53 protein-coding genes (1 of these 53 cut by a window edge) are annotated in these 52,526 nt (G+C 66.7%); 25 read left to right on the forward strand and 28 right to left on the reverse strand.

Annotation, left to right across the window (positions count from 1 at the left end; all coding sequences use genetic code 11):
* Positions 1 to 787, reverse strand: partial view of an N-acyl-D-amino-acid deacylase family protein gene (locus ACZY08_RS27950; protein ID WP_463747853.1) — the beginning only. 1,004 nt of this gene lie to the left of the window's left edge; only the first 787 of its 1,791 coding nucleotides appear in the window; its start codon is at positions 785 to 787; its stop codon lies off the left edge, out of view.
* A gap of 100 nt (positions 788 to 887) precedes the next feature.
* Complete coding sequence (locus ACZY08_RS27955; RefSeq protein ID WP_463747854.1) at positions 888 to 1,814, reverse strand: SDR family oxidoreductase; 927 nt, start codon at positions 1,812 to 1,814, stop codon at positions 888 to 890.
* A 67-nt stretch (positions 1,815 to 1,881) separates the two neighbouring features.
* Between ACZY08_RS27955 and ACZY08_RS27960 the strand changes: the two genes are divergently transcribed.
* From ACZY08_RS27960 to ACZY08_RS27975, 4 genes are all read left to right on the forward strand, one after another.
* Complete coding sequence (locus ACZY08_RS27960; protein WP_463747855.1) at positions 1,882 to 2,808, forward strand: dienelactone hydrolase family protein; 927 nt, start codon at positions 1,882 to 1,884, stop codon at positions 2,806 to 2,808.
* 88 nt (positions 2,809 to 2,896) lie between these two features.
* A complete protein-coding gene (locus tag ACZY08_RS27965) occupies positions 2,897 to 4,003 on the forward strand; it encodes a glycosyltransferase (RefSeq protein ID WP_463747856.1) in 1,107 nt (368 codons plus the stop codon).
* 108 nt (positions 4,004 to 4,111) lie between these two features.
* Positions 4,112 to 5,530: an APC family permease gene (locus ACZY08_RS27970; RefSeq protein ID WP_463747857.1), complete on the forward strand. Its 1,419-nt coding sequence runs from the start codon at positions 4,112 to 4,114 to the stop codon at positions 5,528 to 5,530.
* Between the two features lie 70 nt (positions 5,531 to 5,600).
* A complete protein-coding gene (locus ACZY08_RS27975) occupies positions 5,601 to 5,987 on the forward strand; it encodes a cupredoxin domain-containing protein (RefSeq protein WP_463747858.1) in 387 nt (128 codons plus the stop codon).
* Here ACZY08_RS27975 and ACZY08_RS27980 read toward each other — a convergent pair.
* Entirely contained in the window at positions 5,980 to 7,272 is a 1,293-nt protein-coding gene (locus ACZY08_RS27980) for a cytochrome P450 (RefSeq protein ID WP_463747859.1), read from the reverse strand. The genes ACZY08_RS27975 and ACZY08_RS27980 overlap by 8 nt on opposite strands.
* 177 nt (positions 7,273 to 7,449) lie before the next feature.
* Here ACZY08_RS27980 and ACZY08_RS27985 point away from each other — a divergent pair, with 177 nt between their 5' ends.
* The gene (locus ACZY08_RS27985; RefSeq protein WP_463747860.1) at positions 7,450 to 7,929 is read left to right on the forward strand and encodes a hypothetical protein; all 480 of its coding nucleotides are present in this window, start codon (positions 7,450 to 7,452) and stop codon (positions 7,927 to 7,929) included.
* 17 nt (positions 7,930 to 7,946) lie between these two features.
* On the opposite strand, the gene ACZY08_RS27990 is transcribed toward ACZY08_RS27985, so the two are convergent.
* Positions 7,947 to 8,387 carry a DUF6188 family protein gene (locus ACZY08_RS27990; RefSeq protein WP_463747861.1) on the reverse strand — a complete coding sequence of 147 codons (441 nt, stop codon included), beginning with the start codon at positions 8,385 to 8,387 and terminating at the stop codon, positions 7,947 to 7,949.
* Between the two features lie 86 nt (positions 8,388 to 8,473).
* Between ACZY08_RS27990 and ACZY08_RS27995 the strand changes: the two genes are divergently transcribed.
* From ACZY08_RS27995 to ACZY08_RS28005, 3 genes are all read left to right on the forward strand, one after another.
* A complete protein-coding gene (locus ACZY08_RS27995) occupies positions 8,474 to 9,355 on the forward strand; it encodes a TIGR03854 family LLM class F420-dependent oxidoreductase (protein WP_463747862.1) in 882 nt (293 codons plus the stop codon).
* A 107-nt stretch (positions 9,356 to 9,462) separates the two neighbouring features.
* Positions 9,463 to 9,975, forward strand: a complete 513-nt coding sequence (locus ACZY08_RS28000) for a protein disulfide oxidoreductase (protein WP_463747913.1) — start codon at positions 9,463 to 9,465, stop codon at positions 9,973 to 9,975.
* A 9-nt stretch (positions 9,976 to 9,984) separates the two neighbouring features.
* Entirely contained in the window at positions 9,985 to 10,893 is a 909-nt protein-coding gene (locus ACZY08_RS28005) for a cytochrome c biogenesis CcdA family protein (RefSeq protein ID WP_463747863.1), read from the forward strand.
* Here ACZY08_RS28005 and ACZY08_RS28010 read toward each other — a convergent pair.
* Together ACZY08_RS28010 and ACZY08_RS28015 are read right to left on the reverse strand one after the other, a co-directional pair.
* A complete protein-coding gene (locus tag ACZY08_RS28010; protein ID WP_463747864.1) occupies positions 10,845 to 11,069 on the reverse strand; it encodes a hypothetical protein in 225 nt (74 codons plus the stop codon). The genes ACZY08_RS28005 and ACZY08_RS28010 overlap by 49 nt on opposite strands.
* Before the next feature lie 71 nt (positions 11,070 to 11,140).
* Positions 11,141 to 11,563, reverse strand: coding sequence for an acyl-CoA thioesterase (locus tag ACZY08_RS28015; protein WP_463747865.1), 423 nt, complete (start codon positions 11,561 to 11,563; stop codon positions 11,141 to 11,143).
* 69 nt (positions 11,564 to 11,632) lie between these two features.
* Between ACZY08_RS28015 and ACZY08_RS28020 the strand changes: the two genes are divergently transcribed.
* Positions 11,633 to 12,586, forward strand: a complete 954-nt coding sequence (locus tag ACZY08_RS28020; RefSeq protein ID WP_463747866.1) for a threonine ammonia-lyase — start codon at positions 11,633 to 11,635, stop codon at positions 12,584 to 12,586.
* Here the strand turns inward: ACZY08_RS28020 and ACZY08_RS28025 are convergent.
* Positions 12,580 to 14,037 (reverse strand): peptide MFS transporter, encoded by a 1,458-nt coding sequence (locus ACZY08_RS28025; RefSeq protein ID WP_463747867.1) that lies wholly within the window; start codon positions 14,035 to 14,037, stop codon positions 12,580 to 12,582. The two genes, ACZY08_RS28020 and ACZY08_RS28025, sit on opposite strands and share 7 nt — an antisense overlap.
* A 211-nt stretch (positions 14,038 to 14,248) precedes the next feature.
* On the opposite strand from ACZY08_RS28025, the gene ACZY08_RS28030 reads away from it, so the two are divergent.
* Both ACZY08_RS28030 and ACZY08_RS28035 read left to right on the forward strand, forming a co-directional pair.
* Positions 14,249 to 15,694 carry a DUF7159 family protein gene (locus tag ACZY08_RS28030; RefSeq protein ID WP_463747868.1) on the forward strand — a complete coding sequence of 482 codons (1,446 nt, stop codon included), beginning with the start codon at positions 14,249 to 14,251 and terminating at the stop codon, positions 15,692 to 15,694.
* Between the two features lie 176 nt (positions 15,695 to 15,870).
* Positions 15,871 to 16,650 carry a L,D-transpeptidase gene (locus ACZY08_RS28035; protein WP_463747869.1) on the forward strand — a complete coding sequence of 260 codons (780 nt, stop codon included), beginning with the start codon at positions 15,871 to 15,873 and terminating at the stop codon, positions 16,648 to 16,650.
* Here ACZY08_RS28035 and ACZY08_RS28040 read toward each other — a convergent pair.
* The 3 genes from ACZY08_RS28040 to ACZY08_RS28050 are packed head-to-tail and all read right to left on the reverse strand — an operon-like array spanning position 16,631 to position 18,796.
* Positions 16,631 to 17,287, reverse strand: coding sequence for a sterol desaturase family protein (locus ACZY08_RS28040; RefSeq protein WP_463747870.1), 657 nt, complete (start codon positions 17,285 to 17,287; stop codon positions 16,631 to 16,633). The two genes, ACZY08_RS28035 and ACZY08_RS28040, sit on opposite strands and share 20 nt — an antisense overlap.
* Positions 17,284 to 18,006: a FadR/GntR family transcriptional regulator gene (locus ACZY08_RS28045; protein ID WP_463747871.1), complete on the reverse strand. Its 723-nt coding sequence runs from the start codon at positions 18,004 to 18,006 to the stop codon at positions 17,284 to 17,286. Before ACZY08_RS28045 ends, ACZY08_RS28040 begins: the two co-directional genes overlap by 4 nt.
* A 40-nt stretch (positions 18,007 to 18,046) precedes the next feature.
* Complete coding sequence (locus tag ACZY08_RS28050; protein ID WP_463747914.1) at positions 18,047 to 18,796, reverse strand: helix-turn-helix domain-containing protein; 750 nt, start codon at positions 18,794 to 18,796, stop codon at positions 18,047 to 18,049.
* 147 nt (positions 18,797 to 18,943) lie between these two features.
* Here ACZY08_RS28050 and ACZY08_RS28055 point away from each other — a divergent pair, with 147 nt between their 5' ends.
* Positions 18,944 to 19,267 carry a hypothetical protein gene (locus tag ACZY08_RS28055; RefSeq protein ID WP_463747872.1) on the forward strand — a complete coding sequence of 108 codons (324 nt, stop codon included), beginning with the start codon at positions 18,944 to 18,946 and terminating at the stop codon, positions 19,265 to 19,267.
* Here the strand turns inward: ACZY08_RS28055 and ACZY08_RS28060 are convergent.
* Entirely contained in the window at positions 19,221 to 20,468 is a 1,248-nt protein-coding gene (locus ACZY08_RS28060) for a cytochrome P450 (protein ID WP_463747873.1), read from the reverse strand. The two genes, ACZY08_RS28055 and ACZY08_RS28060, sit on opposite strands and share 47 nt — an antisense overlap.
* Before the next feature lie 207 nt (positions 20,469 to 20,675).
* On the opposite strand from ACZY08_RS28060, the gene ACZY08_RS28065 reads away from it, so the two are divergent.
* Positions 20,676 to 21,278 carry a hypothetical protein gene (locus ACZY08_RS28065; protein WP_463747874.1) on the forward strand — a complete coding sequence of 201 codons (603 nt, stop codon included), beginning with the start codon at positions 20,676 to 20,678 and terminating at the stop codon, positions 21,276 to 21,278.
* A gap of 16 nt (positions 21,279 to 21,294) precedes the next feature.
* On the opposite strand, the gene ACZY08_RS28070 is transcribed toward ACZY08_RS28065, so the two are convergent.
* The 4 genes from ACZY08_RS28070 to ACZY08_RS28085 all read right to left on the reverse strand — a co-directional run bounded on the left by ACZY08_RS28070 (position 21,295) and on the right by ACZY08_RS28085 (position 25,878).
* Positions 21,295 to 23,544, reverse strand: coding sequence for a molybdopterin-dependent oxidoreductase (locus tag ACZY08_RS28070; protein ID WP_463747875.1), 2,250 nt, complete (start codon positions 23,542 to 23,544; stop codon positions 21,295 to 21,297).
* A complete protein-coding gene (locus ACZY08_RS28075) occupies positions 23,541 to 24,116 on the reverse strand; it encodes a TetR/AcrR family transcriptional regulator (protein WP_463747876.1) in 576 nt (191 codons plus the stop codon). The genes ACZY08_RS28070 and ACZY08_RS28075 overlap by 4 nt, the downstream gene beginning before the upstream one ends.
* A 144-nt stretch (positions 24,117 to 24,260) precedes the next feature.
* On the reverse strand, positions 24,261 to 25,391 hold the full coding sequence (locus ACZY08_RS28080; RefSeq protein WP_463747877.1) for a nitronate monooxygenase: 1,131 nt from the start codon (positions 25,389 to 25,391) through the stop codon (positions 24,261 to 24,263).
* Positions 25,392 to 25,512: 121 nt separating this feature from the next.
* On the reverse strand, positions 25,513 to 25,878 hold the full coding sequence (locus ACZY08_RS28085) for a VOC family protein (protein ID WP_463747878.1): 366 nt from the start codon (positions 25,876 to 25,878) through the stop codon (positions 25,513 to 25,515).
* A 67-nt stretch (positions 25,879 to 25,945) separates the two neighbouring features.
* Here ACZY08_RS28085 and ACZY08_RS28090 point away from each other — a divergent pair, with 67 nt between their 5' ends.
* A complete protein-coding gene (locus ACZY08_RS28090; protein ID WP_463747879.1) occupies positions 25,946 to 26,710 on the forward strand; it encodes an HAD family hydrolase in 765 nt (254 codons plus the stop codon).
* Here ACZY08_RS28090 and ACZY08_RS28095 read toward each other — a convergent pair.
* Entirely contained in the window at positions 26,707 to 27,783 is a 1,077-nt protein-coding gene (locus ACZY08_RS28095; RefSeq protein ID WP_463747880.1) for an NAD(P)H-dependent amine dehydrogenase family protein, read from the reverse strand. The two genes, ACZY08_RS28090 and ACZY08_RS28095, sit on opposite strands and share 4 nt — an antisense overlap.
* A gap of 102 nt (positions 27,784 to 27,885) precedes the next feature.
* On the opposite strand from ACZY08_RS28095, the gene ACZY08_RS28100 reads away from it, so the two are divergent.
* The 5 genes from ACZY08_RS28100 to ACZY08_RS28120 all read left to right on the forward strand — a co-directional run bounded on the left by ACZY08_RS28100 (position 27,886) and on the right by ACZY08_RS28120 (position 34,364).
* Complete coding sequence (locus tag ACZY08_RS28100) at positions 27,886 to 28,623, forward strand: glucose 1-dehydrogenase (protein ID WP_463747881.1); 738 nt, start codon at positions 27,886 to 27,888, stop codon at positions 28,621 to 28,623.
* A gap of 173 nt (positions 28,624 to 28,796) precedes the next feature.
* Positions 28,797 to 31,523, forward strand: a complete 2,727-nt coding sequence (locus ACZY08_RS28105; protein ID WP_463747915.1) for a glycoside hydrolase family 2 protein — start codon at positions 28,797 to 28,799, stop codon at positions 31,521 to 31,523.
* A 9-nt stretch (positions 31,524 to 31,532) separates the two neighbouring features.
* Positions 31,533 to 31,757: a hypothetical protein gene (locus ACZY08_RS28110; RefSeq protein ID WP_463747882.1), complete on the forward strand. Its 225-nt coding sequence runs from the start codon at positions 31,533 to 31,535 to the stop codon at positions 31,755 to 31,757.
* Positions 31,758 to 31,833: 76 nt separating this feature from the next.
* Entirely contained in the window at positions 31,834 to 33,060 is a 1,227-nt protein-coding gene (locus tag ACZY08_RS28115) for an enhanced intracellular survival protein Eis (protein WP_463747883.1), read from the forward strand.
* A gap of 35 nt (positions 33,061 to 33,095) precedes the next feature.
* Entirely contained in the window at positions 33,096 to 34,364 is a 1,269-nt protein-coding gene (locus tag ACZY08_RS28120) for a competence/damage-inducible protein A (RefSeq protein ID WP_463747884.1), read from the forward strand.
* Here the strand turns inward: ACZY08_RS28120 and ACZY08_RS28125 are convergent.
* The 7 genes from ACZY08_RS28125 to ACZY08_RS28155 all read right to left on the reverse strand — a co-directional run bounded on the left by ACZY08_RS28125 (position 34,361) and on the right by ACZY08_RS28155 (position 40,888).
* The gene (locus tag ACZY08_RS28125) at positions 34,361 to 35,761 is read right to left on the reverse strand and encodes an FAD-dependent oxidoreductase (RefSeq protein ID WP_463747885.1); all 1,401 of its coding nucleotides are present in this window, start codon (positions 35,759 to 35,761) and stop codon (positions 34,361 to 34,363) included. The genes ACZY08_RS28120 and ACZY08_RS28125 overlap by 4 nt on opposite strands.
* Before the next feature lie 92 nt (positions 35,762 to 35,853).
* A complete protein-coding gene (locus ACZY08_RS28130; RefSeq protein ID WP_463747886.1) occupies positions 35,854 to 36,501 on the reverse strand; it encodes an MBL fold metallo-hydrolase in 648 nt (215 codons plus the stop codon).
* Positions 36,502 to 36,551: 50 nt separating this feature from the next.
* Positions 36,552 to 37,466 carry an alpha/beta fold hydrolase gene (locus ACZY08_RS28135; RefSeq protein ID WP_463747887.1) on the reverse strand — a complete coding sequence of 305 codons (915 nt, stop codon included), beginning with the start codon at positions 37,464 to 37,466 and terminating at the stop codon, positions 36,552 to 36,554.
* Between the two features lie 24 nt (positions 37,467 to 37,490).
* Positions 37,491 to 38,393, reverse strand: a complete 903-nt coding sequence (locus ACZY08_RS28140; protein ID WP_463747888.1) for a fructose bisphosphate aldolase — start codon at positions 38,391 to 38,393, stop codon at positions 37,491 to 37,493.
* A gap of 106 nt (positions 38,394 to 38,499) precedes the next feature.
* A complete protein-coding gene (locus ACZY08_RS28145; RefSeq protein WP_463747889.1) occupies positions 38,500 to 39,975 on the reverse strand; it encodes an amidase in 1,476 nt (491 codons plus the stop codon).
* A gap of 6 nt (positions 39,976 to 39,981) precedes the next feature.
* Positions 39,982 to 40,206 carry a hypothetical protein gene (locus ACZY08_RS28150; protein ID WP_463747890.1) on the reverse strand — a complete coding sequence of 75 codons (225 nt, stop codon included), beginning with the start codon at positions 40,204 to 40,206 and terminating at the stop codon, positions 39,982 to 39,984.
* Positions 40,207 to 40,249: 43 nt separating this feature from the next.
* Positions 40,250 to 40,888 carry a hypothetical protein gene (locus ACZY08_RS28155; RefSeq protein ID WP_463747891.1) on the reverse strand — a complete coding sequence of 213 codons (639 nt, stop codon included), beginning with the start codon at positions 40,886 to 40,888 and terminating at the stop codon, positions 40,250 to 40,252.
* A gap of 399 nt (positions 40,889 to 41,287) precedes the next feature.
* Here ACZY08_RS28155 and ACZY08_RS28160 point away from each other — a divergent pair, with 399 nt between their 5' ends.
* The 5 genes from ACZY08_RS28160 to ACZY08_RS28180 are packed head-to-tail and all read left to right on the forward strand — an operon-like array spanning position 41,288 to position 45,833.
* Positions 41,288 to 42,217 (forward strand): TauD/TfdA dioxygenase family protein, encoded by a 930-nt coding sequence (locus ACZY08_RS28160; RefSeq protein WP_463747892.1) that lies wholly within the window; start codon positions 41,288 to 41,290, stop codon positions 42,215 to 42,217.
* A gap of 1 nt (position 42,218) precedes the next feature.
* Entirely contained in the window at positions 42,219 to 43,082 is an 864-nt protein-coding gene (locus tag ACZY08_RS28165) for an ABC transporter permease (protein ID WP_463747893.1), read from the forward strand.
* Positions 43,069 to 43,812, forward strand: a complete 744-nt coding sequence (locus ACZY08_RS28170) for an ABC transporter ATP-binding protein (RefSeq protein ID WP_463747894.1) — start codon at positions 43,069 to 43,071, stop codon at positions 43,810 to 43,812. The genes ACZY08_RS28165 and ACZY08_RS28170 overlap by 14 nt, the downstream gene beginning before the upstream one ends.
* A gap of 4 nt (positions 43,813 to 43,816) precedes the next feature.
* A complete protein-coding gene (locus ACZY08_RS28175) occupies positions 43,817 to 44,881 on the forward strand; it encodes a PhnD/SsuA/transferrin family substrate-binding protein (protein ID WP_463747895.1) in 1,065 nt (354 codons plus the stop codon).
* 34 nt (positions 44,882 to 44,915) lie between these two features.
* Positions 44,916 to 45,833 (forward strand): TauD/TfdA dioxygenase family protein, encoded by a 918-nt coding sequence (locus tag ACZY08_RS28180; protein ID WP_463747896.1) that lies wholly within the window; start codon positions 44,916 to 44,918, stop codon positions 45,831 to 45,833.
* 39 nt (positions 45,834 to 45,872) lie between these two features.
* On the opposite strand, the gene yaaA is transcribed toward ACZY08_RS28180, so the two are convergent.
* Together yaaA and ACZY08_RS28190 are read right to left on the reverse strand one after the other, a co-directional pair.
* Complete coding sequence (gene yaaA, locus ACZY08_RS28185) at positions 45,873 to 46,619, reverse strand: peroxide stress protein YaaA (protein ID WP_463747897.1); 747 nt, start codon at positions 46,617 to 46,619, stop codon at positions 45,873 to 45,875.
* Between the two features lie 53 nt (positions 46,620 to 46,672).
* Positions 46,673 to 47,350: a C40 family peptidase gene (locus ACZY08_RS28190; RefSeq protein ID WP_463747898.1), complete on the reverse strand. Its 678-nt coding sequence runs from the start codon at positions 47,348 to 47,350 to the stop codon at positions 46,673 to 46,675.
* Between the two features lie 549 nt (positions 47,351 to 47,899).
* Here ACZY08_RS28190 and ACZY08_RS28195 point away from each other — a divergent pair.
* Positions 47,900 to 48,673 (forward strand): ArsR/SmtB family transcription factor, encoded by a 774-nt coding sequence (locus ACZY08_RS28195; RefSeq protein ID WP_463747899.1) that lies wholly within the window; start codon positions 47,900 to 47,902, stop codon positions 48,671 to 48,673.
* Here the strand turns inward: ACZY08_RS28195 and ACZY08_RS28200 are convergent.
* The 3 genes from ACZY08_RS28200 to ACZY08_RS28210 form a co-directional block, all read right to left on the reverse strand.
* On the reverse strand, positions 48,670 to 51,567 hold the full coding sequence (locus ACZY08_RS28200) for an MMPL/RND family transporter (protein ID WP_463747900.1): 2,898 nt from the start codon (positions 51,565 to 51,567) through the stop codon (positions 48,670 to 48,672). The two genes, ACZY08_RS28195 and ACZY08_RS28200, sit on opposite strands and share 4 nt — an antisense overlap.
* Complete coding sequence (locus ACZY08_RS28205; protein ID WP_463747901.1) at positions 51,564 to 52,037, reverse strand: MmpS family transport accessory protein; 474 nt, start codon at positions 52,035 to 52,037, stop codon at positions 51,564 to 51,566. The genes ACZY08_RS28200 and ACZY08_RS28205 overlap by 4 nt, the downstream gene beginning before the upstream one ends.
* Before the next feature lie 414 nt (positions 52,038 to 52,451).
* The coding region (locus ACZY08_RS28210; protein WP_131811697.1) for a DUF5078 domain-containing protein at positions 52,452 to 52,526 on the reverse strand (75 nt) is incomplete at its 5' end.

Raw genomic sequence — 52,526 nt, forward strand, 5'->3', positions numbered from 1 at the left:
CGAGGGACTGGGCCACCTGCGAGGCCAGGTTGAGGGGATTCTGGATGTCGGGGCCGGACTGCAGTACCCGGCCCGCGCGCCGCAGCATCGCCTTGAGCCGGCGGAGCTCCCGGGGCTTGGCGTAGGTGGACGGCAGGGTGCGGGATCGGCAGGTCTCACCGTCGATCTTGTCGAAAAGCAATTGCTGTGAGGACATCCCGACGAAGCCGGCGTCGAGGGCCTCTTTGAGCATCTGCTCCATGCGGGCCTGTTCGGCGGCCGTCGGCCGCTGGTCCTTGCGGGTCGCGCGGTCGAGTCCCATCACCGCGGTCCGCATATCGGAGTGCCCGATGAAGGCGGCAAGGTTGGGGCCCAGTGGCAGCGATTCGAGTGCCGATACGTATTCGTCGCAGTTGGACCACGTCTTGTTGTCGTCGACGGCCGCGATCACGTGGCTGCGTGGGATCGCCTCGACACGGCCGAACAAGTCACCCGCGTCGACACCGCCGACATGCACGGTCGACAGCGAGCACGATCCGAGCATCGCTGTCGTCACGCCATGGCGCAGTGACTCCGACAGCGACGGGCCGTTCAGAACCTCGACGTCATAGTGGGTGTGGATATCCAGCATTCCGGGCACCACCCACTTGCCGGTGGCATCGATGACCTGAGGGCAGTCCGTCTCGTCGAGACGGTCGGGGGAGATGGCGACCACGTGCCCGTCACGAATTCCGATGTTGCGCACCGCGGACGGGGCACCGGTGCCGTCGAACCAGCGGCCGTTGCGAATGATCGTGTCGAAGCTCACTCAGACATAGAACCGTCCCGGTAGTGGCAGTGTCAATGAAAATGGTGAACAGATTTGAGAAAATGTCTACTGAAGGCCGAGGGAGTGGGCTGAGCTGGGATTACAGCGGGGCCCAGGCGTCCGGAAGGCGCCCGTCGACGTCGGTGAACCCGTAGTGGCGCGCCAGCGCGGCCGAGCTGACGGAATGCTGGTTCCACTGCGCCCGGTGCGGGTCGGCGGCCAGCGCGGCGATACCGCGCCCGACGAAGCGGGGGGACTCGGATTCGGCGAATCCCGGCGGCGCGGCCGGATAGCCGTCGGTGCGGGCCAGGTCGAGGGCGCATCGCCAGTTGGCCTCGGTGACGCCGTAGTTGTCGAGCATCATCTCTGAGCGCAGCCAGCCCGGAGTGGCCGCGACGGCGGTGGCGCCGAACGCGGCGAGTTCGTGCCCGTGGCTGAACGCCAGCCGGTTCACCGCATTCTTGACCAGGTCGTAGAACACCGAGAGCCGGGGGTTCTCGGCATTGAATTCGGTTGTGCCATCGGTGATCTCGACCAGCAGGCCGCCGGGGCGATCGGCGAGCAGCGGCAGCAGGCAGTGCGACGTGATCAGGTGCGTGTCCAGTCCGAGGCGCAGCATCCGTAACCCGTCGTCCAGGTCGTGCTGCCACATCGGCCGCCCCCAGGTGTCCGGCGGTCCCTTGAGCACCTCGGCTCCCCAGATGTCGTTGACGAGGATGTCGATGTGCCCGTAGTCGGCCTTCAGGCGCCCGGCCAGTCTGCGTACCTGCGTCACGTCGAGGTGGTCGACCTGTACGGCGAGGCCGGATCCGCCCAGTTCCGTTACCAATTCGGCAGTTTCCTCGATGGTTTCGGGCCGGTCGTAGTCGGAGAGGCGGCTTCCGCATCTACTGCTGCGGCCGGTGCACACGACGGTTGCACCGACCTCACCCAGCGCCGCGGCGATGCCCCGACCCGCGCCGCGGGTTGCCCCGGCAACGACGGCGATGTGTCCCCGCAGCGCCTCGGGGTCGGGTGTCCAGGCCATCCGATGAGTATCCCGCCGCGCGCAGTTCTATAGCTGCGGTTCGGCATTTCAGCGCATACTGGCTGAGGTGACTCCGCTGCAGCGTTACATCGCCGAGGAAATCGCGACCGATCACCTCGACGGGCTGTTGTCGCGTCGTGAGGCATTGCGCCGGCTCGGACTGTTGGGAATAGGGGCCGCCGCGGCGGCCGCTCTGATCGCCGCCTGCGGTGAGGCGAAGCAATCGGCCCCCGGCGCAACATCCACCGCAACACCCAGTGCCGCACCGGGATCGACGCCGAAAGCCGGCCCGCCGCCGGGCACCGAAGGCGCGCTGCCCACCGACGAGGTCAGTTGGGCCGGCCCCGGCGGGGAGTTGCGGGGCGCCTGGGCCGCCGCGCCAGAACCCAGGGGCGCGGTGCTGGTGATCCACGAGAACAAGGGGCTCACCGACCACATCCGCTCGGTGGCCGGAAGGTTCGCCGGTATCGGGTATTCGGCGCTGGCGATCGACCTGCTCTCGGCGCAGGGCGGCACCGGGGCCTTCGCCGACCCTGCCGATGCCACCGCCGCGTTGAGCAGGATCGAACCGCAGGAGTTCATCGCAGATCTGGCGTCGGGCATCGAAGAGGTGCAACGCCGCGCCCCCGGCCGCAAGGTCGCCGCTGTCGGTTTCTGCATGGGCGGCGGGCTGGTCTGGCGGCTCCTGGCCGCGGGTACTCCTGCGCTGGCCGCCGCGGTGCCGTTCTACGGCCCAGCTCCCGACGATCCGGATTTCAGTGGTTCCCGCAACGCCGCGGTGCTCGCGTTCTACGGCGCCCTGGATCAGCGGGTGAACGCAGGTGAACCGACGATACGTGCGGCGTTGGAGCGCGCCGGAATGGTGCACGACCTGATCACCGAACCTGACGCCAATCACGCCTTCTTCAACGACACCGGCGATCGCTACAACCCGGCGGCCGCCGCCGAAGCCTGGCGCCGAATCCAGGAGTGGTTCGCGACGCATCTCGCCTGAGCCCGTCGGCGGCCTTGTTCAGCGGCTGTTCAGGCGTCGGTCGCGGCGTTGTGGTTGACCGCACACGCGGGCCGGTTCTCATCGTGACATGCGGGTTGTCCAGGTTGCGAACTTCTACGGCCCGCGATCTGGCGGGCTGCGTACCGCGGTCGACCGCCTCGGCGCGGAGTATGTCGCGCTGGGCCATGAGGTGTATCTCATCGTGCCGGGTGCACACCCGCAGCGGCATGTCCTTGCCAGCGGCGTCGTGCGGATTTCCTTGCCTGCCAGGCTGATCCCGTTCACGGGCGGCTACCGCGCGGTGCTGCCGCGGCCGGTGACCGCGTTGCTGCAGCAGCTCGGTCCGGACGCGATCGAAGTATCGGACCGGTTGACCCTGCGGTCGCTGGGGCCGTGGGGCCGCAGACACGGTGTGGCCACCGTGATGATCTCCCACGAACGCCTGGACCGGTTGGTCGGTCAGGTGCTGCCGCGATCGGCGGCGGTCATGGTCGCAGACTTCGCCAACCGCCGCACTGCGGCGAATTACGACGCGGTCGTGTGCACGACAGGTTTCGCGCGGGAGGAATTCGACCGGATCGGTGCGGACAATGTGGCGACCGTGCCGCTCGGCGTGGACCTCGAGCAGTTCCACCCGAGGCGCCGGTGTGCCGAGATGCGTAGCCGCTGGGCTGCGCCGCAGCAGACCCTCCTGGTGCACTGCGGCAGGTTGTCAGTGGAGAAACACGCTCACCGAAGTATCGATACCGTGGCCGCACTGCGTGATTCGGGCCTAGATGCCCAAATGGTGGTGGTGGGGGAAGGGCCGTTGCGGGCTCGCCTCGAGAGGCAGGCCAACGGGCTACCGGTGGCCTTCACCGGGTACATCGGTTGCCGCGACACCGTGGCGACCATCCTGGCCTCGGCAGATGTCGCACTGGCGCCCGGGCCGCACGAGACCTTCGGCCTGGCGGCGCTGGAGGCGCTGGCGTGCGGAACTCCGGCGGTGGTGTCCCGGACGTCGGCACTTGCCGAGATCCTCACCTGCGACAGCGGAGCGACTGCCGACAACGACGCCCACGCCATCGCGCAGGCCGTCACCTCGGTGATCGGCCGGCCCGAACCGATGCGGCGCAGCAGTGCCCGTCAGCGTGCCGAACAGTTCACCTGGCCGCGGTCGGCGGCCGGAATGCTCGACGCACTGGGAGCCGGGTAACAAGGCGGGTTTTGCGCACGCTGACGCCAGACCTGGTGTCCGGGCCCGGCCCGACCCTATGTTCCGCGGGTCAGATTTACGCGCACGCTGCCTGAAGGACGGTCGAGCATGTCCGAAACCACCACAGCCCCAGAATCGTTGGGCGACCCGCCGCCGGTAGCCGGCCGCCAGTTGCGCGGCAACCTTTCAGTGGCCTCGATCGTTTTCATGGTGGTGGCCGCGGCCGCGCCACTGGGTGTGATCGGCGGGGTGGTGCCGCTGGGCATCGCCTCGGGCAACGGAGCCGGATTCCCCGCCACGTTCATCGCCGCCACGCTGGTGCTGTTGTTGTTCGCGGTGGGCTTCACCGCGATGACCCCTTACGTCGATGACGCGGGCGCCTTCTTCTCCTATGTTCGTCAATCGCTCGGACTGCCCGCCGGCATCGGTATCGCGTTCGTGGCGCTGGTGAGCTACGTGGCGCTGGAGGCGGGCGTGTACGGCCTGCTCGGCCCGGCGGGGGCGAGTGTGGTCGAGCTGGCCGGCGGGCCGATTGTGCCGTGGTGGGTGTTCGCCGTCGCAGGTTTTGCGGTCACGACGTACCTCGGGTACCGCAACATCGAGCTGTCCAGCCGCCTGCTCGGCGTGTTGTTGACCGCCGAGATCGCGATCGTGCTGGTACTCGACCTGGTGATCGTGGCCAACGGCGGTGAGCATGGCCTGTCTGCGGGCATCGTGAATCCGAGTGCGGTCTTCTCCGGCTCACTGGGCATCGGGTTGCTGTTCGCGATCATCAGCTACGTCGGATTCGAGGCGACCGCGATCTTCCGCGACGAGGCCCGCACTCCGGAGCGCACGATTCCGCGGGCCACCTATCTGGCGCTGATCCTGATCGGGGTGTTCTACGCGGTCACCAGCTGGGCGTTGATCTCGGGCTGGGGCGATGAGCAGGCCGTCGCCCGTGCCACCGACTCGGGCTCTACGTTCCTCGGCGACACTGCGCACCGCTACATCGGCGCGGCGGGCGCCGACATCATCACGGTGTTGTACTTCACCAGTCTGTTCGCCTGCATCCTGGCCTTCCACAACGTGGCCTCGCGATACGTGTTCGCGCTGTCGCAGCGCGACGTGTTGCCCGCGCGGCTGAGCCGGCCGCACGAGCGGCACGGCTCGCCGCACCGGGCCTCGCTGTGGATCTCGGGAGTCGTGGCGCTCAGCGTGCTCCTGGCAGTGGTGTTCGGGCTCGACCCGGCCGCCCAGTTCTACACCTGGTTCGCCGGGGCGACGACGGTCGGCGTGGTGCTCCTGATGATCGCCACCAGTGTCGCGGTTCTCGTCTATTTCGGGTCCGACCGGCATGGCCATTCGCTGTGGCGGGTGCGGGTCGCACCGGCGTTGGGTCTCGCGGGCCTGTTGGGTGCACTGGTTCTGATCCTGACCAACCTCAGCGACCTGGTGGGCGGTTCCAGCGTTTTGGCGTGGACCATCCTCGGTGTGCTCGTAGCCGCGTTCGCGGCCGGTGTGGTCGTGGGTCGCCGGGTCGGCTGAAACCGCACATCACACCCCGGCGGGGCCGATAATTGTCTGCGGTCTCAGGACGATTCCCAGGGGGTCCCGGATGTATCGAGTTGCAGTGTTGGCCGTATCGCTGTTCCTGGTCGCGGGAACGGTAGTTGCCTGCGGGCAAGCCAATTCGCCGGCCGGCCACAGCCAGCACTCCGGGACTGCCACCACCGGCCCGGGTAAACAAGTTCCGACCGGCCCCGTCATCGCGATCGAGGGGATGGGATTCAGCGCACTGGGCCCCGTGGCGCCGGGAACCGCGATCACGATCGTCAACAAGGACGAGGTCGAGCATTCGGTGACATCGCGGACCAAGGGACTGTTCGACGTCCACGTCGACGGCAAGGGACAGGCGACGTTGACGGCCCCGCAGGAGCCGGGGGAGTACGCGTTCTACTGCCTCTATCACCCCGCGATGCTGGGCACCCTGACCGTCAAGTAGACGCTGCGCGGGTGGACCAGGCCACCGGCATGCGCTTGATGCCGTGGATGAACGGCGACAGCAGCCGGTCAGGTTCCTCGGTCACCACGATGTCGGGCAACTGCCGGTGCAGTTCGGAGAACGCGACGGTGATCTCACGGCGCGCCAGGTTTGCCCCGAGGCAGAAATGCGCGCCGCCGCCACCGAATCCGAGGTGGGGGTTGGGGTGTCGGGTGATGTCGAACATCCACGGATCGGCAAACTTTGACTCGTCCCGATTCGCCGATCCGTACCACAGCGTCACCTTTGCGCCGGCGGGCAGCGGTGTCCCGCCCAGCACGGTGTCCTGCGTGACCGTGCGGCGCATGTAGCTCACCGGCGACGCCCAGCGCACGATCTCCTCCACCGCGTCGGGGGCCAGTTCGTCATAGCGCGACCACCACTTCTGACGCTGGTCCGGGTAGCGGGTCAGGGCGAGCACACCGTGGCTGATGGCATTGCGGGTCGTTTCATTGCCCGCGACCACCAGCAGGATGAAGAACGAGGCCACCTCGGCCGAGGTCAGCCGTTCCCCGTCGACCTCGGCCTGAACCAGGCTGGTGGTCAGATCCTCGGTGGGCGCCGCACGCCGTTCGTCGGCAAGCGCGGTCGCGTAGGCGCCGATGTCCATCGCGACAGTCACGAACTCGTCGAAATCGGTGGTCAGGTCGGGGTCGCCGAATCCCAGGATCACGTTGGTCCAGTGGAAGATCCGTTGGTGGTCGTGCTCGGGGATCCCCATCATGTCGCAGATGACCTGCAGCGGTAATGGTCCGGCGAGTTCGGTGACCAGTTCGGCGGTGCCGTCGGGATTCCTGGCCACCATGTCACTGACCAGGCGTCGGGCCCGATCACGGACCGAATCCTCGATCCGCGCCACCACGCGCGGCGTGAACGCGCTGCGCACGATGTTGCGAAGCCTGGTGTGCCGCGGATCGTCCAACGCAATCATCGAGCCGAAATACTCTGCCAATTCCGGAGTTTGATCGCCAACGGTGATGCCGGACGCGGAGCTGAAGATCTCCGGATGGCGGCTGGCGTGGAACACGTCGTCGTACCTGGTCACCGCCCAGTGCCCGGCGCTCTCCGGTGAGCCGTCGAGAACGCAGGCACGGTGGAACGAGATCGGGTCGTCACGGCGCAGCACGCTGAATGCGCCGTCCCGGACGTCGTCGTCCTCACGCCAGAACTGCCAGGATCCGAGGTCGATCTCCGAGCGCGGCACGTCGCTGGGACGCGCCCCATTGATCCGCGGTGCGATACCCACCCCGCCAGAGTAGGGCCCCGCAGGGGCCGGAAAATGGGTAACGCTCGGATCGGCGGTGGCGATACCCCTCTGGGGTGCACGTTTCGCCGCTCGCAGCCAGGTGAGTCGCAAGGCGTTGCGGCGCCGGGCCATTGGGGGATGGCCTGCGCCGGGGTCACGACCGTAGGAGGTTCAGGGATGAAACTGACGAAGTTCGTGGCGGCTGCGTTGACAGTCGGTGCGTTCGGAATGGGCGTCACGGGGTTGGGGGCTCCGGTGGCGTCGGCGTCGCCCGCTGTGCCGGCTCCGCTCAAGCCGGGGCACGGCAACGACGACTGCTTCCCGTTCTGCAACGGCGGGCCGCCCGGCCATGACCGTGATTTCGATCGCGGCCGCGATTTCGACAACCGCGGGCACGATTTCGACAACCGTGGACATTGGGACGACAAGGGTCCCTGGTGGTCGAACAACCGGCACGACTGGTGGGACGACCGTAACGGCCCGCCGCCATGGGGCTGGGGCCCGCCGCCACCGTTCGAATGGCGGGGTGGGCCGCTGCCGCCGACCATCAACTACTGGGGCTACAACTTGAACCCTGTGTGGGACAACGGGTTCCGCCAGTGGGGTGTGTGGCTGTTCGGCGTCTGGGTACCGATCCTCGGGGTCGGCGTCCGCTGAGACCCCATCGGTAGTGGTCAGCCGCTCTCGCGGGTGGGGCCCTCGTCGCCGTCCTGATCGAAGTCATCCTGATCGTGACGGACGACGCGGACCCGCCCGTGGGGCAGGCATGCGGCGTAGCCGTGGTATTTCCCGTACAGCTCCCACGATGTCCGGCCTTCTTCGGGCCGGACATCGATCCGGTGGCCGTCGGAAAAGCTCAGGTGGAGGCTGCCGTTGTCCTCCCAGTCGGCGTGCGTGCACCGTTGACCGGCGAAATCGAACAGCGGCCGAACTTCATCGCGCAGTGACCGTGGGTCCAGCGACACCACTTCGGATGCGTCGGTATCGGTCGCCGGCAGTGTCAGTTCCAGTGGGACCGAGATGACGAGTTCGTTGTAGTCGTCGAGGTTGAGCACCAGGCCATCATGAAACGCGATCCGCTGGACCAAGCACCCTTGAATCCATTGTTCGCTCATTGTCTTACTCTGAACCGCCGGGCCGGCGGGCACAAGAGGCGGTTGCGCGGTGTTGGGTCGAATATGGATGACATGGGAAACGTCCGATGAAGGTGCGGTTCGGTGTCGGCGTCGGCGCCGACACGGCCCCAGGTGAACTGGGCGGCATCGTCGATCACCTGGAGAATTCCGGGATCGACTCACTGTGGTTCTCCGAACTGGTCTACACCCCGGCGGTGGATCCGTTCATCGGCATGGCCTACGCGCTGGCACGAACCCAGCGGTTGAAGGTCGGGACCTCGGTTGCCATCCTGCCCGGGCGCCATCCCGTGCTGGTGGCCAAACAACTGGCCTCGCTGGCAGCGCTGGCGCCCAAGCGAGTGCTGCCGGTATTCGGCCTGCATTCGGCCCTGCCTGCCGAGCGGGACATCTTCGTCGTGCCCGACCGCCGCCGGGCTGCCGTCTTCGACGAATCACTGCACCTGTTGCGATCGGCGCTGAACGGCCGTGACGTGTCGTTCGAGGGTGAGTACTTCACTGTCCGCTCCGCTCAGGTGCAGCCGGTACCGGCCAAACCGATCGACATCTGGCTGGGCGGCTCGGCCCCGGCGGCGTTGACCCGCATCGGTCGATTCGGCGACGGATGGCTGGGCAGCTTCCTCACGCCCGACGAGGCGGGGGCAGCGCGCCGGCGCATCGAGGCGGAGGCAGAGACTGCCGGCCGGGTCATCGAGCCTGACCACTACGGCATCAGCCTCGCGGTGGGGGACGGCGTGCTCTCGGCTGATCTGCTCGCCGCGGTGCGCCGGCGCAGGCCCGACGTCGACCCGACCGAACTGCTGGCCGCGGACTGGCCCGACCTGCACCGCCAGATCGACGGTTACCTGGCTGCCGGGCTGACCAAATTCGTGATCAGGGCGGCAGGCTCCACCGAGCGCGCCGCATTCCTGGACCGGTTCGCCGCCGAGTTGTTGCCCCGGCAGAACTGAGCTCGGTGAGGTTCCGCGTTGAACCCGGAAGTGTGGACTTCCGTGTTAGGGGGTATGCGCGGGCCGTGCGTGCGGCTGCGCCCTGAGCGAAGGAGACTGCCATGAGGATGCGACTCCGGTGGTTGCGCCAAACGGTGATAGCCGGGCCGGCCGGCGTGCTGTCGACGGTTGCGGTGGTGTTGGCGCTGGTTGCCGCACCGACCGCAGCTGCCGACGATCGGCTGCAATTCACCGGCACCACGTTGTCCGGCGCGCCCTTCAACGGGTCCGGCCTGGCCGGGCGGCCCGCGGTGCTGTGGTTCTGGACGCCGTGGTGCCCGTTCTGCAACGCCGAGGCGCCGTCGGTGAGCCAGGTTGCCGCAGCCAATCCACAGGTCAGTTTCGTCGGTGTGGCGGCACACTCCGATGTCGGGGCCATGCAGGGGTTCGTCGACAAATACCACCTCAATTTCCCCAACCTCAATGACGTCGACGGGTCGATCTGGGCTCGCTACAACGTCCCGTGGCAGCCGGCCTACGTCTTCTACCGTGCCGACGGGTCGTCCACGTTCGTCAACAACCCCACGTCGGCGATGCCGCAGCAGGAGCTGGCCGATCGGGTCGCGGCTCTGAAGAGCTAGTCGCCGGGCGTGTCAGACAACCTGGTGGGGTTGGCGTTCGGCGCCGGACTCGTCGCAGCACTCAATCCGTGCGGTTTCGCGCTGCTGCCCGGGTACCTTGCGCTGGCGGTGCGGGGCACCTCGCCGCGCGGGCCGCTCAGCGCGTTGGGACGAGCGCTCGTGGCCACCGCGGTGATGACTGCCGGATTCGTTGCGGTGTTCGGCACTTTCGGGCTGCTGACCGTGGCGGCCGCAAATACCGTGCAAACCTATCTTCCCTATGTCACCGTGGTCATCGGGATCGTCTTGGTCGCGCTGGGGGCCTGGCTACTGGCCGGCCGCCGGCTCGGGTTTCTGCTGCCCGACGCGGTGGCGGGCCGTGCCGGCTGGGCACCCACTGCGCGGCTCGGCTCGATGGCCGGCTACGGCGTCGGATACGCGCTGGCGTCACTGTCGTGCACCGTCGGGCCTTTCCTGGCGGTCACCGGTGCAACCCTGGAATCGCACACCGCGCTGCACCGGGTGGCGGTGTTCGGCGCGTACGCGGGGGGTTTCGCTCTCGTCGTCGGGGTGCTGGCCGTGGCTACGGCGCTGGCCGGCACCGTCGTGATCGACCGGTTGCGTCGCGTCGTCCCCTACATCAGCCGGATCAGCGGAGCCCTGTTGATCGCCGTCGGCGCCTATGTCGCCTACTACGGGTGGTATGAGATCCAATTGTTCGGCGCCGCAGGAAATCCCGATGATCCGGTGATCGCCGCCGCCGGTTACCTGCAGGGCACCCTGGCGGGGTGGGTGCACCGGCACGGCGCCTGGCCGTGGGTGCTCGCCCTTCTCGTCTTGGTGGCGCTCGGTGTGTGGCGGGTCAGATTCGCCGCCGGGCGTCCTTCCGTTCAGCGGTCGAAGTCGGACTCGTCGTCTGACGGCACCACTATCGCCTGATCGATGAGGTCGGCCTCGGTGGCCTCCACATCGGGTGAGATTCGCACCCGGCGCAGATCCGCCAACGCGTCGTCTTCGTCATCGACGCCGACCGGAATCAGCTGTTCGACGACATCGGCCTCAGGGGCGTCGTCGAATCCGTAGCCGTCGAAGCCCTCTTCATCCACCTGCGTCATGATTGCCCCTCTCACCGGCCGGCGTCGGCTCTCCATTCGATTGTGCACCACGGCGGCCCGGGTCGGGAGATTCATTGGTCGGCAACGGAACTGAGTGCCGCGCGAACACCTTCGGGAACGGGTCGCTTCGACCAGTCACCGGTCGAGACAACGACGTAGACGTTGCTGCCGCACACCCTGGGCTGCTCGTCGCCGGAGGCGTCGGTGCCCAGCACGGTGAAGCCCAGCGTGAAGCTGGTGGTGCCGATGCGCTCGCAGCGCACAACGACGCGCACCGGTTCCCGCCAGCGGACCGGCGCCCGAAAATCGATCTCGGTGTGCACCACCTGCATGTCGAGGCCGTCGGCGATCAGGTCGGCGTAGCTCACCCGAAGATGGTCGAACAGCCCGGTGCATGCCTCGTCGAACCAGGTGAGGTAGTGGCCGTTGAACACCACGCCCTGCTGGTCGATCTCGGCGTAACGCGGAACGATTCCGAAGCTGTACTGGGTCACGTGAGCACGGTAGCCGGGGTGCCGCAGCCCGGGCTTTCGCAGGGCCCGTCCGCGGGAGAGACTTGTGCCGTGAAGCTGGTGACTCTCGACGACATCGACGCCGCAGCCCGGCGGATCGCCCCCGACATCGTGCGGACCCCGCTGCTGGCCGCCGGGTGGGGAGACCCCGACCGTCCGTTGTGGCTCAAGCCCGAGAGCCTGCAACCGATCGGCGCATTCAAGATCCGCGGCGCGTTCAACGCGCTGGGCCGGCTCGAACCCGATGTACGGGCCAGGGGAGTGGTGGCTTACTCCAGCGGCAATCATGCGCAGGCGGTGGCGTATGCGGCTGCGGCCTTTCGCGTGGACGCCCACATCGTGATGCCCGAGGAGACGCCGACCGTGAAGGTACAGGCCACCAGGGACCGCGGGGCACAGGTCGTGTTGTGCGGGGCGGGTCAGCGTGAATCGGTTGCCGCCGAACTGGTCGAGCGCACCGGTGGTGTGCTGGTGCCACCCTTCGACCATCCCGACGTGATCGCCGGCCAGGGCACCATCGGGTTGGAGATCGCGCAGGATCTCCCCGACATCGCGACCGTACTGATCCCGATCAGCGGCGGCGGCCTGGCCTCGGGCGTCGGCACCGCCATTCGGGCGATGTGTCCGCGGGCCAAGATATTCGGTGTCGAGCCCGAACTCGCCGCGGACACCGCCGAGAGCCTGGCTGCCGGTCATCTGGTGGACTGGCCTGTGGCGCAACGCAACCGGACCATCGCCGACGGACTGCGCTCGACACCGTCAGAGCTGACATTCGCCCATCTGCGTCGGGTTATTGACGGTGTCATCACCGTGACCGAAGGTGAGATTCGTTCAGCGGTAAGACAACTGGCGCACCGCGCGCATCTCGTTGCCGAGCCCAGCGGGGCGGTGGCGCTGGCGGGCTACCACAAGTTGGCAACGCCACCCGGGCCCACCGTCGTGATCGTCTCCGGCGGCAACATCGAGCCACAGTTGCTGGCCGACATCCTCTCCGGCGATCAGTGAATGCCTTCCATCAGCCGGCTGATCCGTGGCGACATCAGTAGCACCACGACACCGGTGAGGATCGCCACCGCGCCGAGAATCCCGAAGTAGGCGAACTCGTTCGCCGGATCGTAGCGCTGCGCGAGCACACCTGACATCGCCGTACCCAGACCGACCGAGAAGAAGAACAGCGCCATCATCTGCGCCCGGAACGCAACTGGTGCAAGCTTTGTCGTCACCGACAGGCCGATCGGCGACAACAGTAGCTCGGACACCGCGAACACCACCATGATGGCGGCCACCAGCAAGGCCGGCACCACTTTTCCGGTGGTCTGTGCCATCGGCAAGAACAGCAGGAATGCTGCGCCCATGCCGATCACTCCGTAGCCGAACTTGCGAGGTGTGGTGGGTGCCCGGTTGCCCAGCCGGGTCCACAGGATCGCGAACAGGGGGGAGAGCAGGATGATCCACACAGGTTCGATCGACCCGATCCAGTTCGACGGCGCGGTCCAACCGAAGACGGACCAGTTGACCCGTTCATCGGAGTAGACGGCCAGCACCGTGAAGGTTTGTTGGAACAGTGACCAGAACACCGCGTTCGCGATGAACAGCGGGATGAAGGCACGGACCCGCGTCCGTTCGGTTTCGGACACCTTGGTGCTGGTAAGCATCACCACGAAGTACATGACCGAGGCCACGACTATCACCGCGGTGGTGAACTGCGACAGGTTGGCCAGGTTGACAAGGTGCACCGAGAACAGCACCGCCACGGCCGCCGCCAGTACCGCCACCACGCCGACGACCTTGCCAATTGACCCTGGCGGCAACGGATTTGCCACGACGCGTCCGTGGTTCCCGAGATTGCGCCGGAACATCACGTACTGCGTCAGCCCCAGCGCCATACCGATGGCCGCGACGCCGAAGCCGTAGTGAAAGCCGATGTGGGTCTGCAACAATCCCGTCGCCAGAGGTCCGACGAAGGCGCCGAGGTTGACGCCGAGATAGAACAGGGTGAACCCACCGTCGGCGCGCGGATCCTCCTTGGCATAAAGCGTGCCCAGCAGTGCGGAGGCGTTGGCCTTGAGTGCTCCGGATCCTAGCGCCACCAGCACCAGTCCGATACCGACACCGGCCAGACCGGGAACGACGGCCAGTGTGATGTGGCCGGCCATCACGACCACGCCGCCGTAGAACACCGTCCGCTCCATGCCGAGGAGGCGATCGGCGATCCACCCTCCGAGGACGGTGGACAAGTACACCAGTCCGCCGTAAGCGCCGACGATGCCGGTGGCGGTGCTCTTGGGTAGCCCGAGTCCGCCGTCGGCGGCCACGTAGTACAGGTAGTAGCCGAGGATCGTGAGCATCCCGTAGAAGGAGAACCGCTCCCACAGTTCCACGCCGAACAGATTGGCCAGCCCGATGGGATGACCGAAGAACGTGCCGCGCTGCGACGAATCCTGCATTTCCTGCATGCGCCCCCACCTTGCCATGCAACCGACCCCGGTCGGTCGATATTGACGGGCTCGGCGGCAAACTAACACTCGGTTGTGTACTGGCGATTCTGCGGCACAGCACATTTCGGTGCCGGTGATGAACAGCGACCGCAGGTGCAGGGGATGGGCACGAAGCTGCCACCGGGTAATGTCACCGTGAAACGTTTGGACGACGGCCACACTTTCGGGGGTGCATGTGGACGCGGTGCTCGGTGTTTCGTTGACACCGTCCACCGTCGGTCTGGTCCTGGTCGAGGGCAGCGAGGCCGACGGGGCGACCGTCGACCACGAATCCCTCGACATCCGGGGCCTTGCGCCCGCGCGCACCGATGACATCTGCGCCGATGTCGTGAAGGCCGCCCGGCGCGCCGAAAGGGTTGCGGCAGAACGCGGTCTGCAACTGACCGCGATCGGTGTCACCTGGAGTTCCGGGGCGGCTGCCGAGGGTGCGGTGTTGCTGAAGAAGTTCGCCGATGCCGGGTTCGCCGATGTGGTTCCGGTGCGGCTGCCCCAAGCGACCGATGCACTGGCGCGGCGTGTCGCCGGCATCGTCGGATTCGACACGACGGGCGTGTGCGTCCTGGAACCCGATGTCGTGCAGGCGATGACGGTGGGCGGCGACGATCCGGTACAGACCGCGGTCAGCCGGGGCATCGAGACCGTGGCCGGCCTGATCACCTGGTTGTCCGACGTGCTCGGCGCGGCCGCTCCGCGGCCCGATGCGCTGGTGGTCGTGGGATCCGCCGTCGACCTGGACTCTGTGCTACCGAAATTGGAGCAGGCCCTCCGGATGCCGGTGTTCACACCGGCCGAACCCGGGTTGCCGTTGGCCCGGGGCGCGGCCCTGGCCTCGGTACGGCGGGGCCGGCGGGCATCCGATGACCGCGTGGCCTCGGCTGGTTGGCGCTGGCCCCCTACACAATTGACTCCGCTGGCGATATTGGTTGGTGGAATCTTGGCCTTCGGAGTTTCGCTGGCGCTGGCGGTCAGTCAGCAGCTGCTTCCCGGTTCAGAGCCGACTCCGCACCGCAGCACGCGTCCGGTGGTGAGCACGTCGGGCGACTCGGCGTCGGTACAGCAGACGTCGGCGGTCCCGGCACCGTCGGTGCCGACCGAATCCCCGCCCGTACTCGAACCCGTGGTCCAGGACGCCGGCCCGGAGTACGTCCCCGATCAAAGTGTCACCGCCCCGCCCGAGCACACCGCCGTACCGGGCGAGCAGCTTGCTCCTGCGGGGTCCGAGCCGGCACCGGTGACTTCCGAGCTCCCGCCGGCACTGCCCGAGAACGTCCCCGGTGCGCCACCCCCCGATGCGGCGCAACAGCCACCGTCGGCCGACCAGATGCCGCCGGGAGAGACTGCCGTGTCGCCGGAACCGTCCCCGACATCGGAGGTGCCTCCTCCTCCTCCACCACCACCACCTCCGCCTCCGCCGCCTCCGGCACCCGAGGTCGCACCGGCTCCGCCGAGTACGGCGCAAGAGGCGGCGCCGATACAACAGACGGCCGCGCAGGCTCCGGCGGTCGAACCGGCGCCACCCGCGCCCGAAGTGGTGTCACCGGAGGCAACACCACCCGCGCCTGAAGAGGTCCCGGCCATGCCCGAGTCGCAGGCTCCGGTTCCCGTCGCGCCCTGATCCCGGTGACGTTGCTGAGGCCGCCGCGATGGCGCTGATGCGTGGGGTGAAACGTTCTGAGACGCCGTGCCGATGAGTTCACCATGGGCAACCCACCGCGCCACCGCCGACCTCGAATTGCCGCCGTCACGCTGCGCCTGAAAGGGGCAGCGCCGGCGCTCACCTACACTGGTGGAATGCTGACCGCCCCATCGTCGTCATTCGGAACCGTTCGAGCGTCGGTACTGAAAGTGTTTGCCGCGATTGGTGTGGCCACCTTGGCTGCCGCGAGCACGGTCAATGTCGCAGCTGCCGCAGTGAGCACGCCTGCACCCGGTGTGACCATCGAGCCCGCCGCGGGTTCGGTGGTCGGTGTCGCCATGCCACTGACCGTGACGTTCGACAACCCGGTGACCGACCGGGATGCGGCGCAGAGCAGCCTGAAGATCAGCTCGCCGGAAACACCAACCGGCACCTTCACATGGCTCAGTGACGATGTGATGCAGTGGAAACCCGATCAGTTGTGGCCGGCGCATTCGAAGATCTCGGTCACCGCCGGTGGTGCCAAGACCAGCTTCGAGACCGGGGCGCAGGTGCTCGGCGTGGCCGACATCGATGCGCACACCTTCACGGTCAGCATCGATGGCGCCGTGGCCCGGACGATGCCCGCCTCGATGGGGAAGCCCAAGCACCCCACTCCGATCGGTACGTTCAGTGCGCTGGCGAAAGAGCCTGTCGTGGTGATGGATTCACGCACCATCGGGATTCCGCTGAGTGACCCGGAGGGCTACAAGCTCACTGTGTACGATGCGGTCCGCGTGACCTGGGGCGGCGTCTACGTGCACGGTGCGCCCTGGTCGGTGGGATCGCAGGGCTATTCCAACGTCAGCCACGGCTGCATCAACTTGAGTCCGGACAATGCCGATTGGTACTTCAACACGGTGGGGTTGGGCGATCCTATTGTCGTGCAGTCGTAGCCGCGTGCAGGTTCTTCGACGTCGGTGAGGTGGACGCCGTCGCCGGGTCCGGATACGTCCGCAGTATCCGGTCGGCGGTTCCGGCGGTGGTGACCGTGAACCAGTAGTGCTCGTTTTTGTAGTGGTGCTGCCGATGGTTCCGCCAAACCGCTCGGTATGCACGGGTTTTCGGCTTGTAGTCGCTGTGGATCAGGTAGTGGCACCACTCGTATGACAGTCCGAGCACCGTCAACACTGACAGGAACGTCAGCCCGAGGCCGGTCCGCGGAAAGACCAGGAATGCCACAGCCACAGCGATGGGCAGGATCCACAGCAGAGCCTGCCACGGTATGAAGATCAGCGGGATATCGCGCGGCTCTACGTGGTGGCGCCGGTGATCGCGAGCCAGCCGCGAATCCAGGTTGAGCGCGCCGAACTGCCTTGGCCGCCAGTGCAGTACGAAGACGTGGACGATCCACTCGAAGAACGGGAACACCGCAAGCATCACCACCGGCACCACCGCATCGGTGAATTGCCAGTTGCCGACGGCGCACCGCGCGACGACGCTGATGACCAGTGCGGTGCCGATCATCCAGGGGGAGGGGTGCCTGATGAATTCCCGTACCGCGTCGCCCAAGGTGAAAGCGTTGCGCGTCATCGGGTTTCCTCCAATGCGTCGAGTGCGCTCATGAGTGCGTTGGTGGCCGGCTCCAGCAGGTGCTGAGCAGCATGGCGGGCGGCCACCGGGTCACCCGCTTCGATGGCCGCCACGATCCGCCGGTACGCGTCGGGACGGCCGACCTCGGCGGCCATCATGGTGGCCAACGCCGGAAGCGCGGGCTCGTAGGTTTGCCGAAGAGTGTTGTACATCAACCGGAATGCGATCGAATTCGCGCCGTCGACGATCAGGTCCCAGAAGGTGAGCGCGTGGCGCTGTTGCTCCACCGGATCAGGTTCGGCCGCCAGTGCGTCGACCGTGCGCGAGAGTTGCGTGACGACCTCGGGCGCCGCCCGTTCGGCGGCCAACTCGGCGACCTTGGGTCCGTTGTGCAGACGGGTTTCCAGGATGCTGCGAACCACGCTCACGTCGAGTTCGCCTGCGCGCAAGAGGAGTCGGGGCAACAGGTCCAGGCCGGCATGCTTGCGGAAGTCCCGCACCGTGGTCGAGTCGCCCTGTCGAACCTCGACCAAGCCGGCCTCGGTGAGCCGCTTGATCGCCTCCCGTATGGCCGGGCGGGACACCCCGAGTACCTCGGCGAGGCGGCGTTCACTGGGCAGCGGTTCGCCGGGTTGCATCTGACCGCTGAGTACCTCGGCGACGATCTGCTCGAAGACGTCCTCGGGCACGGATCGGCGGTTTACCGGTTGTAACGCCATGGGACCATGCTGCCTCGCCTAGCGGTCAGAGGTCAAGTGGTCAGACCAGTGGAGTCCTGCGCAGCGCGTCGGCGGTCTCGGTGTCGGCCGGCAGAAACGCCTCGATACTCAGTTCCGCGGCAGTCAGGTCCAGCGCGGTGCCGAAGGTGGTGACGGTGCTGAGAAAGGTCAGGGCGGTGCCGTCCGGCGCGGTCAATTCCAGTGGGACGACGACTCCGCCGAGATCGCGGACCGGCTCCATCCCTCCCGGATAGGACTCGATCTCGGTGAGAAGGCCGGCCAGCTCGGCCGATCCGCTCACGGTGACCTCACGACGCAGCCGGCTGATCAGGTGGTGACGCCATTCCGCCAGGTTGCGGATGCGCGGTGCCATGCCCTCGGGGTGCAGGGTGATACGCAGCGCATTGGGTCGGGTCAGCAGGTGTGGTGCGACACCGTCCAGCATCACCGCGGTGCCCGCATTGGCCTGCAACAGGTTCCAGGTGCGATCGACGACCACGCAGGGATAGGGGTTGTAGGCGTCCAACACCCGGGTTACCCCGTCGCGTACGGCGGTCATCTCGGGATCCTCCAGGGTCCGCTCGGCGTAAACCGGTGCCAGCCCCGCGGCGAGGAGCAGTTGGTTCTGGTCGCGCAGCGGCACCTCCAGTGCCTCGGCGAGGCGCAGAACCATGGCCCGGCTCGGTACCGACCGTCCGGTCTCGATGAAGCTGAGGTGACGTGCCGAAACGTCGGCCTCGATGGCCAGGTCCAGCTGACTGATGCGGCGGCGTAATCGCCAGTCGCGCATGAGCGATCCGATCGGTGTCTGGGTTGCCGCGCTCGTCACCACCCGAGTCTCGCTCACGCAAAGGGCGATAACCACTACCTGGGGGGTAATTGCGGAGATTACCCAGTTCGCGTGATGGTTGGTGTCGTCCCCACGGAGGAGGCTGCGATGAGCGAGAAAACCCAGTCACACCAATCGATCCCGCGGTGGCTGCACGCCGTCATGGCGGCCGACCGAGCCGGGTCGGCCGGCTATGTCGCGGCCGGGTTCTTCTTCGCGCCGGTGCTCGCGGTGGCATCGCCGTGGCCGGCGCTGACAACGGCGCTCTGGATTGCGATCGCGCTCGCGGGACTGTGGCTCGGGCTTCTCGGCATTGCGATGGCAACCGGTCTGGCGATCGTGCTGCGGTCGAACACCGAAATCCCGGATGACTACTGGCGATCGATCATCGACTATCCGACCGGCCGCGGTAATCCACCTGCCAATGTTTGATGCCGTTGAGCCAACCAGACCGAAGTCGTTCGGGCGCCGCCAGCGGCGTCAGGTCGGGCATCCCGTCGGCGATCGCGTTGAAGATCAGGTCGATCGTCATCCTGGCCAGGTTGGCGCCGACGCAGTAGTGCGCGCCGGTGCCGCCGAATCCCACGTGCGGGTTGGGATCCCGCAGGATGTCGAAGCGGTACGGGTCGTCGAACACCTCCTCGTCGAAGTTCGCCGAGCGGTAGAACATCACCACCCGCTGCCCCTTCTTGATCGGCACGCCGGCCAGCTCCGTGTCTTCGAGCGCGGTGCGCTGGAATGACGTGACGGGTGTCGCCCACCGGACGATCTCGTCGGCCGCGGTGCCCGGGCGCTCCCGTTTGAACAACTCCCACTGGTCGGGGTGGTCGGCGAAGGCCATCATGCCCTGGGTGATCGAGTTCCGGGTCGTCTCGTTGCCGGCCACCGCGAGCAGGATGACGAAGAAGCCGAACTCGTCGTCGGACAGTTTGTGCCCCTCGACGTCGGCCTGCAGAAGCGTGGTGACCAGATCATCGCCCGGGTTCTTCGTCCGCTCGGCCGCCATCTGCATTCCGTACATGATCAACTCGACGGAGGCGCTGATCGCGTCGTTGGAGGCGAACTCCGGGTCCTGGTCGCCGACCATCTGATTGGACCAGTCGAACAACTTCATGCGGTCTTCCTGCGGCACGCCCATCAGTCCCGCGATTGCCTGTAGCGGCAGTTCACACGAGACCTGTTCGACGAAATCCCCCGAGCCCTCGGCTGCGGCGGCAGCGACGATGGCCCGGGCGCGGTCGGCCAGGTCGGCGCGTAGGCGTTCTATCGCCCGGGGAGTGAAGGCCCGGGAGATGATCTTGCGCAGATGCGTGTGGTGCGGTGCGTCCATGTTGAGCATGACGAACTTGCCCTGTTCGATCTGCTGCTGGACGGTGCCGTCGCGATAGCGCGGGAGGGCGGTCTTCTCCTGGCTGGAGAACACGTCGCTGCGCAGGGAGACCTCTTTGACGTCCTTGTGCTTCGTGACGACCCAGAACCCTCCGTCGTCGAAGCCGCCTTGGCCCAGCGGCTGTTCGTTCCACCAGATCGGAGCCAGCTTGCGCATCTCCGCGAGCTCCTCGACGGGAAGTCGCTCGGCGTATATGTCAGGATCGGTGAAGTCGAACCCGGGCGGGAGGTTGAGAGTCGGCATGGCGTTGGCGCTCCTCGCGACGACGTTGTGTAGTGGCGTAAAGCCATTGCTACACCACAGGTGGGGCCCCTTGGACCGGGTTTCGGAAACTCCCACATCGTTGGTATTGGAACGTGTTCTGATGCCTGCGCTGTAACGATTGAACGAGCGCGACGATGCACTCAGCGTTACCATCTGTCCCTGGAGCAACAGCAGGAGGAAATAGAGATGCGTGTCGACATCCGGAGGATTGCGTCGTTACTGGCGTGCGGTGTGTCGGGGCCGCTCGTTGCGCTGTCGCTGGCCGGCGCGGCGGCTGCCGAACCAGCCACCCCGGTGGTCCCGCCCGCTCCGGTTCCCGCCCCGGTACCTGGGCCGGCATCGGCGCCCGGACCGGTACCCGGGCCGACAGCGCAGGCTGCCGGAGATCCGGGGGCACTGCCGGTCGAGCCGCCGGTCGGGACCCCACACCTGGCGAGCCCGGACGCCCTGCCGCCGGGAGCGACGATGGACCCCAGCGGACAGGGAAATGAGACGCCGAACCTGAGCTATCTCAAGGATCTGTGGCACGCCGTGCAGAGCCAGGAGATCAGCGGCAAGGAAGCACTGATACTCGGCGTCGCGCAACGCGGGATGAACACGCCGGTCCCCGGTCAGGCACCCGGTCCGAACGTCCCGGTCTCGCCGGGCGCGTCGGGTCCGATGGGTGGACCCGTTGCACCGGGAGCATCGCTGTCTCCCGGCACGCCGATGCCACCGGGCACTCCGATGGCGCCCGAAGTGCCGGGGCCCGCCGTGTCGGCCGGTCCGCCGCCGGCGCCCCTGCCCTGAGGTCCGGACGAGCCGATCAGGCAGTCACGCTTGCGGCCGGGATCCGATCCACCCGAGCGGGGACATGCTTGTGCCACGGGGTGCCCGCGTACTCGTCACGCCACTGTGACGAGGTGAGCTCATTGGGAGCGACTCCGGGAACAATCGACTGTCCCTGGCCGTCGGTGTGGTCGAGGCCGTACCCGTTGGGGAGCGCGATGTGTCCGGGCAACATCGTGTCGCTGATTTCCACGATGGCTTCCGCGGCTCCCGCCGCGGTGGTGATCTTGGCCCGGTCGCCGTCGAGCAGGCCGATGGCCCGGGCATCTTCGACACTGATCCGCAACGCGCCCTCGGTATCGCGCTTGCGCCAGCTGGGGTCGCGGAAGATGTCGTTGGCGGTGTAGGCACGCCGCTCGCCGGCCGAGAGCACCATCGGGAACTCTGCGGAGGTCAGCGCTGCGGGTGTGCTCGGCAAAGCCCTTACCGCGTCGAGCATTTCGGGCATGTCGAGTGCGATCTTGTGATCCGGATGGCTGATCAGGGCGAAATCGTCTTGATACTCGTGTTCGGTGAACGTCAACCCGGACCGGCCGGCCAGGATGGCCTCGAACAGCGCGTTGCCGTCGGCGTGACCAGCGCGCCGGACCGCGTCCGGGTACGTCATCGCCGTCTTCTGGGCCAAGCCCCACAGGGCCGCGGCACCGGCCAGGCCGTCTGGAAGCGCCGGTCCGAGCGTCTCGTACAGGACGTACGGCAGCACCCGGCCGAGGCCTGGATTGGCACCCACCGCTCCCAGGAATGCTGCGGCGTAGGCATCCAGTCCCTCCCGGGCGGCGCGGCGCAAGGGATCCAGCTCGGCATCGTCGACCGCGCCGATCGCACGGACCAGGCGGGCCCAGATTTCCGGTTCGGGCAGGGTCCCGGGCAGCGGTTCGAACAGCGGGTGGCGCAAATGGAAGTCGTTGTGCGGGAATTCGAGGTTGAAGAAGGTCGCCTCGGGTTTCTCGAACTGATTGGCCGCGGGCAAGACATAGTCGGCCAGCCGCGCCGTTTCGGTCATCGCGACGTCGATCACGACGAGCAGATCCAGCGAATCCAGTGCAGCCCGCACGGCTGCGGAATCGGCGATCGAGTGTGCCGGATTGCTGCTCTCGACGATCATCGCCCGAAACCGGTCGGGGTGATCGGTGAGGATCTCCTGCGGCACCGCGTTGGACGGAACCAGGCCGGCGATCACAGGTGCGCCGGTGACCGGGCTGCGCCCGACCCCACCCGAGCCGAACAACGGGGCGAACGACGAATGTAGGTGTTGCCCACCGCGTTTGCCGAAGTTTCCGGTGAGAATCCACAGCATCTTGTTGAGGTATGAGCACAGGGTGCTGTTGGGCGCCTGCTGGATGCCGAGGTCCTCGAACACCGCCACGCTGCCGGCGGCGGCGATGCGCCGCACCGATTGGCGCAGCAGGGTCTCGTCGACGCCGCACCGCTGGGCGTAGTCGGCGATCGGCACCTGTCGCAGCACGTCGAGAACCGGCTCGGTGCCATTGACGTGAGCCTTCAGAAATGCGTCGTCGCAAAGGTTTTCCTGCACCAGCACCGCCGCCATCGCAGCCAGGCACCAGGCGTCGGTACCTGGCTTCACCCGCAGGTGGAAGTCGGCGAGCTTGGCAGTGTCGGTGATCACCGGATCGATCACGATCATCGCTCGGTCCGGGTCTTTGGCGATCTCGTTGAGCACCACCCTGGCGCGCGGGAAGCTCTGTGACATCCACGGGTTCTTGCCCACGAACACCGAGACCTCGGCGTGGGCGAACTCGCCGCGGGTGTGTCCGCCGTAGAAGTGGGCATCGACCCACGCCTCGCCGGTTTTCTCCTGTGCCAAGGCATTTGACCGGTACCGCGACCCGATCGCCTTGAGGAACGCGCCGCTGTATGCGCCGCCGAGATGGTTGCCCTGCCCGCCGCCGCCGTAGTAGAAGATCTTGTCCCCGCCGTGACTGTCCCTGATGGCGAGGAAACCGGCGGCGATCTCGGAAATCGCAGTGTCCCAGTCGATCTCCTCGTAGCTGCCGTCAGGCTTGCGGCGCAGTGGCGAGGTCAGGCGGTTGGTGCTGCTCTGGTAATGGTCCAGCCGCAGCGCCTTGTTGCAGGTGTAGCCCTGTGAGGCCGGATGGTCCTTGTCGCCGCGGATCTTGGTGATCGACCGGCCTTCGGTCTGCACCACGATGCCGCAGTTGCACTCGCACAGGATGCAGGCGGTGGGTTGCCATTGGTCGACGGTCATGACGATGTTCCTTCCGGCAGGAGTGCACGAAGTTGACCGTGGATGAGGTCCAGCGGTTTGAGGTCACGGGTGGCGCGGGCAATGACGATCGCGCCCTCGATGGCCGACAGGATCAGCATCGCGAGTTCGTCGGCACGGTCCGGATCGGCTCCGTCGGCGCGCAGTCTGTCGGTGATCAGGCCGGTCCACCGGGTGAACGCGGCTCCGGCGCGTTCCAGCACAGGGTCGGGCGCCTCGGCCTGCTGCGGATCGCCCGCCTCCACCGCGACGGCGACCACGGGGCAGCCTGCGCGGAAGCCCGAACCGAGAAGCTGCTTGCGGTACATCTCGATCATGCCGTCGAGCAGAGCCGCGGCGCTGTCGGCTTCCGCCAGCCGGGCCACCACATAATCACCGGCGTAATCGATTGCCTCGCAAAGGAGTTGGGTACGGCCGCCGGGGAAGTAGTGGTAGGCCGAGCCGCGAGGCGCGCCGCTGTGGGCCAGTACGTCGGCGATCGCGGTCGGGTGTGCGCCGCGCTCCCGGATCAGCAATGCCGCCGACGCCACCATGCGCTCACGAGGACCAGCCATGTCGACGCCCTTTCGACGATTATGTATGTCACCATACATAGTGGCGGTGGCTGGGACCAGAACCTCCCCGAAAAAGACGAAATGGCTGCGAGAACCTAGGTTCTCGCAGCCATTTCGTCGACTTCGCGGCCGGCGCGGCGCCGATCAGACGCCGGCGGCCTCGTTGAGCGCATTGAGGTTGCCCGTCGCCTCCAGATATTCCTGCACCCAGCGCTCGATCACCGCGGAGGTCTTCTCCACCTTGGTGAACTGGCCGACCACCTGGCCCACCGGGTTGAACGCGACATCGATGCTCTCGTTGGGGTACTTGTGTGTGGCGGCCACGGCCATGCCGGACACCATGTACTGCAGCGGCATGCCGAGCGGCTTCGGGTTGTCCGCGTCCTCCCAGGCCTCGGTCCAGTCGTTGCGGAGCATGCGGGCCGGCTTGCCCGTGAACGACCGGCTACGCACCGTGTCGCGGCTGGTCGCCTTCGCGTAGGCCGCGTGCTGCACCTCGGTGTGCTCGGACTCCTCGACCATGACCCACTGGGATCCGGTCCAGGCGCCCTGCGCGCCGAGTGCCAGTGCCGCGGCGATCTGCTGGCCGCTGCCGATGCCGCCGGCGGCCAGCACCGGAACCGGCGCAACCTCCTTGACCACCTGGGGCCACAGCACGATCGAGCCGACCTCACCGCTGTGACCGCCGGCCTCGCCGCCCTGGGCGATGATGATGTCGACTCCCGCGTCGGCGTGCTTGCGGGCCTGTGAAGGCGATCCGCACAGCGCCGCGACCTTGCGGCCCTCGGCATGGATGCGCTTGATCATCTCGGCCGGGGGCGTGCCCAGCGCGTTGGCGATCAGCGTCATCTTGGGGTGTTTCAGCGCGATCTCGACCTGCGGCGTCGCGGTGGCCTCGGTCCAGCCCAACAGCTGGAGGGCGTCATCGTCGCTGTGGTCGACCGGCACGCCGTGGTCGGCGAGGATCTTCTTGGCGAAGTCCAGGTGCTCCTGGGGCACCAGGGACTGGAGCATTCCCTTGAGGTCGTCGGCCGACATGTTGGCGTCCATGCCCTCGTACTTGTTCGGGATCACGATGTCGACGCCGTACGGGTGGTCACCGATGTGCTCGTCGATCCAGTTGAGCTCGATCTCGAGCTGCTCGGGGGTGAATCCGACGGCGCCGAGCACGCCGAAACCACCGGCCTTGCTGACGGCGACAACGACGTCGCGACAGTGGGTAAATGCGAAGATCGGGACGTCGATCCCGAGCTCGTCGCAGAGTGCGGTGTGCATTCGGAGCTCCTTGTGGTGGCGGTGCGGTTTGCGAGTCCCCGGTCGATCCGACCCGGACAGAAGTGAAACGTGTTCTAGTTTAGTACCACGGCGGATCGTTTGGGGGCTCGACCCAGAAGTTTCAGGCGAGATCCGCGACGAAGGACACTTCGTTGCCGTCCGGGTCGGCTACGTCGATCACAGCGACCATGTCAGCGATGACCTGCGGCTCTCCGACTGTGACACCGTCGCCCCGCAGCCGGGCGACGGTGGCTTCGAGGTCGTCGATCCCGAACCGCACGGCGGTCCGGCCTGCGCGGGCGGGATCGGTGACGACCTGTAGCCATGCGGTGGCGGTCAGCTGCCATTCCGCGACACCTGGAACCGGTTCCAGGTCGGGTTCGCGGTCGAGGAGCCGCGCATACCAGTGCTTCGCGGCCTCGAATCGGCCGGTGGCGATGACGGCCGCGATGTCCTTGATCGCGATGGTGTGCAGTTGTTCGGACATCCTTCTGTTCTAGTCCTGATCCAGTCTCGACTGGCCGATTGTCGTGGCGGCTTGATGTACTAGCCCCATGGGCCGCACGTTGTCGCCACCCGAGTCGCTCGATGAGATCGGGGACGGTCCCGGTGGCGCGCAGGTGGGGGCCTTCTTCGATCTGGACGGCACATTGGTGGACGGATTCACCGCCACGGCGCACGCCGGTCACCGCATCCGCCGGCGGCAGGCCGCTGCCGGCGAGATCCTCGGAATCGTCGAAGCCTCGGTGAGGTATCGGATCGGCCGGATGCCATTCGAGCGGCTGCTGGTTCGGGCGGCCGGATACCTCCGGGGCGAATCTCTGCTCGAGCTCGACGAGCTGGGTGAGTACCTGTTCGAGAGTCGCATCAACCAGCGGGTCTACCCGCACATGCGGGACGTGGTGCGTCGTCACCAGGACCGCGGCCATACCGTCGTGATGAGTTCCTCGGCCCTGACCATCCACGCCGAGCCGGTTGCCCGCCACCTCGGGATCAGCCACGTGCTGTGCAATCACTTCCTGACCGACGGCCAGGGGCGGCTGACCGGGGGCATCGTCCAGCCCATCATCTGGGGACCGCGCAAAGCCGCTGCGGTGCAAGATTTCTGCCATGCCAGGCAGGTCGACCTGGCCCACAGCTATTTCTATGCCGACGGCGACGAAGACGGCGCGCTGATGCGGTTGGTGGGCCGGCCCCGGCCGGTGAACCCGCGACCGGGCCTGGCCGCGGTGGCCACCGACCAGGATTGGCCGGTGCTCACCGTGCCGCGTCCCGGCAGCCGGCGTCGGGGCGATCGTCGGCTGCGACCCGGTGCCTAGCTCAGCTTGTGCAGACCCTTGCCGGTGACCAGCGGCAGATCCAGGGTGGTACGGATACCGGGCTGCGCGGCCACCACATCCGGGATGGCGTTGACGATGCGCCCGGCCGCCGCCACGATCGCGGCGTGGTTGTGGTCACCTCGATCGCTGGTCGGGCAGATGTCCACGACATACGACGGCTCGCCGGTGATCTCGACGCGGTAGGAGCCGCCGGGCTGGGCCGGTTGCGCCCAGTCCGGTCGCAGGTCCGCACGCACCCGGGTGACGTGTTCGACGACGATCACCGGCTTACCGCCGACCATGCCGTTGATCTGGAAGCGCATCGCCGCCACTGTGCCCTTGGCGATGACGCCGGTCGCGACCTCGATGTCCTCGGGCGCGGGCTCCAACTCGTAGTGCTCGGTGATGTCTTCGACTTCGACGCCCAGTCCGGCGGCGAGCATCCGGATCGCGGTTCCCCAAGCGGCGCTCAGGATTCCGGGGAGAAACAACATTCCGGGCTGGTCGATCGGATTGCCGAATCCCATGACGATCGACATCACCTCGGTGCCGTCATAGGTGGCGTAGTCGGCGATCTCCATGGTCTTGATCTGATCGATGCGCTGACATGTACCGGCGATCGCGAACGGCACCAGGTCGGTGGCGAACCCGGGGTCGACCCCGGTGATGAACACACTTGAATTACCCGCGTGAGCAGCTTCCTCGACCCGTGCGATGGCCTTCTCCGGCATGGCGCCCCAGGGGAATTGCAGGCCGCCCGGGGCCGAGCCGACCACATTGATCCCGGCGGCCAGTGCGGCCATCACATCGCGGGTCGCTTCCACGGGGCGGGTGTCACCCATCGCGCAGTACACCAGGCAGTCCGGTTTGGCGGCGATCGAGGCATCGATGCCCAGCGTGGCGGTGACCCCGGTGACGCCGCCCAGTCCGGCCAGTTCGCCGGCGTCCAGGCCGACCTTCGCCTCGGTCGAGGTGCCCACCGCGACGAGTTCGAACCGGGGGTCGTCGATGAGCTGGATCAGGGCCAACCGGCCGCAGTTTCCGGTGCCGACGATCGCCACGCGAATGGCCATACAGGTCTCCTCAAGGTGTGCGGTCTAGTCGCAGTATGCCGATCCGGTGCCCAAATTGGAACAGGTTCTAATTTCGCGCCGCAGGCGGTAGCCTCACCCGTCATGGGACGGGTAGACGGAAAAGTGGCACTCATCAGCGGCGGCGCGCGGGGTATGGGCGCGGAGCACGCCCGGGCGCTGATCGCCGAAGGCGCCAAGGTGGTGATCGGGGACATCCTCGACGACGAGGGCAAGAAGCTGGCCGCCGAGCTCGGCGACGCGGTGCGCTACGTCCACCTCGACGTCACCGACGCCGACCAGTGGGACGCCGCGGTGCAGACCGCCACCTCGGAGTTCGGGTCGCTCGACGTGCTGGTGAACAACGCCGGCATCGTCGCGATCGGCCAGATCGGCAAGTTCGATATGGCCCAGTGGCAGAAGGTAATCGACGTCAACCTGACCGGCACCTTCCTGGGCATGCAGGCGTGTGTGAAGGCGATGAAAGCCGCCGGAGGCGGTTCGATCATCAACGTCTCGTCCATCGAGGGACTGCGCGGTGCGGCCATGGTGCACCCGTACGTCGCCTCCAAATGGGCGGTGCGCGGCCTGACCAAGTCCGCGGCGCTCGAGCTCGGACCCAAGCAGATCCGGGTCAACTCGATCCACCCAGGATTCATCCGGACCCCGATGACCGAGCATTTCCCCGAGGACATGCTCACCATTCCGCTGGGCCGGCCCGGACAGCCCGATGAGGTCTCCAGCTTCGTGGTTTTCCTGGCTAGCGATGAATCCCGCTACGCCACCGGTGCCGAGTTCGTCATGGACGGTGGCCTCGTCAACGACGTCCCGCACAAGCTCTGAGGGTGCACCGGCCGCACGGGGCGGCATTCACCACGGCAGAATGACCGGTCACGGCATCGACTCACCGACACGGTGCCGGACCGGTCCTTGAGGAGCTGCCCATTTCCGCCCGGAATCGCCGCGCCGGCTTGAGTCTGGCGGGTCTCGTTGTCGTCGCGCTGCTGGTGCTGTCACTGTGTGCGGCTGATTTCCCGCCGTTCGCCAGGCCGGAGCCGCCGTCGGGACGGGTGGAGCTCGCGCAGGGCTGGCAGCTGGCCTCGGCGCGGACCGTGACGGCCGACGGTGCGGCGTTGTCCACGCCGGGCGAGGTGAACGCCGACTGGCACTCCGTCAAGCACATGCCGTCCACCGTCCTGGCGGCACTGCAGGACGACGGCACCTACCCGGACCTGTATGTCGGCGACAACCTGGCCGATGTGCCGGATGACCTGTACCGCCAGGACTGGTGGTACCGCACGACGTTCAGCGCACCGCAGGGAAGCTCGAGCTACCGGTTGGAGTTTCCCGGCATCAACTACCGCGCCGAGGTCTGGCTCAACGGCAAGCTGATCGCGGGCAATTCACTGGTGGTCGGCATGCATACGGTCCACGAGATCGACGCCACGCCGTGGATCAACCCCGGCGGCGCCAACACGCTCGCCGTGAAGGTGACACCCGAGCAGGCGCTGCAGGACATCGACGGGGTCGAGCTGGCTGACAGCTGGTGGGACTGGCTCAACTGGAACCGCATCGGCTACCAGGGCCCGGACAAGAACCCGCTGCGCGGCAATTCCTATGTGGCCGACCGCAATGCGGGCATCTTCAAGCCCGTCTACCTGAGCTATTCGGGCCAGGTCGTGCTCAGCGACCCGCTGGTCACCTCGGAGCTGCCGTTGCCTGACACCGCTCACGCCCGGCTCACGGTCTACTCCGACATCCGAAACACCGCCGACGTTCCGATGCGCGGCGTGGTGCGGGCCCGGATCAGCCGACCCGGAAAGCCGACGATCTCGGTGGATCAAGCGGTCAGCCTGGCGCCGGGGGAGAAGCGTGAAATCCGGTTCGATCCGGACACTTTCGCAGCGCTGCGGGTGAGCGACCCGGACCTGTGGTGGCCATACACCATGGGCAAGCCGGACCTGTACGACCTGCGGCTGGAGTTTGTGCGGTATGGCCGGGCAGACGACACCGTGGATTCGCGATTCGGCATCCGGACCGTGGCGCAGCACCGGGACAACGACGAGGAGTTTCCCGATCTGGGGCGCGGCGGCAGCTTCTACCTGACCGTCAACGGGCGCGACTTCCTGGTCCGGGGTGCGGCGTACACGCCAGATCTGCTGTTCTCCTACGACCCGAAGCGTGAGGACGCCATCCTCGGATACGTCCGGGACCTCGGGCTGAACATGCTGCGCCTGGAGGGAAAGTTCCCGGGCGACAACATCATCGAGCGGGCCGATGAACTGGGCATTCCACTGATGTACGGGTGGATGTGCTGCAACCAGTGGGAGAAGTGGTGGCAGTGGGACGACGAGGACCGGCGGGTGGCCGACGAGAGCATGCGCTCACAGATCCTCTCCCTGCGCGGGCACGCATCGGCGTTCCTGTGGGCCAACGGCAGCGACGGCAAGCCCCCGGCGCCGGTGCTCGACGGCTACCACCGCATCCTGGGTGAGCTGCACTGGCCCAACACCGTCGTCGACACGGTGTCGTCGTTGGCCCGCGATGCCAACGGCGAGCCCGACTGGGATGGCATCCACATGGCGGGCCCGTACACCTGGCGCCCACCGAGCTACTGGTTCGACGGCCGCTATCAGGCCACCCGCGGCTCCAATGCCGAACAGGGCGACAACGAACACATCCCGCCGTTCGCCAGCCTGCAGAAGTTCATCCCGAAGGACAAGCTGTGGCCGATCAACGAGGCCTGGTATTTCCACGCTGGGGCAAACCCCAGCAACGCCGCCCTGGAGAGCATCCGTACGGCGGTGGTCCAGCGCTACGGATCATCGCGCGGCGCAGAGGAATTCGCCCGCAAGGCGCAGCTTGCCCACTACGAGTCGACCCGCGCACAGTTCGAGGCCTTCGCGGCCGGCGGGTGGGACAACCACAAGATGACGATCTACTGGATGCTCAATAATCACTGGCCGTCGTTCTTCGGCCATCTCTTCGACTACTACCTGCGTCCCGGCGGTGCGTACTTCGGAGCCAAGAAGGGGCTGCGTCCACTGTCGGTGGTCTTCGACTCATATGCGACCGGTGATCACGACACGGCCGGCGTCAAGGTGGTCAACCAGTCACCACTGGAGCGGACAGGTCTTCGGGTGCGGGTGCGTACCTACGACCTGACCGGCCGGATACGCGACGACCGCGGTGCCGATGTGCCGGCCGTGCCGTCGAACGGAGTGGCGCCGGGCTTGACGCTGCCCCGGCTGGCCCTCGACTCGCCGGTGGTGTTCGTCCGTTGCGAACTGCTCGACGAGTCCGGCGCCGTCGTCGCGGACAACACCTATTGGCAGTCGCAGAAACGGGATGATGTCGGCCCCCCGGTGAACGACCAGGCCTTCGACCTGATGCAGGCCAGCTGGGCCGACATGACGCCGCTCAACACCATGGCGCCGGCACCGCTGGAGGTGACCGCGCACCGCACCGAATCGCCCGACGGCGGCGCCAGCGTGAAGATCCGTCTACACAATCCGGGCGGTCACATCGCCTTCTTCGAACGTGCCGAGATCACCACCACCCGTGACGGTGACGAGATCCTGCCGATCGAGTACTCCGACAACTACGTCACGGTGTATCCGGGGGAGACGGTCGAGGTGACCGGCACCGTGGCCGGATCGGAGCATGCCGCGAACTGGGTTCGCGTCGGCGGCTACAACAGCGCACCGACGGTGGTGCCGATCGACCAGCGGGTACGGCGATAGGATCGGCAGATGACCACAACCGATGAGCGCCATGAGGTCGGCCGGCTGGCCGAGAGCGGTGGATGGCGGCACCGCGACCTCGACCGGGTGGATGACTACCAGCGCGGGGCGAACCGGATCAGGGTGGTGTGGCAGGGCCCGACCAAGATCAGCGGGGCGACGCTGTACCAGGACGACATCATGACCACCTACACCCGTGAACTGGCGACGCTGAACAACTGGCTCAAGCGCTGACTCACCCCACCGGCCCGCCGGCGCGGCCGGAAAATCGGTCGCCCTGGCCGGTGACGGTGTGGCACTGTCGGTTTCTGTGATCGACAACGTCGCTTCTCCGGCAACAACCCTCACGCTGCACAGCGTCACCGACCTCGACTGGGCGGGAATGGCGCTGCTGGGCAACACCGCCTTCGGCGAGGTCAACCACCCCGATTCGATGTCGGCGTGGCGGCAGATGGTGCCCGCTGACGGTGGCGTGGTGATGTTTGACGGCACCGGCGACGGAAATATCGTCGGCCAATCGATCTATCTAGATCTCACTCTCACAGTGCCCGGTGGCGCGGTCCTACCCGCGGCGGGTCTGAGCTATGTGGCCGTCGCGCCCACTCATCGACGCCGCGGCATCCTGCGCTCGATGTACACGGAGTTGCATCGCCGGATCGCCGAAGCGGGATATCCGATCGCCGCGCTCACCGCCAGTGAAGGCGGCATCTATGGCCGATTCGGCTACGGCCCGGCCACCACTGTGCACCTGCTGACCATCGACCGCAGGTTCGCCGAGTTCCAGGCGTCCGTCCCCGACCCCGGCGGAGTCCGGCTGGTCACACCCGCCGAGCACCGCGACACGTTCGCCGCGATCTACGACCGCTGGCGACAGCAGACGCCGGGCGGGCTGGTGTGCCCGACGCCCTTGTGGGACGACCTGCTCGCCGACCGGGAGAACACTCGAGACGGCGGATCGGAACTGTTCGCGTTCCTGCACCCGGACGGTTATGCGATGTACCGCGTACACGGTGACGAATCCCGGTCGATCCGCGTACGCGAGGTCACCGCGGTGACCACCGATGCCTACATCGCCCTGTGGCGGGCACTGCTGGGGATGGACCTCATGGAGAAGGTGAGCATCTGGACGCACCCGGGCGAGGCCTTGCCCTACCTGCTGACGAATCCACGGCTGGCCCGGGTGACCTCGAGCAGCGACGACATGTGGATCCGGATCATGGACATCCCGGTCGCCCTTGAGTCCCGCCGGTACCTGGCCGACCTCGACACCGTCCTCGACGTCACCGACGGCTTCCGCGATGACGGCGGACGATTTGCCCTGCAGATTCGGGACGGCCAGGCCCGGTGTACGCCCACCGAGGCCCCGGCTGACATCGAGTTGGGGCTCGACGTGCTCGGGAGTCTCTACCTCGGTACCCACCGACCTGAGGCCTTCGTCGCCGCAAACCGGTTGCGCAGCAAGGATTCAGCCGTGGTGCGGCAGCTCGGTGCGGCCTTCGCGAGCGACGTTCCGGCCGAGCTGGGCTACAGCTTCTAGGTGGCGGCGAGACCCTGCTGCGTAGTGTTCATCTGGTGAGCGCACGCGCAGGCATAGTCGTTACCGGAACCGAAGTACTCACGGGCAGGGTTCAGGACCGCAACGGTCCGTGGCTGGCCGACCAGCTCCTCGAGCTCGGAGTCGAACTCGCCCACATCACCATCTGCGGCGACCGTCCCCGGGACATCCAGGCACAGTTGCGGTTCCTCGCCGCCGAGGGCGTGGACCTGATCGTGACCAGCGGCGGGCTCGGACCCACCGCCGACGATCTCACCGTGGCGACGGTCGCCGAATTCTGCGGTCGCGAGCTCGTGCTCGACGAGGCGATGGAGGAGCGGATCGCCGCCATCCTGCGCAAGATGATCGGCGACCGACCGGGTGTGGATTTCGACGCGGTGCGCGCGGCCAACCGCAAACAGGCCCTGGTGCCCGTCGGCGCGGACGTCCTCGCGCCCGTCGGCACCGCGCCAGGCGTGGTGGTGAGCGGCAGTCCGACGGTGGTGGTGCTGCCCGGCCCGCCGCGGGAGTTGCAGCCGATGTGGCACACCGCCGTCGCTACCGAGGCCGTGCAACAGGCCATCGCGGGCCGGACGAAGTACCGGCAGGAGATGGTGCGGATGTTCGGCCTGGCGGAATCCGGCCTGGCCGAGACCCTGCGCGAGGCCGAGGGCGCCGTCGCGGGCTTCGATGCACTCGAGATCACCACGTGCCTGCGCCGCGGTGAACTCGAGATCGTCACCCGGTATGAGCCCGACGCTGCCGGTGCCTACCACGATCTGCTGACCCTGCTGCGCGACCGGCATGGTGCCGCGCTGTACTCCGAGGACGGCACCACCGTGGACGAGCAGGTGGCCGCTCTGCTGGCGGGGCGGCGGATCGCCACGGCAGAATCCTGCACGGCCGGACTGCTGGCCGCCCGGTTGGCCGACATCCCCGGCTGCTCGGACTACTTCGCCGGTGGGGTGGTCAGCTATTCGAACGAGGCGAAGGCCGAACTGCTGAACGTGGATCCGGTTCTGATCGCCGAGTACGGTGCGGTGTCCGAACCGGTGGTCGAGTCCATGGTCAACGGCGCGCTGCACCATTTCGGCGCCGATACCGCGGTGGCCATCAGCGGCATCGCCGGCCCGGACGGCGGCACTCCGGAAAAGCCCGTCGGCACCGTATGTTTCGCGGTCCGGGCCGGATCGGCCGCGATCACCCGAACCCTCCGGCTCCCTGGCAACCGATCCGACATCCGGGAGCGGGCCACCACGGTCGCCATGCATCTGCTGCGCCGGGCGCTCTCCGAAACCGTGGACTAGCCCGCCACTTCCTCGCGGACGGCCGCTGCTGCGGGAACGGTCCGGGGCCGGGAGGCTTCTCGGCGTCGTCGCGGGGTACTGCGCGCCACCCGCGCCACGATGGACGGCTGTGCCAGTCTGCTGGGTGGGTCGACAAGGTTCATCACGCGGAAGAACGCCTCGGTCACCACCGGATCGTCCTCGGCAGCCGCGAGCACCCGTTCGGTATACCAGTTGGACAACCGCATCGAGACCGGCCGGTGGCCGGGGATCTGCGGCAGCGCCAGATCGGCACCGCATGCCATCTGCCATGGCGTGTCGACGCAGTCGGCGGCGGCCCGCAGGAACCTGCGTCCCAGATCGTTGGCGCCCCGGTCCAGGCAGTCGCGCAGCGCCAGCGCCTCTAGCGCGGCCACCGACATCCCTTGCCCGTACACCGGATTGAAGCTGCAGATCGCGTCACCGAAGACCAGGAGACCATCGGGGAAACGGGGCATGCGTTCATACCGTCTGCGCACGCTCGCGGGATAACGGAAGGTGGCCGCCGGTCCCAGCGGTTGGGCTTCGCGCAGGGCCGCGACCGTCTCGGCCGGGAACACATCCTCGACGAAGTCGATCATCCCGGCCAGATCGGTCGGTGGTTCGCAGCCCGCCATCCCGGCGGTGGTGAGAAGCCACGTGTTGTTCTCGTAGGCGAACAATGATCCACCACTTGGTCTTTCAGGAACAGTACCCACGAGGGTGAGGCGATCGCGTGGGACGTTGTCGCCGAAGCTCAACAGTTGGCTGGAATAGGCCACCTTCACCTCGACCCGGTCTTCGGCCGGACGTCCGAATCCCGCGCTCTCCAGGAACACCGGGGACCGGCCGGCCCGCCCCATGGCGTCGACGATCAGATCGGCGGCTATCGCCTGTCCGGTGCCGCCGCCCCGGGGAGCGACCAGGACGCCCGTCACGCGCCGGGCGTCGGTCATCAGCAACTCGACCGCGTCATGCCCGTCGAGGATGTCGATGTTGGCAATCGCGCGCACCCGGTCCCGCACATGACCTTCCAGGAACGGTCTGCTCGCCAGATAGGTCGCGATCGGTCTGGACGGCTCCCGGTTGAGATTGAGCCGGTGACCGCCGAACGTCAGCGAGACGAGTGACAGGTTCGGCCCGTCGAGCACCGTCGCACCGTCGGCGGCCAGTTCCTCGGGGAGCCCCGGAAACAGTTCGGCCAACGCCTGCAGCCCACCGCTGAGCAGGCCATGGCCGTGCCTGCCCTGCGGGACGCCCCGTCGCTGGGCCGCGCCGTCGGGCAGCACGTCGCGCTCCACGAGCGTGACGGTGTCGTAGAAGTCGGCCAGGACGCGGCCGGCCAGCAGCCCGCCCATGCTCGCGCCCAGCACCACTGCGTGTTCGCCGATCGTTGCCATTGCCGACCTCCGCACCGAGCTGGCTCGTCGCCAGTTGTTCGAAGTATCGGGGCAGGCCGGAGCCGGGCCTAGAGTAGTGCGCTACTCGAACGTCAGTGGGCGACCGGTACCGAGCGCCGCGCCTCGTCGACGCATGCCGGCCAGGTGCCCTTATCGAGGACGGTGACCGCACGCGCCCCGAAGGCGCTGGAGATGACGACATCGGGTTGCAGGCGCGCCAACACGTTCAGGCTGTCGGCCATCGCTGCGGCATCGCCGACGCCCGGGATCACGAAGGTCGACCATCGCCCGTCGGCCGCGACGAACATGGTGTCCCCGGTGAACAGATAGCGGCCCTGGGCGCCCTCCACCAGATAGCTCGTGCTGCCCGGAGAATGACCGGGGGTGGGGATCACCTCGACTCCGCGGTCATCGACATGTCGGTGCGAGAGCGGTACGTCGATCGGGTTGTGCCGCTCGATCGTCTCGCGTTCGGCGGCAGGTGCGTGCAACCGGGAACCGAACCGCTCGGCGACGCGGGCCAGCATCGGTCCAGCCTCGTCCTGGTGTGACAGGTAGTGGTCGCCGACTCCGCCGAGCGAGTCCAGCGTGGCGAAGTCGGCGTCGCCGGCCGGGCAGTAGAACAGTGCGTTGGGCCCGTCCGGCGTCCACAGGTAGGCGTGCGTGGTCAGTCCGGGAAACGGTGTGTCGGTGCGTGTTTCCCACAGGTCCGGCCGAATCTGGTTCATCGAGTTTGTCATGACAACAGCCTCGACCCTCAACAATGGTTGAGGTCAAATCCTCGGCGAGCTCAGTCGGTTTTCGCCTGGTCCCACGTCGAGATCATGGTGCCCATGATTTCCTCGGCGCAGCCCAGTCCACCGAGGTGGCTCTCGTAGGGCAACTCGGTCATCACCGCATCGGGCAACCGGGAGACCACATGCTGGCCGTGCGCGAACGGAACGATGTGGTCGTGGTCGCCGTGCCACCAGCGCACCGGAACCTTGACCTCGTCCAGTCGGAAGCCCCAGTCACGCTCGAACACCACGATGTCGTAGAAGGGGGCGGCCAGTTGCTTACGGCTGCCGTTGAGCAGGTCGTCGAGGAACATGGCCTTGAACTCGGGCCGCGCGAGCATGCGCCGGTCTCCTTCGGGGGAGATGCGCGCATAGATCTCCAGCGCGGGGGAGGCGACGGGCCGGATGAGCCGGATCAGGCCCGAGGCGGCCAACCGGATCGGTGCGCCGGCCACCTGCAGGATCGGTGCGACTGCCGCGCCGAGTTGCATCAACGGACTGCTGATCGCGTCGGGGCCGACCATCGGCGCCACACCGCCGAGCACCCCGGCCGCCATGACCCGGTCGGGCATGGCGGCCGCGGTGGCCAGCGTGTAGGGACCGCCGCCGGACAACCCGATGACGGCCATCTTGTCGATGCCGAGCGTGTCGGCGATGGTGCGCAGATCGTCACCGAAATCCAGCACGCGGTCGTACTGGTGTGGCGTGGAGGAGCCGATGCCGGGACGGTCCACCCCGATCAGCCGGATGTGGTTCCGCTCGGCGTAGATCCGGGCCTCGGTCGGGATCTGCCTGCGGGCACCCGGGGTGCCGTGCAGCCAGAAGACCGCACGGCCCTGTGGGTCGCCGAACTCGGCGAATCCGAGTTGGCGGCCGTCGTCGACGGCGACATTGCCCTCCAGTTTGGGGCGATCGATCGGGATGACCATCTGTGTGCGCCTCGCCGGGTCCGATTACTCTGCGCCGGACGCGACAGAGGCTTCAAAGATCGATTGGATGGACTTGTCCAAAGTGGCATTGAACTCGTCATCGCTCTGCTGAGCCGACAGCCCCTCGGTGAGCGCCCGGCTGAAGCTCGCGATCACGCCGGAGTTCTCGGCAAGCATCTTGTTGGCCTCATCGCGCGAGTACCCGCCGGACAGCGCGACCACCCGCATCACCTTCGGATGATCGACCAGCGACTGGTAGTGGTTCGCATGAGTCGGCAGGGTCAGCTTGAGCATGACCAACTGGTCGGCGGGCAGTGCATCCAGGTTCTTGGTGATCTCGTCGCGGAGCAGATCCTCGGCCTCGGCCTTGTCGGAGATCGAGATGGTGACCTCGGGCTCGATGATCGGAATCAGGCCGTGCGAGAGCACCTGCTTGGCCACCTCGAACTGCTGGGCCACCACGGCGGCGATGCCGTCGGCGTTCGCCGCGCCGATCACCGAGCGCTCCTTGGTGCCGAAGATGCCGTTCTTCGCCGCACGGGCCAGCAGATCGTCGAGGCCGGGCATCGCCTTCATCACCTGCACACCGTCGGAGACCTCGGCCAGACCCTTGTCGATCTTGAGCAGCGGCACCACGCCTTTGTCCTCCCAGAGGTAGGTGGCGGTGGGCTTGCCGTCGATGGAGCGATCCATGGTCTGCTCGAACAGGATTGCGGCCAGCACCCGGTCACCGGTGAACACCGGGGAGGTGATGATGCGTGAGCGCATCTGGTGGATCAGGTCGAACATCTCCTCTTCGGAGGAGTAGGCGCTCTCCTCGACACCGTAGAGACGCAGGGCCTTGGGGGTCGACCCACCGCTCTGGTCGAGCGCGGCGATGAAGCCCTTGCCCGTGGTCATCTTGTCGGCCTGCTGCTGGTTCACCATGAGGTTGTCCACTCCTTTGAAGACGGTCGTGCTGTTGTCGTGCTGTGGGGTGCCGGGCGGTGTAATACGCCGGTGACGCACCCGTTCGCCTCAGAGGATATGCGGGCTACGTCACGGTGGTGGCGGCCACCCATCGGGGCGGGATGCGGGGGGCCCACGGGGCCGCCAGCTCGAGTTGACCGGCCAGGCTGAGCAGGATCGACTCGTCGGGCGCCATCAGCTGTACACCGATCGGCAAGCCGTCCCGCGTCTGGCCCAGTGGCAGGGAGATCGCCGCCCAGCCGGTCACATTGGCCAGGGCGGTCCATCCGGTGGTGGCGAACTCGACGTCGAAGAAGGCCCGGGTGGTGCCCCGGGGTTGGTTCAGCAGCCCGTACGGCGGGGGACCGGTCAGCAGCGTCGGTACCAGCAATACGTCGTGACCAGCCATTTCCCGGGTGAACCGACGGGTCTGGGCATGGATCGCCGAGATCGCGTTCGCGTACGCCACTCCCGTCGTGGTGAAGCCCTCGCGCATCATCACCCAGGTGCTCGGCTCGAATTCGTCCTCACGCGGCGCCCGTCCCAGGTGGTCGGCGGCCAGGTCGTGTAGTTCAGCGTTGCTGACGGTGTGCAGCACCGCGATGGCATCCGCGACCGCATCCGCATCGATGGTCGGAGCCCCTGGAGTGAGCCGATGCCCGAGGCTCTCGAGCAGACGACCCGTCGCCTCGACCGCCGCCACCACCTCCGGGTCGATCCGGTCGGTGGGAAAGGGTGACGAGGTGGCGATCAAGATGCGTTGGGCCGGTGGGGTCTGAGCGGCCAACTGGAGGAAAGGGACCGCCGGGGCCGCGGCGGTGTAGGGGTCGCCGGGGGCGCTACCGGTGATGACGTCGAGCAGTGCCGCGCAATCGCGCACTGTGCGGGTGAGGGCGTGGCCGTTCACCAGGCCTTCGAGTCCGTGGCCACCGTCGGGGCCGAAGGACGACCGCCCGCGCCGCGGTTTGAGGCCGACGACGCCGCAGCATGAGGCGGGCACCCGGATGGAACCGGTGCCGTCGCCGCCCGAGGCCGCGGGCACCACCCCGGCGGCCACGGCCGCTGCCGACCCGCCGCTGGATCCACCCGGGGTGACGAGGGGGGACCAGGGGTTCACCGTGGGGCCGAACAGCATCGGCTCGGTGGTGCAGTGGTTGCCCCACTCCGGGGTGTTGGTCTTGCCGAACACCACCAGGCCCGCGTCCAGGTAGCGGTCCACCGTCCATGCGGATTCGGTTGCGACATGGTCGCGCAACGCGCGCGACCCCATGGCCTCGCGGGCACCGGCGAGCGCTGCACCGAGATCCTTGAGCAGGAATGGCACCCCGGCCAGCGGGCCGGCCTGCTCGTTGCGGAGCACTCCGGACTCGTCGAGGGCGGCAGCTTGTGCGCGGCCCCTCTCGAACAGGTCGGTGATCACCGCGTTGAGTCCGCGGGTCGCCTCGACCCGGGCGATTGCCGCGTCGAGAAGCTCGACAGCGGTCAGCTCGCCGGCGGCGGCCAGTGCTGCCTGCCCGATCGCATCGGTGCGTGCAAGTTCGAATGCCGACGAGGAGTCCATGCCACATCACTCCGGGAGGTCGCTGGTGGTGGTGTTCGGCCGTGCGGTGCTGCGGGTCACCTCGAGCGCGATGAGAACGTCGACGGCAGTGATGATCAGACCCGCGAAGTACATCCACTTGAAAGTCGGATCTGGTTGTGCAGCAAAGTAAATGATCAGGAAGATCGGTCCGACGATTCCGAATACGAACACCATGGCCTGGATGCGGATATACCGCCAGAATGTGGACATCGATCTCCCGCCGCATGGCCGATGAGCGGCCAGCTTAGCGCGCTTACCGCGGTGCCACGACTACCGGCGTCGACAGGATTTCGCGGTATTCGACCATCGGTTCGCGTTTGAGGACCGCACTTCCCGAGGTGACGAGCAACTCGGTCGGTGAGACCGCGTAGTTCACCTGGTAGTTGCGGGCGACGAACCTGCGGCCCGGCGTGACATCGGCCGACGCCGCCAGAGCGGCCCGGTCGGTCAGCCGCACGCCGTGGTATTCCAGTCGGCCGGTGCGGTCCAGGCAGATCACGACAAGCGAACCTTCGGTGCGGCCGATGGCCCGCGCGGTCTGGGTATCGCGGCAGCGCGCTTGGGAGTCGACGAAGCCGGACCCGTCGGAGGCGAACGCAGCGGTCAGCGGAGCGGTGGCGCTCTCGGTGAATACGGGTTGCTGCGGCCGATTCGGTATCACCTCATACGTTCTGGCGCCGACGGCGTACACCGAATCCCTGGCCGAGAGCTTGGAAGCCAACGTGGTCATGATGACGAATGCGGTGAGCAAGGAGCTGACCACGGCTGCGGCCGCCACTCCGATCCCGACAGGCAGCCACTGTCGCTGCGGCGCCTTCCGGTGCCGTCCACGGCGAACCGGCTGATACGGCGGATGCGGCGGATGCGGTGTGGAAACTGGGTGGGTGACCAAGCTTGCTCCCGGGAAACGGCGGTGTGATGGGCGTGGCACAGGCGACGGGCGCTGACGCGAGCTCATATTCTGCACGACGAGGCAGGCCGCTGTGGGTGACACCCGGGAATTCGCCGAAATCGGGTGGCGGTGTGGGCCGGTCGCGTTGCGGTGGCAATACCGCGCTGAAAGTAGCTCGGCAACAGTGCGATTCGCACCCGCACTCCGGCGAAGTGTCAGTGCACCGCAGGCAGGGGCGATTTGGATCGTCGGCTCGGGCCGCGGCCGGCAACGCAATTTCGGTCACCTGCTCGACGAAACCACTTCAGGTCACGTCGATTCAAACGGGTAAGCCCAGCGGCCAACCCCGTTAGCGTCCAATGGCCGATATATGCAGCCGCTTTCGAGGGGAGTGTGGCCATGACTTCTACGGAACTCACTATCAGTCCGCTGTCGGGATTCACCGGCGCCTTGATCGACGGGGCCGACTTGTCGGCGCCGCTGGCCCACGAACAGGTAGCGGCGATCCGCGAAGCCCTGCACCGGTGGAAGGTGGTGTTCTTCCGCGGGCAGGACCTCGACCACGCATCGCAGATTGCGTTCGGCGCCCAGTTCGGCGAGGTCACGCCCGGCCATCCTTACGAGGGCGACTCTGCCCCAGCCGGATTCCCGCAGATCCACACGGTGTCCCCGGCCGCTTACGACCACAGGTACGGCACGAAATATCGCAAGCGGCAAAGTCCGAACGGCCCCGGGTGGCATGCCGATGTCACCCCGCTGATCAACCCGCCGTCGCATTCGATACTGCGGGCGGAGCGTGTGCCCGGCTACGGCGGCGACACCCAGTTCACCAATGTGGCTGCCGTGTATGCCGGTCTGTCGCCGTCGGTGCAGGGACTCGTGGACGAACTGCGTGCCGAGCACCGCTTCGGTTCGACGACGCCGGCTGAACGCAGCACCGAGAAGATCGGTGATCTGGTGCGCAGCAATCCGCTCGCGACGATCCACCCGGTGGTCCGGGTTCACCCGGAGACGGGGGAGAAGGTTCTCTACGTCAACCCGTCCTTCACCCGCGAGATCGTCAATCTCTCGCCGCGGGAGGGCAGGCACCTACTGGATCTGTTGTTCGAGGAGATCGCCCGGCCCGAGTACTCGGTGCGGTTCAGGTGGGAGCCGGGCAGTGTGGCGTTCTGGGACAACCGGGCCGTGCTGCACCTGGCCCCGCGGGACTTCGAACATGTCGAGGGTGAGCGGGAGCTGCATCGCATCACCCTGGTGGGTGAGATTCCGGTGGGCCCCGATGGTGTTGCATCGGAGTCCATTTCGGGCGACTACTTCGGCGCCGCCTGAGATGTCCATCCTGTTGTCGCGGCCGCCCGGCGCCGCGCATACCGATACTCCGATCGGGCTCGTCGATCCGCGGGCGGCGGTCCGGAGGGCACAGCGTAAGCCGATGGTGCCGCGTTCGGTGCAGCGGCTGCTGGGCCCTGTCCTACTTGTCGGCCTGTGGCAGCTGCTCTCCACCGTCGGCATCTTCGACGAGCGCACCGTGCCCCCGCCGGCCCGGATACTCGCTACGGCATGGACGCTGATCGCCGACGGAACCTTTCAGGAACACCTGACCGCCAGCCTGCTGCGTGTCGGATACGGCCTGGCGTTCGGCATCGTGCTCGGACTGGGGCTGGCACTGATCTCCGGGCTGTCCCGCATCGGCGAGAACTTCGTCGACGCCAACATGGAAGTGCTGCGCGCGGTTCCGAACTTCGCACTGGTGCCACTGCTGATCGTGTGGTTCGGCATCAGCGAGGTGCCGAAGATCCTGCTGATCACGCTCGCGGTCGCCGTGGCGATCTACATCAACACCTTCAGCGCGATCCGCAGTGTCGATGCGACGCTCGTCGAGGCCGCCAGATCCTTCGGTGCGGGCCGCGGCGAAATGATCTACCGGGTCATCATTCCCGGATCGCTGCCGGGATTTCTGATCGGCCTGCGGCTGGCGCTGACGGCCTCCTGGTTGTCGTTGATCTTCGCCGAGACGATCAACGCCAAGAAAGGTCTGGGCCGGATGATGACCGACGCCCGCGAGTACTTCCAGATCGACATCGTGTTCGTGTTGATTGCGGTGTACGCGATGCTCGGCCTCATCTCGATTCTGGTGGTCCGGTTCCTCGAAGGCCGTTTGCTCACCTGGCGGCGGGCCTATGACGGAGACTGACACGTCGGCATCCACTGCCGGTGCTCCGTCGGTAGTGATCGCCCGTGACGTCCGGAAGCGGTTCGGGGACAACGTCATCATCGACGGACTCGATCTGGAGATCCGGGCCGGCGAATTCGTTGCGCTGTTGGGCCGCAGCGGTTCCGGCAAGAGCACGTTCCTGCGGGCACTGGGCGCGCTCGACAGTGATGTGGATGGATATCTCCGGGTACCCGGCCGGCGGGCGATCGTGTTCCAGGATTCCCGGTTGCTGCCCTGGCAGCGGGTGCTGGCGAACGTGACGATCGGATTGCCCGCCGGCGGCGCGGTACAACGGCGCGCGCTGGCGGCGCTGGGCGAGGTCAATCTGGCCGACAAGGCAAAGGCGTGGCCGCGCACGTTGTCCGGAGGAGAGGCTCAGCGGGTCGCGCTCGCCCGGGCCTTGGTGCGTGAGCCGCAACTGCTGCTGCTCGACGAACCGTTCGGTGCACTCGACGCGCTCACGCGGATCAGAATGCACGGCCTGCTGATGGACCTGTACCGCAGGCACACTCCGGCGGTCCTGTTGGTCACCCACGACGTCGATGAAGCGATCCTGCTCGCCGACCGCGTGATCGTGCTGACCGACGGCGTCATCTCTCTCGACGTCGACGTCACGGTGCCCAAACCCCGAGCCCGTGACACCCACGAATTCACCACGCTGCGAAAGCAATTGCTTTCCGAACTCGGTGTGTCCGAAGACAAGGAATGATCAGATGCCCTTTGGTGGAGCTCGATTGCGGTCCTTCGTGTTGTTGGTTCCGTTGCTGCTGAGCGCGTGCGGGTTGTCCGACGACGAGTCCGGCGGCGCCATCGACACGGTGAAGATCGCGGCCAAGACCGAGGTGCCGGCCGGCACCAAGCTCGTCGTCGCCGAGCAGAACGGGACACAGTCGCTGCCCTGGAATCTGGCCAACGCCGGCCAGGGAACTCCCTACACGGTGGATTTCGCCGATTTCAGCGGTGGAGCCGCGGTCATCGAGGCACTGCGCTCGGGGGCAGCAGATATCGGATCCGTCGGCGAAGCGCCGATACCCATCGCGGTGGACAGCGGCGTCACGGACCTGGTGACCGTTGGGCTGCAGGCGAATCCGGGCACCAGCGGTGGCTATTACCTGGTGGCCCGACCCGACAGCGGAGTCAGGACGATCGAGGATCTCCGTGGTAGGCGGGTGGCCTACCCGCCTGGGTCGGGCCGGCACATGGTGACCGCCGGGCTGCTCAAGCGCCATGGCCTGGATCTGCGTACCGACGTTCAGCCGGTGGAACTGGCTGGGGCAGAGGTGGTCCCGACGTTCGCCGCCGGAGCCGTCGATGCGGCCATCGTGCTGGGCAATCAGTACTACCAGTTGGGTGAGCCGCCGATCCTCGGTGACGGCAAGGGCATCAACACCGGCATCCAGACACTGATCGTGCGAAGGGACGTGCTCGACGATCCCGCCAAGGCGGCGGCGATCGGCGACTATGTCGGAAGGTCGGTCGCGGCCAACAACTGGAAGGACACCCACGCCGACCAGTGGATCGACGAGTACTACGTCAAGGTTCAGGGCATTGCCTCCGACCAGGGCAGGAAGCTCTACGACGAGGACGGGGTGGCCTCGTACTACCCGATCGATGCGGAGTCCACGGCGCTGTTCCAGTCCGTTGCCGACGGCCTGCACGAGACCGGAACGATCAAGGGCCGCATTGACGTCAAGCCCTATGTCGACGGGCGTTACAACGACATCGTCAGAGCCCAGAACGAACTCGACGGTGTCACACCGAAATCGCTGAAATCGTAGCGGCCCCAAATAGATAGAACCGAGAGGAACATCGATGACACAACTGGCATCCGCACTGAGTGTCCGACCACAGTCCGGCTGGATCGGCGCCGAGATCCACGGAATCGACCTCACCGCACCGTTACTCGATGAACACGTCGCCGAAATCCGTGCTGCGCTGCTCAAATGGAAAGTGGTGTTCTTCCGCGATCAGTTCATCGGCCACGATGATCATCTTCGGTTGGCTCGGGCTTTCGGCTCTCCGACCCCCGCCCATCCGCTGTTCGATTCCATCCCGGACCCGGATTACCCGACGATCTATCCCATCTTCGCTGACCGGTTCAAGTCCCGTTACGGCACCAGCCGCGGTTACGACAAGGCGAACTGGCATGCCGACGTCACCGCGGCGGTGAATCCGCCTGCCGCGTCGATACTTCGGGCCGAGGTGATCCCGCCCTACGGCGGTGACACCCAGTGGGCGAACACCGTCGCGGCGTACGCCGGGCTGTCGGCGCCGTTGCAGAGGCTCGCCGACGGACTGCGGGCGGTGCACCGTTTCGCGCCACCGGACGGCGCGACGGCGACCGAGGACTATCAGCGCCGGGTGGACCGCCGTCCGCTGCTGACCGAGCATCCGGTGGTGCGGGTGCATCCGGAGACCGGAGAGCGTGCGCTCTACGTCAACCCGGGATTCACCAGCCATATCGTGGATGTGTCGCCGCACGAGAGTCGCCGCCTTCTCGGTTTGTTCTACGACGAGCTGGTTCGTCCGGAGTACACCGTGCGGTTCAAATGGGAGCCGGGCAGCATCGCGTTCTGGGACAACCGCTCGACAGTGCATCTGGCACCGTCAGATCTCACCGGTGAGTACGACCGTCGGTTGTATCGCGTGACGTTGGTGGGGGATGTGCCGAGGGGTCCGGACGGCCGGCCCTCGGTGGCTTTGGACGGCGAGCCGTTCGAGGCAGCCTGAGGCGGCGAGCCGTTCGAGACAGCCTGAGACGGCGAGCCGTCAGGCCGGCACCACGACGGTGAGCTCGTCGCCGTCGCGCTCCACATTCATCCCGGCGCGGCGGGCCACGGCCGCGACGCCGGCGGCGTTGTCGGGTTCGCTTCGGGAGCTGACCAGTGCACGGGCCAGGTGGCCTTTGTGGGCCTTGTTGAAGTGGCTGACCACGGTGCGTTGCCCGTCAGCGCGTTCGGCCAGGACCTGGACCCGCACCGCACCGGGTAGTCGGCCCAGACCGGCGTATGACCCGGATCGCAGATCGACGATCAACTCGCGGGCTGACAGGTCGGCCAGTACGGGCTCCAGCAGCGGGCGCCAACGTTTGGCCAGGCCGGGCTGTCCCGGCAGTTTGGACGAGGCGGACAACCGGTAGGCGGGCACCGGATCGTCGGCACGGAGTAGACCGAACAGCGCGGATCCGACGGCAAGCCGGGTGCGAGCCCGGTCGGCGGCCGCACCGCGCAGCGATCCGACGTCGAGGGCGTCGTAGAGCACCCCGGTGTATCGCTCGATGGCCGGCATCGTGGGCGCCTGTCGGAGTGCCGCGTTGCGTTCGATCTCGGCGTCTTGGCCGGCGGAGATAGCCAGAGCCCTGCGGCACGCGGGCTGATCAGCGGCGAGCTCGATCAGTTCGTCGATCAGTGACTGGCGGAGTGGGGTGAGCTCTGGCGAGCTCAGAATGTCCAAACGCACCGGCGGGCCGTCCCCGCCGGTGCGTTTGGTCTCCGACGGTGGAAGCAGCACGAGCACATCCAGACGCTAGCCGAATGTCTGCGGTTCGCTCACCACCGACCGGTGTGATGTCAGATGGCGATCGGCGCCGGCTCGTCGGGGGCCGGGGGTGCCGGTGGGGGCGGGACATCCAGCACGATCGGTGCCGGACCGTCCATCGGTGCCGCCGGTGGCATTGCATCGGCCGGCGGGGGCGGCGCGAACGGGTCCATCGGTGCCGGGGCGGCCATCGGGTCGATCGGCGGGGGCGGCGGCGGTGCGAAGGGGTCCATGGGTGCCGGGGCGGCCATGGGGTCGATCGGCGGGGGCGGCGGGGGCGGCGGGGGCGCGAAGGGGTCCATGGGTGCGTCCGCAGGCGCCTCCTGTGGCTCGCCTGCCGCCACGGGGAGGTACATGTGGTGGTTGAACTGGCGCTGGTAGGCGCCGCCGCCACCGACCTTCACGCCGTGGCCGCCCTCGCCCGAGGACACCGGCGTGCCGTCCGGCAGGGTCACGGCGGTGTGGCCGCCGTTCCAGCCGATCACCAGGGCGCCGGGCTGTGTGCCGTACTTGAAGCCACGGGCCAGGAGTGCACGCTCCTGGTTACCGGTGTTGAACCGGTCGCCGTAGACCGGACGGCCGGTCGCCATATTGCTGACCCAGGAAGCCAGGCCAGAGCAGTCTGTGCCGGCCGGCGAGTCTCCACCCGAGATGTACGGCGTGCCCGAAACCTGCTGGACAAGCGCCATAAGCGTCGCGATAGCAAACATGCGGCGGGACGCTAGCAGAGCCGATTTTGAGCGGGCAAAATATGTGACTCCGTTCACAACGGGTGTTGTATATGGACTGCTTCACCTGCTGTGGGATTGAGTGTGGTTGTCTGCGGGGCTAATTCCGTTGCGGGCGACGGGCGTGTCGCCGGTGGCCTATCGCCATATCGAACTATCGCCAATAGTGCTGTGACACTGGGCTTGTCCGGTGATCCGTGGTCTGTCATCCCAACTGGTTCGGCCGGTCGGAATCTCGAATTACCTTGACGTCAAGGGTATTTCGGACCTCAACCGGGCGCGCGTGCGATGTGGGGCCCCCGTCGGCGCTGCCGACGGGGCCCAGTGTGGTGTTCTCCAATGCTGACTAGACGCAGGTGTGCGATTTTGGCAACGTCGGCTCCTCCTGGCGGTGGCTGGGCGCCTGCGATCCGGCGGGCTGACGCACGGTTCTGATACGTCCGCCCGGGCCGGCGAGGCTTGGACATGCAGCCGATTAGCTGCATAATCGCATGGGGCAGCCGAGCGGCTGCGTATGACGGGATGGCGAGGGTGGACGAGGTCTTCAAAGCACTGGCGGACCCTAATCGGCGGCTGCTGCTGGACCGCCTCAACCACACCAACGGCCAGAGCCTGCGAGAGCTCTGTAGCGGCCTGTCTATGGCCCGGCAGTCGGTCAGCAAGCATCTGGCGGTGCTGGAGGCGGCCAACCTCGTCACGACGCTGCGTCAGGGTCGGGAAAAATTGCACTACCTCAATGCTGAGCCGATCAATGCCATCGCCGAGCGCTGGATCGACCGCTACGACTCGACGAGGGTGCAGACCCTTGCTGACCTCAAGACGGTGTTGGAGAGCCCTGCCCTGCCCGGCGAGTTCGTGTACACCACGTACATCCTCACCACCCCGGAAAGGCTGTGGCAGGCGATCACCAATCCGGTGTTCTCCCGCGGCTTCATGGGACACGCCATCGAATCGGAATGGCAGAAGGGATCGACCTACACCTGGGTCGAAGACGGGCTACGGATCGACGACCCCGAGCAGGTGATCGTCGAGTCCGATCCCTATCAGCGGTTGGCCTTCACGTTCCACACATTCACACCCGAACTGGGACAAATCGCCCCGGACCTGAGTCAGGAGGACATCGCCAAGGCGGCGGCGGAGCCGCGGTCGCGGGTGTCGTTCGACATCGAGCCGGTTGGGGACCGGGTCAAGGTCACGGTGACCCACGACGGTTTCGACCCCGCCGGCACCGTGCGGGAGATGATCTCGCACGGTTGGCCGGTCAAGCTGTCCAGCCTGAAGTCCGGACTGGAGCAGGCCTCCTAGACGAGCGAGTCCTGCGGGTCGCGCTGGACGGGAGTCGGCCACGGTGCCGGCAGGGGCCGCTGACGCACCCGCTGTGGCCACCAGAACCACTTGCCCATCAGGGCCGCGATCGACGGGGTCATGAACGAGCGGATGACCAGGGTGTCGAAGAGCAGGCCCAGGCCGATCGTGGTGCCGACCTGACCGATCACGGCCAGCTCGCTGATCGCCATCGACATCATGGTGAAGGCGAACACCAGGCCCGCCGAGGTGACCACCGAGCCGGTGCCACCCATGGCGCGGATGATGCCGGTGTTGAGCCCGGCGTGTATCTCCTCTTTGAACCGGGAGACCAGCAGCAGGTTGTAGTCCGCGCCGACGGCCAGCAGCACGATGACCGCCATGGCCAGCACCATCCAGTGCAGCTCCAGTCCGATCAGGTGTTGCCAGATGAGCACCGACAGACCGAATGATGCGCCGAGGGACAGCACCACGGTGCCGACGATCACCGCGGCGGCGACGACGCTTCGGGTCAGGATCAGCATGATGATGAAAATCAGGCACAGCGCCGCGATCCCGGCGATCAACAGGTCGTAGTTGGCGCCTTCCTGCATGTCCTTGAAGGTGGCCGCGGTGCCGCCGAGGTAGATCTTGGAGCCCTCCAGCGGAGTGCCCTTGATGGACTCCTTGGCCGCCTGCTTGATCGCATTGATGTGGGAGATCCCTTCGGGGCTCATCGGATCGCCCTCGTGGCTGATGATGAACCGCACCGCGTGCCCGTCGGGGGACAGGAACATCTTCATGCCGCGCTTGAAGTCCGGATTGTCGAAGGTTTCCGGCGGCAGATAGAACGAGTCGTCGTTCTTGGAAGCATCGAAGGCCTGGCCCATGGCCGTCTGGTCCTTCATCATCGCTTCCATCTGATCCTGCAGCCCGCCCATGGTGGCCTGCATGGTCAGCATCATGTTCTTCATATTCTTCATCGTCGCGATCATCGGCGGCATGATCGTGAGCATCTGTGGCATGAGCTCATCGAGACGGTCCATGTCCGGCATCAACTTCTGGATGTCGTCGGTCATGGTGTCGATGCCGTCAAGCGTGTCGAAGATCGAGCGCATCGACCAGCACATCGGGATGTCGAAGCAGTGCGGTTCCCAGTACAGGTAGTTGCGGATCGGCCGGAAGAAGTCATCGAAATCGGCGATGTGGTCCCGCATTTCGGCCACATCGAGGACCATCGCGTGCATCTTTCCGACCATGCTGTGCGTGGTGTCGGACATCTGCTTGACCAGCGTGAGCATCTGCTCCATGGTGGTGACCGTCGTCTGCATCTCGTCGGCCATCTTCAACATGTCCTTCATGCGGTCCTGCATGTATTTCATGTTCATCATCTGGGTGGTGCCCTGCATGCTGATCTGGAACGGGATCGAGGTGTGCTCGATCGGCGTTCCCTGCGGGCGCGTGATGGCCTGGACCCGAGAAATGCCGGGCACACCGAAGATTCGCTTGGCGATTCGGTCGATCACCAGGAAATCCGCCGAGTTGCGCAGATCGTGGTCGCTTTCGATGAGCAGCAACTCGGGGTTCATCCGGGCCTGCGAGAAGTGGCGGTCGGAGGCGGCGTACCCGGTGTTGGCCGGCAGATCCGCCGGCAGGTACTTGCGGTCGTTGTAATTGGTCTTGTACCCGGGCAGGGTCAGTAGGCCGATCAGCGACAGCGCGATGGTGGCGATCAGGATCGGGCCGGGCCAGCGCACCACGGCCGCACCGATCTTGCGCCAGCCGCGGGTGCGCATTGCCCGCTTGGGTTCCAGCGTCTTACCGAACCGGCTGGCCACCGAGATGATGGCCGGTCCCAGAGTCAGCGCGGCGAGGACGCCGGTGACCATGCCGATGGCCAAGGGGAAGCCCAGTGACTGGAAGTACGGAAGGTTGGTGAAGTGCAGACACAGCGTGGCGCCGGCGATGGTCAGGCCTGAGCCAAGCACCACGTGGGCGGTGCCGTGGAACATCGTGTAGTACGACTGCTCGCGGTCTTCGCCGACACTTCGGGCTTCCTGATATCGCCCTATCAGGAAGATCGCATAGTCGGTCGACGCCGCGATGGCCAGTGTCACCAACAGGTTCGTGGCGAACGTCGAGAGCCCGATGATGTCGTAGTAGCCCAGTGCGGCAACGACGCCGCGGGCCGCTGAGAGTGAGAGCACCACCATGACCAGCGTGAGGATCACCGTGATGATGGAGCGGTAGACCAGCAGCAGCATGATGATAATGACCGTGAAGGTCAGTGCCTCGATGACTTGCACGCTGCGGTCACCGGCAATGTGCTGGTCGGCGGCCAGTGCGGCCGGGCCGGTCACGTAGGCCTTGACGCCCGGCGGCGGAGTGACGCTCTCGACGATCTTCTGGACGGCCTCGACCGATTCGTTGGCCAGTGCCTCGCCCTGATTACCGGCGGTGTAGACCTGCACGTAGGAGGCCTTGCCGTCGGAGCTCTGGGCACCCGACGCGGTCAGCGGGTCGCCCCAGAAATCCTGGACGTGCTCGACGTGCAACTTGTCGGCCTCGAGCTTGGCGACGACCTCGTCGTAGAAATCGTGCGCTTTGATGTCCAAGGGCTCGTCGCCCTCGAGCACGACCATGACCGAGCTGTTGGACTTGAACTCCTGGAACACCTCGCCGACACGCTTCATCGCAATCATCGATGAGGCCTGGTCGGGGCTCATCGACACCGACCGCATCTTGCCCACCTCTTCGAGCTGGGGCACGACGGTGTTCAGGATGCCGATGAGGACGATCCAGCCGATGATGATCGGGACGGCCAGGCGCCGGATCCACTTGGCGATCCCACCGTGCTGGGCCGGCCTCGGCCCGGTGACCGGGATCGAGTCGGTCGGGGCGTCGTGGGTGCTCATGCAGATTTCACCAAGCAGAAGGTCTGGGCGTTCACGCCGTTGGAGGTTCTCTCGTCCTTGAGTTCGTCATCGACGGTGATCCGGCAGCTGATCGTGTCGCCGGTGCCCTGGGCGACGACGTTGGGGAACACCGACGGGGCGGTGGACTCCAGACGTAGCGTCCAGGGCAGGGTGACCCCGTCGATGCGCTGGGGCTGGGCGTCGAGATCGAGGTAGTTCACGTCCGCGGTCGCACCGGGCACGCCGTAGATCTCATAGACCACGACCTTGGGGTCGAAGGGCTTGGTGTCATCGACCTTCGCGCTGGCCATACCGGAGCCGTCGCCTGCGCCGAAGAACGTGCGCACCCGCATCACCGTGAATCCGCCGACCACCACCACCACCACGATGATCAGGGGGATCCAGAACTTCTTGGCCAGGCCAGAAATCGAAAACAGTTTCCGGCGAGAGGTTTTCGTCGCGTTGGTCATCGTTAAATGGCACCGGTCCGTCGGTTGTGGGCAAATTGGGTGTCGAGGCGGCGAGGCGCCGTGGCCAAGCCGGCGGCACGGCAGTCGATGGGGGAGCACCCGTGCACCATGTTCACCTCGATACGTCTCGCTGTCTAGCCGAATGGCTAACTAAAAACTTAGCGAGATATTAGCCTATTTAAATGAGTGGCAAAACGGTGACACAGCTGTGATGCGGCGCCCGCGGTCCTGAGCTGCCGTCGGTGAACTTCGGACTCCGCCTACGGGCGCGTAGTCAGTGGTCAGGCAGCATTTTCGCCGCGTACCAGCTGCGCTGTCGGGTGTCGCCGGGATACTGATTGTGATGGAGCTAACGGAATCGGGCTGGGCCTCGCCGCCGTGTCGGCGGAGGTGCCCAGCCCGAGGGGAGTTCCGTCAGTGCCAGTCCCAGACCGACATGTCGTTGGGTGGGTAGTTCTGGCAGACGTCGGTGGTGTTGGCGGCGACGCC

The sequence above is a fragment of the Mycobacterium sp. IDUB_9 genome, assembly GCF_055419505.1.

Excerpts from the sequence above, each read along its gene's own strand:
- ACZY08_RS28160 (WP_463747892.1), top strand. The coding sequence starts at position 41,288 with ATGACTTCTACGGAACTCACTATCAGTCCGCTGTCGGGATTCACCGGC.
- ACZY08_RS28150 (WP_463747890.1), bottom strand. The coding sequence starts at position 40,206 with ATGTCCACATTCTGGCGGTATATCCGCATCCAGGCCATGGTGTTCGTA.
- ACZY08_RS28060 (WP_463747873.1), bottom strand. The coding sequence starts at position 20,468 with ATGCCGACTCTCAACCTCCCGCCCGGGTTCGACTTCACCGATCCTGAC.
- ACZY08_RS28035 (WP_463747869.1), top strand. The coding sequence starts at position 15,871 with ATGCTGACCGCCCCATCGTCGTCATTCGGAACCGTTCGAGCGTCGGTA.
- ACZY08_RS27995 (WP_463747862.1), top strand. The coding sequence starts at position 8,474 with ATGAAGGTGCGGTTCGGTGTCGGCGTCGGCGCCGACACGGCCCCAGGT.
- ACZY08_RS28025 (WP_463747867.1), bottom strand. The coding sequence starts at position 14,037 with ATGCAGGAAATGCAGGATTCGTCGCAGCGCGGCACGTTCTTCGGTCAT.
- ACZY08_RS28000 (WP_463747913.1), top strand. The coding sequence starts at position 9,463 with ATGCGACTCCGGTGGTTGCGCCAAACGGTGATAGCCGGGCCGGCCGGC.
- ACZY08_RS28140 (WP_463747888.1), bottom strand. The coding sequence starts at position 38,393 with ATGGTGAACCAGCAGCAGGCCGACAAGATGACCACGGGCAAGGGCTTC.
- ACZY08_RS27975 (WP_463747858.1), top strand. The coding sequence starts at position 5,601 with ATGTATCGAGTTGCAGTGTTGGCCGTATCGCTGTTCCTGGTCGCGGGA.
- ACZY08_RS28065 (WP_463747874.1), top strand. The coding sequence starts at position 20,676 with ATGCGTGTCGACATCCGGAGGATTGCGTCGTTACTGGCGTGCGGTGTG.
- ACZY08_RS28050 (WP_463747914.1), bottom strand. The coding sequence starts at position 18,796 with ATGCGCGACTGGCGATTACGCCGCCGCATCAGTCAGCTGGACCTGGCC.
- ACZY08_RS28110 (WP_463747882.1), top strand. The coding sequence starts at position 31,533 with ATGACCACAACCGATGAGCGCCATGAGGTCGGCCGGCTGGCCGAGAGC.
- ACZY08_RS28170 (WP_463747894.1), top strand. The coding sequence starts at position 43,069 with ATGACGGAGACTGACACGTCGGCATCCACTGCCGGTGCTCCGTCGGTA.
- ACZY08_RS28075 (WP_463747876.1), bottom strand. The coding sequence starts at position 24,116 with ATGGCTGGTCCTCGTGAGCGCATGGTGGCGTCGGCGGCATTGCTGATC.
- ACZY08_RS28180 (WP_463747896.1), top strand. The coding sequence starts at position 44,916 with ATGACACAACTGGCATCCGCACTGAGTGTCCGACCACAGTCCGGCTGG.
- ACZY08_RS28135 (WP_463747887.1), bottom strand. The coding sequence starts at position 37,466 with ATGGTCATCCCGATCGATCGCCCCAAACTGGAGGGCAATGTCGCCGTC.
- ACZY08_RS28200 (WP_463747900.1), bottom strand. The coding sequence starts at position 51,567 with ATGAGCACCCACGACGCCCCGACCGACTCGATCCCGGTCACCGGGCCG.
- ACZY08_RS28040 (WP_463747870.1), bottom strand. The coding sequence starts at position 17,287 with ATGACGCGCAACGCTTTCACCTTGGGCGACGCGGTACGGGAATTCATC.
- ACZY08_RS28190 (WP_463747898.1), bottom strand. The coding sequence starts at position 47,350 with ATGTTTGCTATCGCGACGCTTATGGCGCTTGTCCAGCAGGTTTCGGGC.
- ACZY08_RS28085 (WP_463747878.1), bottom strand. The coding sequence starts at position 25,878 with ATGTCCGAACAACTGCACACCATCGCGATCAAGGACATCGCGGCCGTC.
- ACZY08_RS28055 (WP_463747872.1), top strand. The coding sequence starts at position 18,944 with ATGAGCGAGAAAACCCAGTCACACCAATCGATCCCGCGGTGGCTGCAC.
- ACZY08_RS27970 (WP_463747857.1), top strand. The coding sequence starts at position 4,112 with ATGTCCGAAACCACCACAGCCCCAGAATCGTTGGGCGACCCGCCGCCG.
- ACZY08_RS27985 (WP_463747860.1), top strand. The coding sequence starts at position 7,450 with ATGAAACTGACGAAGTTCGTGGCGGCTGCGTTGACAGTCGGTGCGTTC.
- ACZY08_RS28165 (WP_463747893.1), top strand. The coding sequence starts at position 42,219 with ATGTCCATCCTGTTGTCGCGGCCGCCCGGCGCCGCGCATACCGATACT.
- ACZY08_RS28145 (WP_463747889.1), bottom strand. The coding sequence starts at position 39,975 with ATGGACTCCTCGTCGGCATTCGAACTTGCACGCACCGATGCGATCGGG.
- ACZY08_RS28175 (WP_463747895.1), top strand. The coding sequence starts at position 43,817 with ATGCCCTTTGGTGGAGCTCGATTGCGGTCCTTCGTGTTGTTGGTTCCG.
- ACZY08_RS28095 (WP_463747880.1), bottom strand. The coding sequence starts at position 27,783 with ATGGCCATTCGCGTGGCGATCGTCGGCACCGGAAACTGCGGCCGGTTG.
- ACZY08_RS28130 (WP_463747886.1), bottom strand. The coding sequence starts at position 36,501 with ATGACAAACTCGATGAACCAGATTCGGCCGGACCTGTGGGAAACACGC.
- ACZY08_RS27990 (WP_463747861.1), bottom strand. The coding sequence starts at position 8,387 with ATGAGCGAACAATGGATTCAAGGGTGCTTGGTCCAGCGGATCGCGTTT.
- ACZY08_RS27955 (WP_463747854.1), bottom strand. The coding sequence starts at position 1,814 with ATGGCCTGGACACCCGACCCCGAGGCGCTGCGGGGACACATCGCCGTC.
- ACZY08_RS28010 (WP_463747864.1), bottom strand. The coding sequence starts at position 11,069 with ATGACGCAGGTGGATGAAGAGGGCTTCGACGGCTACGGATTCGACGAC.
- ACZY08_RS28100 (WP_463747881.1), top strand. The coding sequence starts at position 27,886 with ATGGGACGGGTAGACGGAAAAGTGGCACTCATCAGCGGCGGCGCGCGG.
- ACZY08_RS28090 (WP_463747879.1), top strand. The coding sequence starts at position 25,946 with ATGGGCCGCACGTTGTCGCCACCCGAGTCGCTCGATGAGATCGGGGAC.
- ACZY08_RS28080 (WP_463747877.1), bottom strand. The coding sequence starts at position 25,391 with ATGCACACCGCACTCTGCGACGAGCTCGGGATCGACGTCCCGATCTTC.
- ACZY08_RS28070 (WP_463747875.1), bottom strand. The coding sequence starts at position 23,544 with ATGACCGTCGACCAATGGCAACCCACCGCCTGCATCCTGTGCGAGTGC.
- ACZY08_RS28205 (WP_463747901.1), bottom strand. The coding sequence starts at position 52,037 with ATGACCAACGCGACGAAAACCTCTCGCCGGAAACTGTTTTCGATTTCT.
- ACZY08_RS28125 (WP_463747885.1), bottom strand. The coding sequence starts at position 35,761 with ATGGCAACGATCGGCGAACACGCAGTGGTGCTGGGCGCGAGCATGGGC.
- ACZY08_RS27965 (WP_463747856.1), top strand. The coding sequence starts at position 2,897 with ATGCGGGTTGTCCAGGTTGCGAACTTCTACGGCCCGCGATCTGGCGGG.
- ACZY08_RS28045 (WP_463747871.1), bottom strand. The coding sequence starts at position 18,006 with ATGGCGTTACAACCGGTAAACCGCCGATCCGTGCCCGAGGACGTCTTC.